53 protein-coding genes (1 of these 53 cut by a window edge) are annotated in these 55,540 nt (G+C 72.0%); 18 read left to right on the top strand and 35 right to left on the bottom strand.

Features of this window, described 5'->3' with window-relative positions; translation table 11 throughout:
* From ACSC1Q_RS38220 to pcaG, 4 genes are all read left to right on the top strand, one after another.
* Positions 1-262, top strand: partial view of a CoA transferase subunit A gene (locus tag ACSC1Q_RS38220; RefSeq protein ID WP_436763618.1) — the final stretch only. It extends 545 nt beyond the left edge of the window; only the last 262 of its 807 coding nucleotides appear in the window; its start codon lies off the left edge, out of view; it ends in the stop codon at positions 260-262.
* Complete coding sequence (locus ACSC1Q_RS38215; protein ID WP_436763617.1) at positions 259-888, top strand: CoA transferase subunit B; 630 nt, start codon at positions 259-261, stop codon at positions 886-888. The genes ACSC1Q_RS38220 and ACSC1Q_RS38215 overlap by 4 nt, the downstream gene beginning before the upstream one ends.
* Before the next feature lie 245 nt (positions 889-1,133).
* A complete protein-coding gene (gene pcaH / locus ACSC1Q_RS38210; protein WP_436763616.1) occupies positions 1,134-1,910 on the top strand; it encodes a protocatechuate 3,4-dioxygenase subunit beta in 777 nt (258 codons plus the stop codon).
* Positions 1,907-2,431, top strand: coding sequence for a protocatechuate 3,4-dioxygenase subunit alpha (pcaG, locus tag ACSC1Q_RS38205; protein ID WP_436763615.1), 525 nt, complete (start codon positions 1,907-1,909; stop codon positions 2,429-2,431). Before pcaH ends, pcaG begins: the two co-directional genes overlap by 4 nt.
* Positions 2,432-2,661: 230 nt before the next feature.
* Here pcaG and ACSC1Q_RS38200 read toward each other — a convergent pair whose 3' ends face one another.
* Complete coding sequence (locus ACSC1Q_RS38200; protein WP_436763614.1) at positions 2,662-2,871, bottom strand: hypothetical protein; 210 nt, start codon at positions 2,869-2,871, stop codon at positions 2,662-2,664.
* Between the two features lie 226 nt (positions 2,872-3,097).
* Here ACSC1Q_RS38200 and ACSC1Q_RS38195 point away from each other — a divergent pair, with 226 nt between their 5' ends.
* On the top strand, positions 3,098-4,042 hold the full coding sequence (locus ACSC1Q_RS38195) for a ThuA domain-containing protein (protein ID WP_436763613.1): 945 nt from the start codon (positions 3,098-3,100) through the stop codon (positions 4,040-4,042).
* 57 nt (positions 4,043-4,099) lie between these two features.
* Here ACSC1Q_RS38195 and ACSC1Q_RS38190 read toward each other — a convergent pair whose 3' ends face one another.
* Positions 4,100-4,777 (bottom strand): TetR/AcrR family transcriptional regulator, encoded by a 678-nt coding sequence (locus ACSC1Q_RS38190; protein WP_436763612.1) that lies wholly within the window; start codon positions 4,775-4,777, stop codon positions 4,100-4,102.
* Between the two features lie 175 nt (positions 4,778-4,952).
* On the opposite strand from ACSC1Q_RS38190, the gene ACSC1Q_RS38185 reads away from it, so the two are divergent.
* From ACSC1Q_RS38185 to ACSC1Q_RS38175, 3 genes are all read left to right on the top strand, one after another.
* The gene (locus ACSC1Q_RS38185; RefSeq protein ID WP_436763611.1) at positions 4,953-6,164 is read left to right on the top strand and encodes a cytochrome P450; all 1,212 of its coding nucleotides are present in this window, start codon (positions 4,953-4,955) and stop codon (positions 6,162-6,164) included.
* A gap of 40 nt (positions 6,165-6,204) precedes the next feature.
* Positions 6,205-6,399 carry a ferredoxin gene (locus ACSC1Q_RS38180; protein ID WP_436763610.1) on the top strand — a complete coding sequence of 65 codons (195 nt, stop codon included), beginning with the start codon at positions 6,205-6,207 and terminating at the stop codon, positions 6,397-6,399.
* A 227-nt stretch (positions 6,400-6,626) separates the two neighbouring features.
* Positions 6,627-7,136: a hypothetical protein gene (locus ACSC1Q_RS38175; RefSeq protein ID WP_436763609.1), complete on the top strand. Its 510-nt coding sequence runs from the start codon at positions 6,627-6,629 to the stop codon at positions 7,134-7,136.
* Positions 7,137-7,173: 37 nt separating this feature from the next.
* Here the strand turns inward: ACSC1Q_RS38175 and ACSC1Q_RS38170 are convergent, their stop codons facing one another.
* From ACSC1Q_RS38170 to ACSC1Q_RS38110, 13 genes are all read right to left on the bottom strand, one after another.
* Positions 7,174-8,322, bottom strand: coding sequence for an NAD(P)/FAD-dependent oxidoreductase (locus ACSC1Q_RS38170; protein WP_436763608.1), 1,149 nt, complete (start codon positions 8,320-8,322; stop codon positions 7,174-7,176).
* Positions 8,323-8,676: 354 nt separating this feature from the next.
* The gene (locus ACSC1Q_RS38165; protein ID WP_436763607.1) at positions 8,677-9,666 is read right to left on the bottom strand and encodes an amidohydrolase family protein; all 990 of its coding nucleotides are present in this window, start codon (positions 9,664-9,666) and stop codon (positions 8,677-8,679) included.
* Positions 9,667-9,741: 75 nt separating this feature from the next.
* Positions 9,742-10,224, bottom strand: a complete 483-nt coding sequence (locus tag ACSC1Q_RS38160) for a (2Fe-2S)-binding protein (protein ID WP_436763606.1) — start codon at positions 10,222-10,224, stop codon at positions 9,742-9,744.
* Positions 10,221-11,147, bottom strand: coding sequence for an FAD binding domain-containing protein (locus ACSC1Q_RS38155; protein WP_436763605.1), 927 nt, complete (start codon positions 11,145-11,147; stop codon positions 10,221-10,223). Before ACSC1Q_RS38155 ends, ACSC1Q_RS38160 begins: the two co-directional genes overlap by 4 nt.
* Positions 11,144-13,588 (bottom strand): xanthine dehydrogenase family protein molybdopterin-binding subunit, encoded by a 2,445-nt coding sequence (locus ACSC1Q_RS38150; RefSeq protein ID WP_436763604.1) that lies wholly within the window; start codon positions 13,586-13,588, stop codon positions 11,144-11,146. Before ACSC1Q_RS38150 ends, ACSC1Q_RS38155 begins: the two co-directional genes overlap by 4 nt.
* Before the next feature lie 431 nt (positions 13,589-14,019).
* Entirely contained in the window at positions 14,020-15,288 is a 1,269-nt protein-coding gene (locus tag ACSC1Q_RS38145; protein ID WP_436763603.1) for a metallopeptidase domain-containing protein, read from the bottom strand.
* Between the two features lie 255 nt (positions 15,289-15,543).
* Positions 15,544-16,956: a glycoside hydrolase family 43 protein gene (locus ACSC1Q_RS38140; RefSeq protein ID WP_436763602.1), complete on the bottom strand. Its 1,413-nt coding sequence runs from the start codon at positions 16,954-16,956 to the stop codon at positions 15,544-15,546.
* A gap of 302 nt (positions 16,957-17,258) precedes the next feature.
* A complete protein-coding gene (locus tag ACSC1Q_RS38135) occupies positions 17,259-18,290 on the bottom strand; it encodes a LacI family DNA-binding transcriptional regulator (protein WP_436763601.1) in 1,032 nt (343 codons plus the stop codon).
* Between the two features lie 132 nt (positions 18,291-18,422).
* On the bottom strand, positions 18,423-21,668 hold the full coding sequence (locus ACSC1Q_RS38130) for a discoidin domain-containing protein (RefSeq protein ID WP_436763600.1): 3,246 nt from the start codon (positions 21,666-21,668) through the stop codon (positions 18,423-18,425).
* A 63-nt stretch (positions 21,669-21,731) separates the two neighbouring features.
* On the bottom strand, positions 21,732-23,747 hold the full coding sequence (locus tag ACSC1Q_RS38125) for a glycoside hydrolase family 127 protein (RefSeq protein ID WP_436763599.1): 2,016 nt from the start codon (positions 23,745-23,747) through the stop codon (positions 21,732-21,734).
* On the bottom strand, positions 23,740-24,528 hold the full coding sequence (locus ACSC1Q_RS38120) for a carbohydrate ABC transporter permease (RefSeq protein WP_436763598.1): 789 nt from the start codon (positions 24,526-24,528) through the stop codon (positions 23,740-23,742). Before ACSC1Q_RS38120 ends, ACSC1Q_RS38125 begins: the two co-directional genes overlap by 8 nt.
* The gene (locus tag ACSC1Q_RS38115; protein WP_436763597.1) at positions 24,525-25,493 is read right to left on the bottom strand and encodes a carbohydrate ABC transporter permease; all 969 of its coding nucleotides are present in this window, start codon (positions 25,491-25,493) and stop codon (positions 24,525-24,527) included. The genes ACSC1Q_RS38120 and ACSC1Q_RS38115 overlap by 4 nt, the downstream gene beginning before the upstream one ends.
* Positions 25,494-25,625: 132 nt before the next feature.
* Entirely contained in the window at positions 25,626-26,900 is a 1,275-nt protein-coding gene (locus tag ACSC1Q_RS38110) for an ABC transporter substrate-binding protein (protein ID WP_436763596.1), read from the bottom strand.
* Between the two features lie 204 nt (positions 26,901-27,104).
* Between ACSC1Q_RS38110 and ACSC1Q_RS38105 the strand changes: the two genes are divergently transcribed.
* Positions 27,105-28,127 carry a LacI family DNA-binding transcriptional regulator gene (locus ACSC1Q_RS38105; protein WP_436763595.1) on the top strand — a complete coding sequence of 341 codons (1,023 nt, stop codon included), beginning with the start codon at positions 27,105-27,107 and terminating at the stop codon, positions 28,125-28,127.
* A 228-nt stretch (positions 28,128-28,355) separates the two neighbouring features.
* On the opposite strand, the gene ACSC1Q_RS38100 is transcribed toward ACSC1Q_RS38105, so the two are convergent.
* Complete coding sequence (locus tag ACSC1Q_RS38100) at positions 28,356-28,907, bottom strand: NADPH-dependent FMN reductase (RefSeq protein ID WP_436763594.1); 552 nt, start codon at positions 28,905-28,907, stop codon at positions 28,356-28,358.
* Between the two features lie 112 nt (positions 28,908-29,019).
* On the opposite strand from ACSC1Q_RS38100, the gene ACSC1Q_RS38095 reads away from it, so the two are divergent.
* On the top strand, positions 29,020-29,943 hold the full coding sequence (locus ACSC1Q_RS38095) for an AraC family transcriptional regulator (RefSeq protein WP_436763593.1): 924 nt from the start codon (positions 29,020-29,022) through the stop codon (positions 29,941-29,943).
* Between the two features lie 21 nt (positions 29,944-29,964).
* Here ACSC1Q_RS38095 and ACSC1Q_RS38090 read toward each other — a convergent pair whose 3' ends face one another.
* Positions 29,965-30,714 (bottom strand): SDR family NAD(P)-dependent oxidoreductase, encoded by a 750-nt coding sequence (locus tag ACSC1Q_RS38090; protein WP_436763592.1) that lies wholly within the window; start codon positions 30,712-30,714, stop codon positions 29,965-29,967.
* Positions 30,715-31,041: 327 nt separating this feature from the next.
* Here ACSC1Q_RS38090 and ACSC1Q_RS38085 point away from each other — a divergent pair, with 327 nt between their 5' ends.
* Entirely contained in the window at positions 31,042-31,599 is a 558-nt protein-coding gene (locus ACSC1Q_RS38085; RefSeq protein WP_436763591.1) for a TetR family transcriptional regulator, read from the top strand.
* Positions 31,600-31,702: 103 nt separating this feature from the next.
* Here ACSC1Q_RS38085 and ACSC1Q_RS38080 read toward each other — a convergent pair whose 3' ends face one another.
* Positions 31,703-33,337, bottom strand: a complete 1,635-nt coding sequence (locus tag ACSC1Q_RS38080) for an FAD-dependent oxidoreductase (protein WP_436763590.1) — start codon at positions 33,335-33,337, stop codon at positions 31,703-31,705.
* A 174-nt stretch (positions 33,338-33,511) separates the two neighbouring features.
* The gene (locus tag ACSC1Q_RS38075) at positions 33,512-34,057 is read right to left on the bottom strand and encodes a YceI family protein (RefSeq protein ID WP_436763589.1); all 546 of its coding nucleotides are present in this window, start codon (positions 34,055-34,057) and stop codon (positions 33,512-33,514) included.
* 93 nt (positions 34,058-34,150) lie between these two features.
* Between ACSC1Q_RS38075 and ACSC1Q_RS38070 the strand changes: the two genes are divergently transcribed.
* Complete coding sequence (locus tag ACSC1Q_RS38070) at positions 34,151-34,627, top strand: MarR family winged helix-turn-helix transcriptional regulator (protein WP_436763588.1); 477 nt, start codon at positions 34,151-34,153, stop codon at positions 34,625-34,627.
* A 105-nt stretch (positions 34,628-34,732) separates the two neighbouring features.
* A complete protein-coding gene (locus ACSC1Q_RS38065) occupies positions 34,733-35,164 on the top strand; it encodes a VOC family protein (protein WP_436763587.1) in 432 nt (143 codons plus the stop codon).
* 104 nt (positions 35,165-35,268) lie between these two features.
* Here ACSC1Q_RS38065 and ACSC1Q_RS38060 read toward each other — a convergent pair whose 3' ends face one another.
* The 3 genes from ACSC1Q_RS38060 to ACSC1Q_RS38050 all read right to left on the bottom strand — a co-directional run bounded on the left by ACSC1Q_RS38060 (position 35,269) and on the right by ACSC1Q_RS38050 (position 36,484).
* Positions 35,269-35,793, bottom strand: coding sequence for a GNAT family N-acetyltransferase (locus ACSC1Q_RS38060; protein WP_436763586.1), 525 nt, complete (start codon positions 35,791-35,793; stop codon positions 35,269-35,271).
* 148 nt (positions 35,794-35,941) lie between these two features.
* Positions 35,942-36,127 carry a hypothetical protein gene (locus tag ACSC1Q_RS38055; protein ID WP_436763585.1) on the bottom strand — a complete coding sequence of 62 codons (186 nt, stop codon included), beginning with the start codon at positions 36,125-36,127 and terminating at the stop codon, positions 35,942-35,944.
* A 51-nt stretch (positions 36,128-36,178) separates the two neighbouring features.
* The gene (locus ACSC1Q_RS38050; RefSeq protein ID WP_436763584.1) at positions 36,179-36,484 is read right to left on the bottom strand and encodes a hypothetical protein; all 306 of its coding nucleotides are present in this window, start codon (positions 36,482-36,484) and stop codon (positions 36,179-36,181) included.
* Here ACSC1Q_RS38050 and ACSC1Q_RS38045 point away from each other — a divergent pair.
* Positions 36,483-36,722, top strand: a complete 240-nt coding sequence (locus ACSC1Q_RS38045; protein ID WP_436763583.1) for a hypothetical protein — start codon at positions 36,483-36,485, stop codon at positions 36,720-36,722. The genes ACSC1Q_RS38050 and ACSC1Q_RS38045 overlap by 2 nt on opposite strands.
* 18 nt (positions 36,723-36,740) lie before the next feature.
* On the opposite strand, the gene ACSC1Q_RS38040 is transcribed toward ACSC1Q_RS38045, so the two are convergent.
* The 4 genes from ACSC1Q_RS38040 to ACSC1Q_RS38025 all read right to left on the bottom strand — a co-directional run bounded on the left by ACSC1Q_RS38040 (position 36,741) and on the right by ACSC1Q_RS38025 (position 43,574).
* Positions 36,741-38,192 (bottom strand): family 43 glycosylhydrolase, encoded by a 1,452-nt coding sequence (locus ACSC1Q_RS38040; RefSeq protein ID WP_436763582.1) that lies wholly within the window; start codon positions 38,190-38,192, stop codon positions 36,741-36,743.
* Between the two features lie 106 nt (positions 38,193-38,298).
* Complete coding sequence (locus ACSC1Q_RS38035; protein ID WP_436763581.1) at positions 38,299-40,614, bottom strand: rhamnogalacturonan lyase family protein; 2,316 nt, start codon at positions 40,612-40,614, stop codon at positions 38,299-38,301.
* 701 nt (positions 40,615-41,315) lie between these two features.
* Complete coding sequence (gene argG / locus ACSC1Q_RS38030; RefSeq protein WP_436763580.1) at positions 41,316-42,764, bottom strand: argininosuccinate synthase; 1,449 nt, start codon at positions 42,762-42,764, stop codon at positions 41,316-41,318.
* A gap of 183 nt (positions 42,765-42,947) precedes the next feature.
* Complete coding sequence (locus ACSC1Q_RS38025) at positions 42,948-43,574, bottom strand: GNAT family N-acetyltransferase (protein WP_436763579.1); 627 nt, start codon at positions 43,572-43,574, stop codon at positions 42,948-42,950.
* A gap of 587 nt (positions 43,575-44,161) precedes the next feature.
* On the opposite strand from ACSC1Q_RS38025, the gene ACSC1Q_RS38020 reads away from it, so the two are divergent.
* On the top strand, positions 44,162-44,638 hold the full coding sequence (locus ACSC1Q_RS38020) for a TipAS antibiotic-recognition domain-containing protein (protein ID WP_436763578.1): 477 nt from the start codon (positions 44,162-44,164) through the stop codon (positions 44,636-44,638).
* Between the two features lie 219 nt (positions 44,639-44,857).
* Here ACSC1Q_RS38020 and ACSC1Q_RS38015 read toward each other — a convergent pair whose 3' ends face one another.
* The 7 genes from ACSC1Q_RS38015 to ACSC1Q_RS37985 form a co-directional block, all read right to left on the bottom strand.
* Positions 44,858-46,615: an ABC transporter ATP-binding protein gene (locus ACSC1Q_RS38015; RefSeq protein WP_436763577.1), complete on the bottom strand. Its 1,758-nt coding sequence runs from the start codon at positions 46,613-46,615 to the stop codon at positions 44,858-44,860.
* Positions 46,612-48,327, bottom strand: coding sequence for an ABC transporter transmembrane domain-containing protein (locus ACSC1Q_RS38010; RefSeq protein WP_436763576.1), 1,716 nt, complete (start codon positions 48,325-48,327; stop codon positions 46,612-46,614). Before ACSC1Q_RS38010 ends, ACSC1Q_RS38015 begins: the two co-directional genes overlap by 4 nt.
* A 55-nt stretch (positions 48,328-48,382) precedes the next feature.
* On the bottom strand, positions 48,383-48,727 hold the full coding sequence (locus ACSC1Q_RS38005; protein WP_436763575.1) for an iron chelate uptake ABC transporter family permease subunit: 345 nt from the start codon (positions 48,725-48,727) through the stop codon (positions 48,383-48,385).
* Complete coding sequence (locus tag ACSC1Q_RS38000; protein ID WP_436763574.1) at positions 48,724-49,734, bottom strand: iron chelate uptake ABC transporter family permease subunit; 1,011 nt, start codon at positions 49,732-49,734, stop codon at positions 48,724-48,726. Before ACSC1Q_RS38000 ends, ACSC1Q_RS38005 begins: the two co-directional genes overlap by 4 nt.
* Before the next feature lie 158 nt (positions 49,735-49,892).
* The gene (locus ACSC1Q_RS37995; RefSeq protein WP_436763573.1) at positions 49,893-50,933 is read right to left on the bottom strand and encodes a serine hydrolase domain-containing protein; all 1,041 of its coding nucleotides are present in this window, start codon (positions 50,931-50,933) and stop codon (positions 49,893-49,895) included.
* A gap of 284 nt (positions 50,934-51,217) precedes the next feature.
* Positions 51,218-51,703: a Clp protease N-terminal domain-containing protein gene (locus ACSC1Q_RS37990; protein ID WP_436763572.1), complete on the bottom strand. Its 486-nt coding sequence runs from the start codon at positions 51,701-51,703 to the stop codon at positions 51,218-51,220.
* Complete coding sequence (locus ACSC1Q_RS37985) at positions 51,700-51,936, bottom strand: hypothetical protein (protein WP_436763571.1); 237 nt, start codon at positions 51,934-51,936, stop codon at positions 51,700-51,702. Before ACSC1Q_RS37985 ends, ACSC1Q_RS37990 begins: the two co-directional genes overlap by 4 nt.
* Positions 51,937-52,145: 209 nt before the next feature.
* On the opposite strand from ACSC1Q_RS37985, the gene ACSC1Q_RS37980 reads away from it, so the two are divergent.
* Complete coding sequence (locus ACSC1Q_RS37980; protein WP_436763570.1) at positions 52,146-52,577, top strand: SgcJ/EcaC family oxidoreductase; 432 nt, start codon at positions 52,146-52,148, stop codon at positions 52,575-52,577.
* Positions 52,578-52,706: 129 nt separating this feature from the next.
* Here the strand turns inward: ACSC1Q_RS37980 and ACSC1Q_RS37975 are convergent, their stop codons facing one another.
* Positions 52,707-53,189, bottom strand: a complete 483-nt coding sequence (locus tag ACSC1Q_RS37975) for a winged helix-turn-helix transcriptional regulator (RefSeq protein WP_436763569.1) — start codon at positions 53,187-53,189, stop codon at positions 52,707-52,709.
* A 120-nt stretch (positions 53,190-53,309) separates the two neighbouring features.
* Between ACSC1Q_RS37975 and ACSC1Q_RS37970 the strand changes: the two genes are divergently transcribed.
* Positions 53,310-53,903, top strand: a complete 594-nt coding sequence (locus ACSC1Q_RS37970) for a dihydrofolate reductase family protein (protein WP_436763568.1) — start codon at positions 53,310-53,312, stop codon at positions 53,901-53,903.
* A 140-nt stretch (positions 53,904-54,043) separates the two neighbouring features.
* Here ACSC1Q_RS37970 and ACSC1Q_RS37965 read toward each other — a convergent pair whose 3' ends face one another.
* Positions 54,044-54,514, bottom strand: a complete 471-nt coding sequence (locus tag ACSC1Q_RS37965; protein WP_436763567.1) for a nuclear transport factor 2 family protein — start codon at positions 54,512-54,514, stop codon at positions 54,044-54,046.
* Positions 54,515-54,802: 288 nt separating this feature from the next.
* On the opposite strand from ACSC1Q_RS37965, the gene ACSC1Q_RS37960 reads away from it, so the two are divergent.
* Positions 54,803-55,540, top strand: a 738-nt coding sequence (locus ACSC1Q_RS37960) for an RNA polymerase sigma factor (protein ID WP_436763566.1), incomplete at its 3' end; no start/stop codon positions are given.

Raw genomic sequence — 55,540 nt, 5'->3', positions numbered from 1 at the left:
GGTGCGGGCGGCCAGGGGAGACCGGCACGGCAACCTCGTGTTCGGCAAGGCCGCGAGGAACTTCAACCCGCTGGCCGCGATGGCCGGGCGGGTCACGATCGCCGAGGTCGAGGAGCTGACCGAGCTCGACCCCGACGAGATCCACCTGCCAGGGGTGTTCGTCCAGCGCGTCGTGCCGCTCACCCCCGAGCAGGCCGCCGACAAGGCCGTCGAGCGGCGTACCACCTCTGTGCCCGCCGAGCGGGAGGGGACCACCTCATGAGCTGGAGCCGTGACCAGATGGTCGCGCGCGCGGCGGACGAGCTGCGCGACGGTGACCACGTCAACCTCGGCATCGGCCTGCCCACCCGCATCCCCTCCTTCCTGCCGCCGGGCACGGATGTGATCCTGCACTCGGAGAACGGCATCCTCGGCGTCGGCCCCTATCCCGCGCCCGACGCGGTCGACCCCGACCTGATCAACGCGGGGAAGGAGACCGTGACCGTGCTCCCCGGCGCGTCGTTCTTCGACTCCTCGCTGTCTTTCGGCATGATCCGAGGGGGGCACATCGACGTGGCGGTGCTGGGCGCGATGCAGGTCTCGGCCCGTGGCGACCTGGCCAACTGGATGGTCCCCGGCAGGCTCGTCAAGGGCATGGGCGGCGCGATGGACCTGGTCCACGGCGCCCGCAGGGTCATCGTGATCATGGATCACGTCGCCAAGGACGGCTCGCCGAAGATCGTCGAGAGGTGCTCGCTGCCCCTCACGGGGAAGGAGTGCGTCCACCGGATCATCACCGACCTCGGCGTCCTCGACGTCACGGGGGAGGGGCTGGCGCTGGTGGAGACCGCACCCGGGGTGAGCCTGGCGGAGCTGCGCGATCGTACGGACGCGGAGGTGAGGGCATGAGGGACGTCTCCCTCGTGGACGCTGTGGACGCCGGGCGCGTACCCTCCGGTCGTCGCGGCGGGCCGGTGTCGGGCACCCGTCCGGACGGGCCGGCCACCCGCGTCGTCGGGGCCGTGGCCGGGGTAGACGGCGCCGGTCCCGCCTCCCCGCGCGCCGGTCGTCCTGCCCGGCCCTCGCCCGGTGCCGCGCGACGGATCGCCGGTGCCGGTCAGGGCCTCGCCGTCGTTCCCGAAAGGTAGGAGTTCATGTCAACACCCCTCACGCAGGCCGACATAGACCGCGAGATCGCCGAGCTCCGCTTCACCGGCGCCAGTGACGGTGACGGTCACGGTGACGGCAGGGAGGTTCACCACCCGTCCCGCGACTACGGCCCCTACCGCAGCACCGCGCTCCGCCACCCGAGGCAACCGCTGATCGCGATCAAGGACCCGGAGGCGGCCGAACTGGCCGGGCCGGTCTTCGGCGTCACCGACGTCACCGCGCTCGACGCCGACCTGACCAGGCAGCACCTCGCCGAGCCGCTGGGCGAGCGCATCACCGTGCACGGCCGCGTCCTCGACAGGAACGGCCGCCCGGTGCGCGGCCAGCTCGTGGAGATCTGGCAGGCCAACGCCTCCGGCCGCTACCCGCACCAGCGCGACGACCACCCGGCCCCGCTCGACCCCAACTTCACCGGAGTCGGCCGCTGCCTCACCGGCGACGACGGCGGCTACGCCTTCACCACGATCAAGCCCGGCGCCTACCCGTGGCGCAACCACACCAACGCCTGGCGTCCCGCGCACATCCACTTCTCGGTCTTCGGCACCGCCTTCACCCAGCGCCTGATCACCCAGATGTACTTCCCGAACGACCCGCTGTTCCCCTACGACCCGATCTTCAACTCCGTCACCGACGAGCGGGCCCGGCAGCGCATGGTCGCCGCCTACGAGCACGACCTGTCCGTTCCCGAGTGGTCCCTCGGCTACCGGTGGGACATCGTCCTGGACGGCCCCGCCGCGACCTGGACGGAGGAGGGCCGGTGAACCCCACCCCCTCGCAGACCGTCGGCCCCTTCTACGGCTACGCGCTCCCGTTCCCCGGCGGCGGTGACATCGCGACCGGCGGGATCACCCTGCACGGGTACGTCTACGACGGCGCGGGCGATCCGGTGCCGGACGCGCTGCTGGAGTTCTGGCAGGCCGCCCCCTCCGGGGACCTCACCGGCGCGCCGGGCACGCTGCGCCGCGACCCGGTGAACGGCGCGGTCATCGGCAGGAACGGTGTCGACTTCACCGGCTTCGGCCGGGTGCCCACCGAGGCCGACGGCCGCTGGACGCTGCGCACGCTCGTGCCCGGCAACGGCTACGTCAGCGTGTGCGTGTTCGCCCGCGGCCTGCTGCACCACCTCTACACCCGCGTCTACCTCGCCCACGACGCCTTCCTCGACTCGCTGCCGCCCGAGCGCGCACACACGCTGCTCGCCGCGCGGGAGGGGGAGGACCGCTACCGCTTCGACATCCACCTGCAGGGCGAGAAGGAGACGATCTTCTTCGACTTCGGCTGACTCGGGTTCGGGCGGTTCGGGTTCGGCCGGTTCCGGGCCGTCACCCGTGGAGGCGAGCGGCGTTCGCGGGGCGCCGTCCTCCACGAGCGGCGGGCTTCACGGGGCGGTGCTTCCACGGAGGCCTCATGGGCCGCGGAACCGGTCCGCGTGGTCGGTCACCCAGGTACGGAACGTGCGTGCCGGGGACCCGGTGACCTCCTCCATCGTGGCGGTGGCCGCTCTCGGCGCGGTCACCATCCCGGATTGGGCCCGCAGGACGCCGTCCACGGCCTCGGGGGGTCGGCCTCGGGCGAGCTCAGATGCTGGTACAGCATCGCGAGGAAGTTGGTCTTACCCGCCGCCCCGTCCCCGATCGCGACGACCTTGAAGGCCGGGTTGTCGGCGCGGTCCTTCGCCGGCGCCGCCGGTGGAGAGGCGGGTTGCTCGACGAGATCCGTCACCGTCGCCCACCCTTCGGCGGGGTCCGCCCGGGACGGCGGGAGGTCTCGCGTAATCGCTTCACGAAACGGTTCGCCGGATCCGGTGGGCGGCGCACGATAGGCCGGACCCGGCGGTGAAGCAAGAGCTTGTTTTAGGGCATCGGCGCTGGACACGCTCAAGACCCCCCCAGTGGATCAAGCGATCCACCTAGTGGACCGAGGCACGTGAGGTGCCCATGCGCGTAAGGTGTTCGTCCCTGTCCATCGCCGCCTTCGGCGCGGCGGCACTCCTTCTCACCCTCACCTCCCCCGGCTCCGCGGCCTCACCCGGCCACGGCAAGGGGGCCGAGAACCTCGGCGACCCCGACTACGGCGTCTGCCGGGGCACCGACCCCGCTGCTACCACGACTGGGGCAACTTCGCCCCCGCCGAGGGCTACCGCCTGCTCGTCCACAGCCGCACCGCCGGCCCCCGCCACGCCCACCTCGGAACCCCCCTCGGCTCCGGCCTGAACCCGCCGCTCGACGGCGACGACGTCGCGGTCAAGGCCGTGATCAAGCTGGGGGAGGAAAACGGGTTCGCCGTCGATTACACCGAGGACGTCGCCCAGCTGTCCTCGGCGGGCAGGCTGCTGTCGTACAACGCCGTGATGTTCCTCAGCACCACCCGCGACAGCCTCGACGACGCCGCGCGGACCGCCCTGCGGCAGTGCGTCCGCGCCGGCGGTGGTTTCGCCGGCGTCCACAACGCCTTCGGCACCGAGTACAACTGGCCCTGGTACGAGGGCCTGCTCGGCAACGCCGACTTCTACGACCACGGCGCCAACCAGCCGGGAGTCGTCGAGACCGTCGGCAGGCGGGACGTCTCCACCCAGGGGCTGCCGAAGCGCTGGGCGTTCTCCGACGAGTGGTACAACCTCGTGCCGTTCCCGACTCGGGTCAGGGTGCTGGCCAAGGTGGACGAGAGCACGCTCGCCCGGCGGGTGCGCGGCAACCTCGGTCACCCCGGCCACGGAGACGACCACCCGGTCAGCTGGTGCCAGTACTACGACGGCGGCAAGGCCTGGCTCACCACCCTCGGCCACGACGTCAAGGCGTGGACCGACGAGCCGATGGAGGGCGATCGCCACTTCGTCCAGCACCTGCTCGGCGGGGTGAGATCGGTGCTCGGCATGGCGCCCTTCTGCCGCTGACCCGGGAGCCCGGCCACCTCAGGACACGCCGCCGATCCGTGGACCAGGTCGGTGGACTCAGGTGGGTGTGCCGGCGTCGGCGCGGTGGTAGAGCGCGCTGAAGAGCGGCCAGGTCAGGGCGGCCATCTCGGCCGGAGGACGCGGGCAGCCGCGCTGGAGCCAGTCGGAGGCCACGCCGATGAGCGCCCCGGCGGTGAACGCGGCCGGGACGTCGTGCGGGATGTCGTGCGAGCTGCCCGGCGGCGGGATTTCGCGTGGGATGCCCGGCGGCGGGCCGGAGTATCCCGCCAGATCACCGGCGGCGATCTGCTGGAGGCGGTCGTGGACGGTCGCGGCGATGCGGCGGCGGATGTGGTCGACGACGCGCGCGCTGCCCTGCGGCCCCAGCAGGGTGCGAAAGAGCCCGGCGTGCTCGGCGAGGCTGGCGAAGAACGCCTCCAGCGACTGGGTCGCCTCCGGCTCCGGGTCCGCCGCCTCCGGGCCGGGGCCGGGCAGGGACTCGATCAGCCCGTCGATCATCGCGGTGCAGGCGACCTCGGCGAGCTCGTGGACGTCGCGGTAGTGGTCGTAGAAGGTCGAGCGGCTCACTCCGGCGCATTCGGCGACGTCGGCGACGGTGATCCGGGAGAGGTCCCGCTCCTCGACGAGCTCGATCAGCGCGCGTGCCAGGGCCGTGTGGGTGCGGCGCACGCGCCGGTCACCCGAGGGGGAGTTGCTGTTCTTGGTCGTGGCCACGTTCTTACTTTACCGTCAAACTACATGTGTAGGTTTCCCGACATGTGTAGGGTACCGTGAAGGTGCATTCGTTACCTGGCGTGCGGCCCCTTCCCTCGCGCCCGCCTGACAGGGGAGCGGCACAGGCACGCACGGCACGGCCCGCCCGATCCATCCGTTCGCAAGGAGATGACGCATGAGTGCCAACGAGCAGGTCCTGCGCTACCCGATCCCCAACGACAGGGCGCTCGACCCGCCCGCGGAGTGGGCCGAGCTGCGCGGCAAGTGCCCGGTGGCGCACGTGGAGCTGCCCAGCGGCGACCGGGCGACGCTGCTGACCCGCTACGAGGACGTCAGGCAGGTGCTCGCGGACCCGCGCTTCACCCGTCAGCTCACCGCCCCCGACGCGGCGCGACTGTCGGCGGAGGGCGGCGGGGTCTTCAGCAGCGAGATGGCGCAGATCATCCCCGACGGGGGCGAGGAGCACCAGCACTGGCGGCGCCTGGTCGGCAAGTGGTTCACCGCCAAGCGGATGTCCGCCCTGCGGCCCTCGATGGCCCGGATCGCCGAGGAGCTCATCGACGAGATGGTCGAGCGCGGCGCACCGGGTGACCTCAGGTCGGCCCTGGGCTTCCCGCTGCCGGTGTACGTCATCTGCGACATGCTCGGCGTGCCGGCCGCCGACCGGGACCGGTTCTCGTACTGGTCCGACACCCTGCTGAACCTCACCCGCTACACCAAGGCCGAGACCGAGGCCGCCCAGGCGGAGTTCTTCCAGTACATGTCCGAGCACGTCACCGCCAAGCGCGCCGAGCCGGGCGAGGACCTGCTGAGCGAGCTGATCGCGGCCGGCGGCCCCGAGGACGGCGGGCTGTCCGACATCCAGATCCTGGTCACCGGCATGGGGCTGCTGGTCGCCGGGCACGAGACCACCGCCAACATGATCGGCAAGATGGTCTCCATGCTGCTGGACGACCGCGACCGGTGGGAGCGATTGCTCGCCGACCCTTCGCTGGTACGCACGGCGGTGGAGGAGACGCTGCGGCTCGACGCCAACTCCGGCTTCGGCCTGCCGCGCTACCTGCCGGAGGAGACCGAGGTGAGCGGCACCGCCCTGCCCCGGGGCACCACCGTGGTGTGCAGCATGGCCGCGGCCAACCGGGACGAGAGCGTCTTCGAGGCCGCCGCCGAGATGGACCTGAGCCGCAGCCCGAACCCGCACCTGGCCTTCGGCGCGGGCGCCCACTCCTGCCTGGGCCAGTCACTGGCGCGCACCGAGCTGCAGGTCGTACTCGAAGTGCTGCTGCGCAGGCTTCCGTCCCTGGAGCTGGCCGTCCCGGTGGAGGAGCTGGAGCGCGTGGAGGGGCTCGCCGTCGGCGGCCTGCGCACGGTGCCGGTCCGCTGGTGACCCGGCACCACCCCACCCGGACAACGGAGAGGAACCAGGTATGAAGGTCATCGTGGACGAGGACAAGTGCTGCGGCGCCGGCCAGTGCGTGCTGATCGCGCCGGAGGTGTTCGACCAGCGCGACGACGACGGCATCGTCCTCCTGCTCGAACCCGAGCCCGGCGCGGACCGGCACGCCCTGGTCCGCGAGGCCGCCGCCGTCTGCCCCGCCGCCGCGATCACGCTGAGCGAGTAGGTCAGAGCGGTTCCCGTACGCCTCGCGCACCCCGTACACGCTGAGGTGATCTCGCCCGCGATGCCCGCGATGCCCGGGGGCGGGTGAACCCGCCGGTGCCGATCGCCGCTTCGTTCTCGCCGCCTCCGGGAGGCGGCGAGATTTTCCGGTGGGAGATGTCGAGGCGTCCGTGACGGCTCCGACCACGGGGTGTACGAAGTCTCACCGCGCATTCCAGGGAATTCACCATGTCCAACGCCGGTACCGGCGAGTCCGCTCGCGTCCTCAAGGTCGCCGCCGGGGTCGGGCGCACCGATCGGCAGGCGCCGGTGCGCGACGCGCGCCACGAGGCGCTGGAGGTCCTGATCGGCAAGTGGATCAACGAAGGGCACACGGTCGACGCCGAGGGGATCCCGCCGGGCCCGATCCTGACCAGCGATGTCTACGAGTGGGCGCCGGGCGGCTTCTTCGTGGTGCACTCGGCGTACGGCAGGATCGGTGACACGAGTGTCGGCGGCGTCGAGATCATCGGAGTCGACGGCGACGCGTACCGCTCCACGTTCTACGACAGCTTCGGCAACGTCCACAACTCGCGCGTGGAGGTCGGCGGCGAGGTGATCAGGTGGATCGGGGACCTGACCCGTTGCACGGTGACGATCACGGATGGCGGTACGACCCAGGTCGCCCACCACGAGTCCAGCGCGGACGGTGTGAGCTGGAGCGCGTCGATGGACGTCACGCTCCGCAGGGCGGGGTGAGCGGGCGGCGTCCTCGTTCTCGTCCTCGTTCTCGTCCTCAGCCGAGCCGGGCGCGGTGCAGGCGGGCGGCCTTGGCCATGTTCCAGCCCAGCACGCCGGTGGGCTCGCCGTCGAGGTGGTAGAGGGCGACGAACCGGTTCTGCCCCGGATCGCCCTCCACCACCTCCACCTCGGCTCCGGCCGGAAGGAATCCGTGAGCCTGGATCTTGACGTCGTACTGGTCGGTCCAGAAGTAGGGGATCGGCGTGTAGGGGCGCTCCTCGCCGAGAATGCCGGCGGCCACGACCTGGGCCTGGTCCACCGCGTTGGTGCGGTTCTCCAGCCGTAGTCTCCGGCCCAGACCCTCGTGGTGCCAGGAGGCCACGTCGCCCACCGCGTAGACGCCGTCGGCGGCGCGCAGCCGCGCGTCGCACTCCACCCCGTCGCCCACGGTCAGCCCGCTGCCCTCCAGCCAGCCGGTCGCCGGGCGGGAGCCGATCGCCACCACGACCGCGTCGGCGGGCAGCAGCTCGCCGGACGCGAGCCGCACTCCCGTCACCCGGCCGCCGGAGCCGACCAGCTCCCCGACGGCGACACCCAGCCGCAGCCGGACGCCGCGCTCGGCGTGCAGCTCGCCGAGCAGCGTGGCGGCCGGGTCGCCGAGCTGGTCGGCCAGGACCGTCCGGCCCAGGCCGACGAGGGTGACGTCGAGGCCGAGACCACGCGCGGTGGCGGCGACCTCGGCGCCGAGCACGCCCTCGCCGACGACCACGAGCCGCGGTCCTTCGAGCAGGTGCGCGCGCAGGCCGAGCGCGTCGTCCATGGTGCGCAGTACGTGCACGCCCGCGAGCCCTTCCTGGCCGGGCAGCCGCGACGGGGTCAGGCCGGTGGCCACGACGACGGTCTCGGCGCGCAGGGTGAGCCCGGTGGCGGTGGTCACCTCGCGGGCGGCGGCGTCCAGCCGGACCGCCGGATCGCCGAGGATGAACTCGGCGTCCAGCCTGGCCAGCTCGGCCTCGGGGCGCAGGTGCGCCCGCTCGCTCTCCCAGGCGCCGGACAGCACCTGCTTGGACAGGGGCGGCCGGTCGTAGGGCGGGTGCGATTCGGCGCCCAGGACGGTGATGCCGTCCTGGTGGCCCTTGCGGCGCAGCGCCTCCGCGACGGCCAGGCCACCCGCGGAGGCGCCCACGACGAGGACGCCGGTCAAGGCCGCCGGTCCAGGGTGAATCCGCCGGCCGGGACGGTCGCGCCGGTGGGGAACGAGGCGGTGCCGGAGGCGGGGAGTCGCGCGGCACCGGCTCTCGCCCGGCCGATCCCGGCCCCCTCTCCCGCTACCGGGCCGGCCCCGGTGCCGAAGGCGCTCGGGAGATGGTCCTTGCTGCTCAGGAGAGGATCCTTTCCGTCGAGTCCGTCGAGTGGCCGACGCGTGCCGGGCGCCGGGGCGCTCACCCCGGCCCGGACGGAGGAACGGCTCCCGGCGGGGGATCGACCCGCCAACCGGACATGGCTGTCCGGTAGTCACCGTACTCTACCGGCACTTCCCCGGCCGGACCAGCCTCGGTCAGGAGCGGTGGGCCAGGCCCAGGAAGGCGCGTCCGTTCGCTTCGAGGGTCGCGGCGTCGATCCCGTTGTCCAGCGGGAAGCGGGCGGGATCCGGCTGTGCCATGTCGAACGGGTAGTCGCTGCCGCAGATGATCCGATCCCGTGAGGCACGCGCCCTCAGCAGTCCCAGCACCTCCGGATCATGGGTGACCGTGTCGAAGTACAGCAGGGAGAACGACTCGGCGGGCGGACGGTCGCTTCCCCGCCGTACCTCCGCCCGCGTCCGCCAGCCGTGTTCCCAGCGCCCGAGCAGGGACGGCGCGCAGCCTCCGCCGTGGACGAAGCAGATCCGCAGGTCCGGCAGCGTCTCCATGACACCGCTCAGGAGTATCGACGCCACGGCGGTGGCGGTCTCCACCGGGTTGCCGATCAGGTTGTTCAGGTAGTGCTCCTCCCATTCGGGGCGCGGCGACTGCGTCGGGTGCACCAGGACCGCGAGGTCCAGCTCGGCGGCGACACCGAGCACCTCGCGCATGACACCCTCGCCGTAGGACCGTCCCCGCACGAGCGGCGGGACGGCGATACCGGCGACGCGTTCCGCCGCCGCCAGCCGCGTCATCTCCCGCCGGGCGGCGTCCACGTCGTCCAGCCGTACCAGCCCGAGTCCCACGAGCGCCCCGCCGGCGGACGACACGGCCTCGGCGAGCCGCTCGTTGTAGGAGGCGACGTAGTCGTCCGCCTCGGCCGGAGCGTGGACGGGGAACGCGAAGGGCGGTGCCGAGATGGCACGGACGCCGAGGCCGGCCCTCGCGGTGTCGGCGACGAGCGTGCCGACGTCGCTCATCGACGCCGCCGGGAACGACAACGGAAGATCGCCGAGGAACAGCTCGCCGTCGCGTTCGTTCATGCCCGCCGACGGACTGCCGGGTGGGAGGGCGAACAGCTCTCGCGGCAGCCAGTGCGCGTGGACGTCGACGATCCCCGCGCGGATGTCACCTGTCACGGCCATCGTTCCCTCCTCGCTCGTCACCTTCGCTCTTCGCCCGCCGCTCTCGCGGAGGTCATCCCAGGGCCGGAGGTCACCTCAGGACGGGGTCCGCGGCCACTCGCTCGCGGCGCGTGCGATCGCGCGCCGGATGGGCTCGTAGCCGGTGCACCGGCAGATGTTGGAGCCGACCAGGGCGGCGACGCGTTCCGGGTCGTCGCCGGCGGAGGGGTCCGCCTCCAGCGCCCCGGCGGCCACCATCAGGAAGCCCGGCGTGCAGAAACCGCACTGCAGGGCGTGCTCGGCGGAGAAGGCCCGCTGCAGCGGATGGGGCTCGCCGCCGGGACCGGACAGCCCCTCGACGGTACGGACCGAGCCGCCGTCGCACTGCACGGCCAGCACGAGACACGACCGGACGGCCTCGCCGTCGACCAGCACCGTGCAGGCCCCGCAGACGCCGTGCTCGCAGCCCAGGTGCGTGCCCGTGAGGCGGCAGTCCTCGCGCAGCACGTCGGCCAGAGCGCGCCGGGGCTCCACGTCGAGCGCGCGCTCCTCGCCGTTCACCGTGATGGTGATCTTCATGGGTGGCCTCCTCCGGATGCGCCGATCCGTGACCGCTGATCCCGCGCCGCCTCGCACAGGGTCCTGCCGACCAGGACGGCGACGGCCTGGCGCCGGTACTCCACGTCGGCGTACGGCTCGGGCAGGGGCGCGGCGTCCCGCTCGGCGGCGACGCGGCCCGCGCGGGCGAACGGGTGGTCGCCGGGCACCCGGTGCCCGGCCGGGGGCGTGATCTCGGCGCCGATCAGCGCCCGCTCGGCGGCGTGCGCCCGCACCGGCCGGTCGGCGCAGTTGACGAGCCCGATCCTCGCCTCGGTGATCACCCCGTCGGACGCGGTGAGCGCCGCCGCCACGGCCACCTGGGCGAAGCAGAAGTGCGTGCGCCGGTGCTCGACGAAGCCGACACCGGTGTCGTCCGCGAGCAGCGGGAACCGTACGGCGGTGATGAGCTCGTCCGGCGCGCGCGAGGTCAGGAACGGCCCGAGGAAGTAGTCGCGAGCCGCGATCTCACGCCGGCCGCCGGCGCCGCGCACCTCGACGGTGGCGCCGAGGGCGAGCGCGAGGGCGCACCACTCCGCGGCCGGGTGCGCCCAGGCGAGGCTGCCGACCAGGGTGCCGCGGGTGCGGATGGGCGGGTGGGCGACGTTGACGACGGCGCGGGAGAACAGCGTGCCGAGCGGGCCCGGCACGGCCCCTTCCCGCTCGAAGGCGGCGTGGCGGACCAGGGCGCCGACCCGCAGCGTGCCGTCGCCGACGGTCAGGTGGCCGAGTTCGGCGACGCGGTTGATGTCGATCACCAGGTCGGGGCGGACGCGCTGCAGGCGCATCTCCAGGATGAGGCTCTGCCCACCGGCGAGAATCCGGGCACCCGGCCCGGTGCCGAGCGCGTCGACTGCCTCGCGTACGGTGCGCGGCACGACGTAGTCGAAGGCGGCGGGCTTCACCGGCCTTCCTCCCCGAACTCCCCGAACTCCCCGGACTTTCCGGTCTCCCCGAGCTCCTCGGACTTCTCGGGCTTCCCGGGCTCTGCGAGCTCTGCGGAGGGTCCCTCGGGCTCCCCGAACTTCGGGGCGCGGGCCGCCCGCCACACCACGTCCGGGGTGAGCGGCATCTGCAGCAGGCAGGGGTCGGCCGGCCGCAGCGCGTCGGCCACCGCGTTGACGATCGCGGCCGGAGCGCCGATGCAGCCCGACTCCCCGGCCCCCTTGGCGCCCAGTGGCGTGCTGGGGCTCGGCGTGCGGGTGTCCTTGATCTCGATGGGCGGGATCTCGGCGGACGTGGGCAGCAGGTAGTCCAGCAGCCCCTCGGCGAGCAGGGGTACGCCGTCCTCGCCGAAGGGGATGCCCTCGTACAGCGCCTGGCCGATTCCCTGGACGGCCGACCCGAAGGCCTGCCCGTGCACCATGGCCGGATCGAGCACCACCCCGCAGTCGTCCACCGCCACCAGCCGCAGCACGCGTACGGTGCCCAGCTCGGGGTCGACCTCCGCCACCGCCGCGTGGGCGCCGAACGGGAACGCCATGCCCGACTCGAACCGGTCGCCCACCCGCATCGGCCCGGTCGCCTTCACCAGCTCGGCCAGGTCCATCGCCGCCGAGCCGCCGAGGCCGCCGTGGCCGCCGTGGACGGTGTGCGCGGCGTGCACGGTGCCGTCGGACCACGCCACCTCCCCCTCCGGCACCTCCCACAGGGCCGCCGCCCGCGCCCGCGCCTCCTCGGCGAGCAGCAGGGCGGCTTCCCGCAGCGCCGCTCCGGCCACCTGCGCCGACCGGCTGGCGAAGGAGCCGACCCCTTCCGGCTGCTCGTCGGTGTCGCCCTCGACCAGCCGGACCCGCGTCCCGTCCACGCCGAGGGTCTCGGCGACCAGGGCGGGGAAGACCGTCTCGTGGCCCTGGCCGCTGGAGGCCGTGCCGCAGCGGGCGGTGAGCGTGCCGTCCTCGTGCGCCTCGACACTGGCGAACTCGTGCAGCCCTCCCGGTTCGCCGCCGGAGCGCTCCACGTAGCAGGACAGGCCGATCCCCAGGGGGAGGGCGTCCGGGTCCGTCCGGCGGCGGGCCCGCTCGGCCCGCCACCCGTCGTAGTCGAGGGTCCGCAGCGCCAGGTCGAGCGCGGCGGCGTAGTTCCCGCTGTCGTAGCGCCGCCCGGTGGGCGTCTCGTACGGGAAGTCCTCGGGCGGGATGAAGTTGCGCCGCCGCAGTTCCGCCGGGTCCATGCCCAGCTCGCGGGCGAGCGTGTCCATCGACCGCTCCAGCGCGATCGCCGCCTCGGGGCGCCCCGCGCCTCGATACGGGTAGGTCACCATGGTGTTGGTGACCATCGAGCGGACGGTGGCGTGCACCCGCGGGGTGGCGTACGGCCCGGTCGCCATCCAGGCGGTCTGCATGGGCAGCCCGACCCCGAGGTGGGGGTAGGCGCCGATGTCGGCGTCGATGTTCAGCTCGTACGCGAGCAGGCGCCCGTCGGCGTCGGCGGCGAGCCGGACCCTCTGGTCCTGTCCCCGGCCCCGGGTGGCGACCATCATCGACTCCAGCCGGTCCTCGATCCACCGGACGGGACGCCCGAGCTCCACCGCGAGGAAGGCGACCGCGATGAACTCCGGGAAGGTCGCGCTCTTCGACCCGAACGCGCCCCCGGTGTCCGGCGCCACCACGCGCACCCGCCCGACCCGCCCGCCCAGCAGCGCGGCCAGCTCCCGGCGCAGCCGGTGCGGTGCCTGGTGGCCCGACCACACCGTCAGCGTGTCCCCCTCGGGCACGGCGAGGATCGTCCTGCACTCCATGGGGGTGGGCATCAGCAGCTGCTGGCGGTACCGGCCCTCGACCACGACCGCCGCCTCCCGCCACACCGACTCCTCGATCGGCTTCCCGGTCTCCCCCAGCAGGGCGACGTTGCTCAGGCCGTCGAACAGGCGGACGGAGTCGTCCGCGGCGGCGGACGGCGTCACCACGGCGGGCAGCGGGTCGATCCGGAAGGTGATCGCGGCGGCCCCGTCCTCGGCCCGGTAGCGGTCCTCGCCCAGGACCACCACCAGCGCCTCGCCCGGGTAGCGCACCCGGTCCCTCACCAGCACCGGCCACTCCCGGCCGGCCACGGCCTCCTCGGTGGACAGCTGGGCGAGCGGCACGTACGGAACCGGGGGCAGGTCCTGCAACGTGGCGGCCGACTGCGCGCACGGCGGCATCTCGGAGAGATCGGCGGCGGACCAGGCGCCCACCACTCCCGGCACCTCGTAGGCGGCGGAGCAGTCCACCTCGCGCAGCGTGCCGTGGGCGACGTCGCTCCGCACGAACACGGCGTCCAGGCAGCCCGGCACGTCCATGTCGGCGACGTAGCGGCCCTCACCGGTGAGCAGCCGTTCGTCCTCACGCCTTGACCATTGCTCCACGACCAGAACCTCCGCGCCGTGCATGTCATCGCATGGTTCGGTTGATTTTCAGCGGGATGCGCAGGGGGCGACGGATATTCGTGGTCGACCGCGACGTGGCGGGTGGCGCGAGTCGTTTGCGGACGCATCTGATGCGCTAGTGAGATGTACTGAATCAACGGTACATGCGGATTTGATGAGGTTTTGGGGGCCTTGAAGGGAATTTGAAGATGATTTTCCCAGGCTTCGACGGCCGGTGTTCTCGCCGTCGCCGATCGCCGCCGTAAGGGAGCGTGGTCCCCGTGCGTGACGCCTTCCCACGGAGATGACACGGCCTCCGAGACAGGCCTCCGAAACAGGGCTTCGAGACAGGGCTTCGAGACAGGGCTTCGTGGCGGGGGAGAGGGAGCCGGGTGCTGAGCGGCTCCCCCCCGGTCCCGCCGGTCGGAGGGTCAGTAGCCGTAGCGGCTCTTGAGGTGGCGCCACCAGTCGCGGAACATCCAGGCGTCGAAGTCGGTGATCTGGCTCGCGCTGCCGGCCTTCATGATGAACCCGCCGACCCCGGACGGCGTCCAGTCGTAGAAGTCGTCCAGCCCGAAGCTGTGCCCTATCTCGTGCAACAGGATGTGGATGTTGTCGGCGTCGAGCGCGCCGACGAAGTACTCGCCGCCGATGCGCTGGCCCCAGTCACCGCCCGCGCCGCCGCCCATCCCCGCGGTGAGCCACAGGGACATGTCGTAGTGGCGCGCCGCCCCACCGGGACAGTTCGGGTACTGGCCGTTCTGGTTGAAGAAGCGCCCGCACGGCTCGGCGCACTGCGGGGCGCCCTCGCGGATGTTGTTGACGTAGACGTCGACGGAGTTGTCGCTCCACTGCAGCGTGGCGCGGTCGCGCACGGCCCACCCGACGACCTTGACGGGGACGCTGGTGTACGGCCAGCCGTTGTGGCCGGTCATCAGGTCGGTCCACTTCTTGACCTGGCGGGCCAGGGAGGCGTGGATCCGGTCGCGCAGCGCGGCGGAGACCGGCGCGCCCGACTCCCAGCGGACGCAGTAGTTGAGGCTGCCGCCGTTGGCCATGACCTGGTCCCACCCGTAGTTCCTGAAGGTGTTCAGCTGCGGGTAGGTGCTCTCGTAGTGCTGCCACACCTGGCCGAGGGGGGTGACCAGGTTCGCCGGAGGGTTCCAGCCCGTGCCGCCGCCGGGCGAGGTGCCGTTGGCCTTGACCTCCAGCAGGCCGATCGAGGAGGTGCCGGTGAGCAGCACCCGCAGCCTGGTCGTGGTGACGGTGGTGAAGGTGACGTGGTTGTACTGGTTGAGCGCCCGGCCGTAGGCGCTCGCCCCGGCCAGGTCGACGTAGGAGCTGCCGTTCCAGGACTGCAGCCGCCACGACGCCGGGACGCGCACGCCGCCGTTGTCGTCGAAGAAGTAGACGTCGGCCGAGGTCAGCGTCCGCGCGGAGGGCCAGGTGAGCAAGGCCCACTGCTCGCCGGTGTTGGGCCAGGTGCCCCAGCGCCGGTTGACGGTGTCGTTGGAGGAGGGCGGGTCGATGCCGTCGTTGAGGGCGGCGACGCTCTCCCAGGAGGAGGTGTAGGACGCCGACGCGGTCGCCGAGGGCGCCAGGTTGACGTCCGCGGCCGCCGCCGCGGGCACCGTGCCGCCGGGGGACAGGAGCAGGCCGAGCACCAGGGCGGGAACAGCCGCCGCCCACCGTCGTTTCATCGGGAACCTCCGTGTGTCGTCGTTGTCGCGTCGCCGGGGTGCTCCGGGGGCCGCCGAGCGGCGCCCCCGGCCCCCGGTCCACCCGCCGGTCAGGTCGGCGGGCCTCGACGTGGTGCTGAAGACGTGATGCTGAGGAACGTGGTGCTGAGGAACGTGGTGCTGAGGAACGTGATGCCGGGGATGTCGCGCTTTCAGGGACGTGCTTTCGAGGGCGTGCCCCCGGACAGGGACGTGCCTCCAGACGGGGACGTGCCGCTAGAGCGCCATCCATTCCAGGACGCCGGTCGAGTAGCCCGTCCTGGAGGTGATGTTCAGCCGCAGCCGCGTCGTGGAGATCTGGTTGAAGGTGGTGACGTTGTAGGTGTTCGCGCCGACGCCGCAGGCGGACTGGCCGGGCACGTTCACGTAGGCGCCGCCGTTCCAGTACTGGACCTGGCAGGACGCGGGCAGGTCGATCCCCTGGTCGTCGTCGAACCAGTAGGTCGCGACCTTGCCGAGGGTGCGCGCGCTCGGCCACTGGTACTCGATCCACTCGGTGCCCTGGTGGTTCCAGTTGCCGTAGGCGCCGTGGCTGTGGTCGGCCGAGCCGGACGGGACGAACCCGTCCTTGATCGCGCCGAGTGTCTCCCACGGGGAGACGTAGGAGGTGGACGCGGTCGCCGTCAGCGCGTGGTTGGTGCCGGACGGGGGCCGGCCGCCTCCGCCGCCGATCGGGGTCGTGGTCTGCACGACCTTCCGCATGGTGCCGTCGGCGTTCCAGTACAGCTTGTCCAAAGTGACCGAGCGGCGGAAGTCGCCGCCGCCCGGGGCTCCGGCGTTGTGGTAGACCATGTACCACTGGCCGTTGAACTCGATGATCGCCGGGTGGTTGGTGGTCGAGGTGACCTGGTCGAGCACGACGCCGCGCTGGGTCCACGGCCCCAGCGGGTTGCTCGCCGTGGCGTAGCGGACGCAGGCGTAGCCGGGCTGGGAGCACCCGGAGTCGTTGGCGGCGTAGGCGAGATAGTAGGTACCGTCGCGCTTGAACATCCAGGGCGCCTCCCAGAAGTTGCTCACTCCCGAGGGGGTGACGACCGGGCCGTCCAGGTTGATCATGTCGGGTTCGAGCCTGGCCGCGCGGACGCCGTAGTAGGAGCCCCAGTAGATGTACGCCTGGCCGTCGTCGTCGGTGAAGACGGTCGGGTCGATGTTGAGCGGGGAGGAGTTCGCGGTGCTGTCGCTGATCAGCGGCCCGCCCTTGGCGTCGGTGAACGGGCCGAGCGGGGAGTCGCCGACCGCGACGCCGATGTTCATCCACCCGGGGCCGTTGCCGTTGATCGAGGTGTACCAGTAGTACTTGCCGTTGCGCGGCTCGACCTCGCTCGCCCAGGCGTCGCCGCCGGCCCACGGGAAGCTGGACAGCGAGAGTTTCGCCCCCTGGTCGGTGAAGGTGGCGGCGTCGGTGGAGGTGTAGACGTGCCAGTCGCGCATGACGAAGTTGGTGCCTCCGGCGGAGGCCTCGTCATGGCCGGTGTAGAGGTAGAGGGTGTTCCCCACGACCAGCGCGGCGGGGTCGGCCGTGTAGATCGCGGTCGTGATCGGGGTCGCGGCCCTGGCGGGCACGGTGGTGGCGGGGACGAGTGCGATCGCGACGATCGCGGCGAGGACGGAGGTCCATCGTCGTCTCATGCGGCGCTCCTGGGGGGTCGAGGGAGTTTCTCGCTACATTTGTTTGCGCTAACATAATTTTGTGAACGCGCCCTGAAACTTTCCCGGGGAAGCGGGCGGCGCGTTTCGACCGAGGTTTCCCGAGTGTTTTCCACAACGCAAAGACTGTCAAGTCCTCACTCGACCGACCCGCACCGGCTCTGTGAGTTACCTACGAGCCGTGAGAACAGCGAAAAAGGCACGTCGAAGACGGCGGCGCACCGGCTGAGAAATACATTCCCAGAAATGCCGGACGGGCCGTCGCATCGTCATTTCCCGGTCGTTCAAAGAGCTCGGGGCGCCCTCCCGGTGCTCTCCCTGACAATCAGTTCGGTTCCGATGACCTTGACGGTTCTCCCGACGTCCCCCTCCATGCGCCGCAGCAGCAGGCGGAAGGCGTGGTCGCCGAGGGCGCGGAAGTCCTGGCGGACCGTGGTCAGCGACGGCCGCAGGTAACCGGTCTCGGGGACGTCGTCGAAACCGGCCACGCTCACGTCCTCGGGGACGCGCCGCCCCGCCTCGCGCAGCGCGCGCAGCACCCCCAGGGCCATCTGGTCGTTCGCCACGAAGATCGCCGTGACGTTCGGGCACTCCGCCAGCCGCCTGCCCAGCCGGTGGCCGGACTGCGGGCTCCAGTCGCCGGACAACACCTCGGGCACCGGCCGTCCCGCGGCCTCCAGCGCCGAACGCCACCCCTGGACGCGTTCCCGCGCGGCCGTCCAGCCGGCCGGTCCCGAGATGTGCCACACCGTCTCGTGGCCCAGGTCCAGCAGGTGCCCGGTGGCGGTGGCCGCGCCGCCGGCCTGGTCGGTCGTGACGACCGGGACGGGCATGCCCGCTCCGGCGTCCACCGCGACCAGGGCGAGGCCGGGGTGCAGGTCGCGTACGACACCGGCGGCCGCCTCGTGCGGCACGACGACGATGACGCCGTCGACCTCCTGGGAGCGCAGCCCGCGCACCCCCTCGCCGACCGAGCCGAGGTCGGCCGAGTCGAGGCAGGCGATGCTGACCGCGTAGCCGTGCCGCCTGGCGGCCCGCTCGATGGCGTACAGCGTGGCGGACGGGCCGTGCAGGGTGATGTCGAAGCCCACCACCCCCAGCACGCCCGAGCGGCCGGTGGCGAGCCGGCGGGCGGCCTGGTTGGGCCGGTAGCCGAGGCTGGCCACCGCCGCCAGGACCCGCGCCCGGGTGTCCGGGCGCACCCGCTCGGGGGCGTTGAGCGTACGCGAAACCGTCATGGCCGACACCCCGGCCAGCGCCGCCACGTCGCGCAGCACCGCCGATCCGGTCCGCGCCCGGCCGTGGTCCGGTGCCATGCGCTCCCTCCCGTCGTGTCGTCGGCCGCGCCGGCACCGGGGGCGGGAGGCCGGCGCGGCCGGAGGAGGGATCGCCGGGACGGCCTCCCCCCTCGCGTGGACCGCGGGGGCGCGTGCCCCCGCGGGGCCAGGTCAGGTTCCGTAGGCCTTGACTTCGAGAAGGCCGACGGAGCTGGTTCCGGCGGCGGTGAGCTGGACGCGGAGCCGGGTGGTGGGCAGGGCGGGGAAGGTGACGGTGTTGTACTGGTTCTTGGCCAGGGTGTAGGAACTCGCCCCGGGCACGTCGGCGTAAGCGGTGCCGTTCCAGTACTGCAGCTTCCAGGAGGCGGGCATGTCGACGCCGCCCTCGTCGTCGAAGAAGTAGACGTCGGCCCGGTTCAAGGTCCTGGCGGAGGCCCAGGTGAGGTCGGCCCACTGCTGGCCGGTTTCCGGCCAGGTGCCCCAGCGGGGGTTGACGGTGTCGTTGGAGGAGGGCGGGTCGACGCCGTCGTTGAGGGCGGTGACGCTCTCCCAGGCGGAGGTGTAGGACGCCGACGCGGTCGCCGAGGGCGCCAGGTTGGCCGGTGGCTGCACGCCGCCCCGGTTGTAGACCTTGATCTCGGTGAGCCCCGTCTTGGCGCCGGAGGCGTTGGTGGCCAGGACCCGCACCCGCTGCGCGCTGATCGCCGGGAACCGCACCACGTTGTAGTTGGCCCGCGGCGCCGACGGGCTCTTGGACTGGCCGGGCACGCTCACCCAGGAACCGCCGTTGTGATACTGGACGTCGTAGGAGGACGGCGCCCGGTAGGTGCCGCTGGCCGGGCGGCTGTCCTTGAAGTGCGGCCGGACCTCGCTGAACGTCCTGGCGGAGCCGAAGTTCAGCTCGTACCAGTCCTGGGCGTTCGCGGAGCCTCCCGCCCCCCAGAACGGCTCGTTGGTGGGGAAGCCGTCGATCGCGCCGGCCAGGTTGCTTCCCGAGCCGGTGTGCGAGGCGGAGGCGGTCGCCCCCGCGGCGAGGTTGGTCAGATTGGCCGTCAGGTCGACGCCCGCCTTGGCGAGCATGTCCACCATCCGGGCACCGCTCTGCACCACCTGGCCGGGGGCCCGCAGGCCGGAGACGGCGGCGCTGTAGGTGACCGTGCCGCCGGTGGTGACGGTGCCGGTGGCCGGGTCCCAGGTGAAGGGCACCAGCGAGCTCACGGTGGCGGTCCGGGTGCCGTTGACGTAGATGGAGTAGCCCTCGGGCACGCCCGGATAGCGTACGACGCCGTCGGCCGGGTCGTCCCAGACGATGGTGAGATCGGCGTTGCGGTAGCGCAGGTTGTTGACTGTGAAGTGGGTCCAGCCGATGTCGATCGGCGACAGCTCCACCTTCGCGTCGTTGCGCGGGCGCAGGCCGGCGACGTCCTCGATCACCGTCCAGTTGCCGCTGCCCAGGATGTTGTGGTGGATCCAGGAGCGGTAGTTGATCGAGGAGCCGTTCCAGTCGGCCCAGAACTCGTTGGCGTCGGGCCAGGAGGTGTTGCCGCTGACGTACTGGGCCCAGGTGTTCCAGTACAGCAGCTTCTTGTAGTCGGTCGCGTTCATCCACTCGTTGGGGTAGTTGCGCAGCACCGAGGAGTACAGCCGGAACTGCACGGTGGAGTTGATGGTGGAGAAGTTGTTCGAGCCCGGGTTGCCCGCCGCGGCCGCGGCCGCCTTGTCCACCTGGTTCGCCGTGTAGAAGGGGAAGATCGGATACTCGGCGGGGCTGTCGTACAGGCGCAGGGCCTGCCTGTAGGTGGCGGTGTTGGGGATGGCGCCGACCGCGAACGGGTAGTAGTTGTTGATCTCCTTCCAGGGCACCCACTCGTTCGTCGACTTCAGCCGGTGCTCGAAGAGCTGGCGGTTCGGGTTCCACAGCACGCCGACGATGGCGTTCTGGATCTGCGTGGCGAGCGTGCGCATCTCGGTGGCCTTGGCCGTGTTGCCGATCGCCTCGTAGGCCTGGGCCGCGGCGAGCGCGCCGCTGTACTGGTACGCCGACTCGGCGCGGTCCATGTTGCCGTTCTTCCAGTGGAAGGAGACGGCGTCGGCGTCGTTGCCGGTCAGGGCGCCCCAGTCGTACTCGATGAGCTTGTTGTTGTCGTGGTCGTAGTAGGCGAGCTGGCCCTTGACGTCCTGCTCGGCGTAGCGGGCGAGGTTGGCCGCGATGCCCGGCTGGCCGCCGTGGATCTGGTAGCTGCGCCAGGCCGCCTCGGAGATGTACTGCGTGTAGCTGTTGGACCAGTTCTCCGGGTCACCCGGGTTGTCCAGGAAGCGGCCGTTCTTGGAGGTCTGGCCGACGCTGAGCCAGTCGCCGTAGGAGTAGATCGGGTCGCGCAGATACTTGAGGTCGTCGATGTGCATCGGCTGGGTGAGCGCGATGGCGTTGTTGTAGCCCAGCACGCCCTCGGTCGAGGTCGGGAACTGGAACGTCTGGCCGGGGATGTCGGCGTCCAGGTGGTTGAAGCGCATCAGCCACCAGCGGTAGTAGACGTTCTTCTTGATCGCGGGTTCGGCCACGTCGACGTAGGGCACGTTCTGCGCCCACCACAGGTTGTAGGCCCGCACGTGGGCCGCGAACGCGGTGGCGTTGGAGTAGCCCTTGTAGGCGTTGTACTCCGTCAGCGACTCGGGGATCTCGTTGGCGACGAAGCCCATCACGATCTTGACGGTCACGGTCGCCCCGGCCGCGACGGTGACGGACCTGTTGAGCCCGCCGCTCGACACGGTGAAGCCGTCACCGCTGAGCCTCGGGTAGAGGGTGGTGAGGTTGTTGCGGGCGTTGACCTGCCCGGTCAGCTCGTTCCCCGAGCCGGAGGTGGCGTACGGCGAGGTCGCCCGCAGCTGCAGGGTGGTGGAGCCGCCGCCGCCGTTGGTGATCGACAGGTTCGTCACGGCGACGTTGTCGTCGGTGACGAACTTCGTCTGGGTGAGCGTGACCGAGCCGCTGGTGTGCACGCTCCGCCAGTGGCTGGGCACCTGCCGCCGCTGGCTCACCTGCTCGGTGAACGTGCCGGGGGTGACGGCGACGGTGTACGCGTTGTTGTCGCTGATGCTCTCCCAGTACGCCACCTGTCCGGCGAAGCCGAGCGTCGCGGGGTTGTGGGTCTTCATGAAGACCGCGCGGCCCCTGCTCATCAGCCAGGTGCCCGCCGGGTCGTTGCCGGTGCGCGCCAGCAGCCGGTCCACCCAGAAGTCGGTGCCGGAGCTCTCGGCGTCGTAGATGGACCGCATCATGTCGCCGGGGGTGTACGAGACCGGCGGGGCCGGGATCGCCGGGCCGCTGAAGGTGGGGAATCCGATGGTCTGGTCGGCGTTCGCCGGTGAGGCAGGTGAGGTGGCGGCGAGTGAGCCCGCTAAGAGAAGCAGGGCCATGACGATTCTTCTCATCGCAAAGGGGATCCGATCGGGGGTTGGGGGGTGGGATCGGGAACGCGCTCAGCCGGTGGGAAGCCAGACGCGCATGGTGGCGGGGCCGTGGTTGCCCCATCGGTGGTAGGGCACGAGCCGTAGCGTGATCTCCTCCTCTCGCGGTGCGCCGCCGGCCTCGCCGTACGGCCGGCCGTCGTCACCTTCGGGATCTTCGGGGGCTTCGGGAGTTCCGGGTCGCCGAGAAGCGCGGACCTCCAGCTCGACCGCGCCGTCGTGAAGGGCGCCGTCGTGAAGGGGGCCGTCGTGAAGCGGGCCGCCTTGGAGCGGGCCGTCGTGGGCCGGGTCGTCGGCTGTGCCGCTCCCGGCCGGGATGTCGTCGGCCGTGCGGCTCAGGGCGAGGGCGTCGTCGGTCATGCTGCTCCGGGACGCGCTGTCGCCGGTGCGCTCGACGGGGGGACGCGTGGCGTCCACGACCACCTCGGCGAGCCGCACCTCGTCCCCGGGCGACTCGGCGCAGTAGACGAGGGGGCCGCGCTCGACGGCCGCGCAGCCGCGCACCGCGTCCACCCGTGGGTCGGGCCGCACCCAGCGCGCCTCCATGGGCAGCTCGGCCGCGATCACCTCGCCGGGCGTCCAGACCCGCTCGCCGAACACGAGCGCCGCCCCCCGCCGTACGGGAGTCAGGTCGCCCGGCCCCCGGAAGACGGCCCCCCCAGGGCGGAGGGCACCGGCGGCCCAGGGGGGAAGGCGGAGCGAGACATGGCGAGGGGTGTCCGGAGCCTCCAGCACGCGGACGGTGACGGAGCCCGACCAGGGGTAGCCGGTCTCCACGCGCACGGTGAGCCCGTCGTGGCCGATCTCGCAGGCCGTGGGGTGGTGGATCTGGATCCCGCCCGGGGTGGCGGTGGCGACGTAGGCGGGCAGGGAGGCGAACGTGCGGGCCAGGTTGGTCGGGCAGCAGGAGACCTGGAACCAGGGGGCGCGCGACGCGCTCTCCGCGCGGGGGCTCACGTCCTCGGTGACCCGGCCCGGGGTGCGGACGTGCAGCGGGTTGGCGTAGAAGAAGGAGCGGCCGTCCAGGGCGGGGGAGGCGGCCACCAGGTTGTAGAGGGTGCGCTCGGCCTGGTCGGCGTAGCGGGAGCGGCCGGTGGCCAGCAGCAGCCGGTGCGCCAGCATGACCGAGCCGATCCCGGCGCAGGTCTCGGCGTAGGCCCGGTCGGGCGGCAGCTCGAAGTCCTCGCCGAAGGACTCGCCGGTGTGCCGGGAGCCCATGCCGCCGGTCAGGTGCGTACGCCGGGCGACGGTGTGCTCCCACTGCGCCTCGACCGCGGCGAGCAGTTCCGTGTCCCCCGTCTCCACGGCCACGTCGACCGCGCCGCAGGCCAGGTACATCGCCCGGACGGCGTGCCCGCCGAAGGAGGGGGCCCGACGCACGGGGACGTCGTCCTGGAAGTAGGCGCGGCCGAGCTCGATGTCGGCGAGGGCGGGCCGGCCGCGCCGCTCGACGAAGCGGCGGGCCATCTCCAGGTAGCGCTCGGCGCCGGTGAGCCGGTACAGCTCGACCAGCGCCATCTCGACCTCGGGATGACCGCACACCTCGTGGCCCTCCATGAAACGGCGGCAGACCTGGTCGGCGGCGCGCAGGACGGCCTCGGTCAGCGGGTGCCCGCCCGCCGTCCGCCAGCGGGCGACGCCCGCCTGGATGAGGTGGCCCGCGCAGTACAGCTCGTGTCCCCACTCGAAGTCGCGGTAGCGGTCGCCGCTCCAGCGGGTGTTGAGGTAGCCGTCGGGCTCCTGGGCCGCCACCACGGTCGCGGCCAGCTCGTCGAAGCGCCCGTCACCGGTCCAGGCCATCGCCTCCAGCAGCTTGTACACCTCGGAGTCGGCGAACTCCCTGCCCCGGCGCGGTTCGCCGCGGAAGTTGCCGATCCAGCCGAGCTTGTCCATCCACTCCAGGCAGTGGCCGATGATCACGTCCTGGTCGAGTGTCCTGCGGTCCCCCCAGAAGCCGGGAGCCAGCCGTACGGCATCGAGCCCGAGCGGGGTGAGCACGCCGGAGGACGGGACGACGGGGTTAGCCACGCAGTGCTCCTGACATGAATCCGCGCACGTAGTAACGCTGGAGGAGGAGGAAGAGGGCGAGGCAGGGCAGGGCCATGAACACCACGCCCGCCTGCATGGTCGGGTAGTCGACCGCGCCGAAGTCGTGCAGCCGCATGTTGACCACCGCGACCGGCAGGGTGAACCTGTCGTTGGAGCTGATCAGGATCAGCGGGGCCACGTAGTCGTTCCAGGAGGCGAGGAAGGCGAACAGGCCGACCGTGACGAGCCCGGGGACGACCGCGGGCAGCAGCACCCGGACCAGCGCCCCGAAGCTGCCGCAGCCGTCGATCATCGCGGCCTCGTCCAGCGCGCGGGGCACCGACTCGAACGCGTTGCGCATCATGAACACCGCGAACGGCAGCTGGAACATGATCATCACGAGGGCGAGCCCGGTCAGCGAGTCCTGCAGCCCCAGCCAGCCGAGCAGCACGTAGAGCGGGATGAGGATGGTGGGGTAGGGCACCGTGAGGATCGCCAGGATGAGCACGAACAGCACGCCCTTGCCGGGGAAGCGGTGGCGCGCGAAGGCGTAGCCGGCGAGCGTGGCGACCACCAGCGTCCCGGCCACGGTGAGCGTGACGAGGACGACGGTGTTGACCACGTAGGTGCCCAGGCCCTCCCCGTAGGAGGCGAGCCGCCGGTAGTTGTCGAGGCTGAAGGCGTCGCCCAGCCGGATCGAGGACCAGCCGCTCCACACGAGCGGGTAGACGAAGAACAGGGCGAGGATCCCCGCGGTGACGTGGTGGGCGGTTCGTCTCACGGGGTCCTCTTTCTGACGAAGGCGAGCTGGAGCCCGTTGAGGAGGACGAGCGCGAGCAGGATGAGGACGGACATGGCGGCCGCGGACCCCAGGTCGAACCGGACGAACGCCTCGCGGACGATGACCATCACCACCGAGGTCGTGCTGTTGCCGGGACCGCCCCTGGTGAGGATGTAGAACTGCTCGAAGCCGAGCATCGAGCCGGTGATCATCAGGCAGAGCACCAGCGCGACGGTCGGCCGCATGAGCGGCAGCGTGACGCGGCGGAACGCCTGCCACGCGGTGGCGCCGTCCACCCTCGCGGCCTCGTAGAGCTCGGTGGGGATGGCCTGCAGGCCGGTGAGCAGGATGAGCATGTTGAACCCGGCCCAGCGCCAGATGACCAGCGTGACCGTGGAGCCGAAGGCGACGGAGGGGTCCCCGGCCGTCCACGACACGGGCTCGTCGATGAGGCCGACGGCCGTCAGGATGTCGTTCAGCGGGCCGATCTGGTCGCTGAGCAGGCCGAAGAACAGCAGGGTCGCGGTGGCCCAGCCGACGGCGGCGGGCAGGAAGAAGGCGCCCCTGAACAGGCCGGAGCCCCGGCGCCGGTTCTGGACCAGCAGGGCGAGGCCGAAGGAGATCGCGAACAGCAGGACCGTGACGACGGCGGTGTACCTGAGGGTGAACACGACCGCGTCGGCGACCAGCGCGTTGTCGGCGACACGCGTGTAGTTGCCGGGCGCGTTGAACGTCGGAGGGGCGAGCAGCGGCCACTTGTTCAGCGACATCCAGACCACGAGGCCGAGCGGGAGCAGGAAGAACAGCCCGACGACGAGGGCGGCCGGGGCCGCGTAGGCGAGCCCGACCAGGCCGGGCGAGCGCCCCCGGGGAGGGCGGCCGGAGCGGCGGGGCCGGCGGGGACGGCGGCGGGCTAGGGAGAGGCGCTCGCGCGGGGCGGCGCGGGTTTCGAGGAGATCTGGCATGTTCTCTCCAGCCGGTGTCCCGGCCGCCGATCCGGCCGGGACACCGTGCTTGCTCGTACTGGACCGGTGGTCGGTGCCCGGCACGTGTTCAGGGCCGGTGGTCCCCGCCGGGTGCGGGCAGGGAACGGCGTGTCACTGCTGGTTCAGCGAGGCGGTGATGGCGGTGGCGCCCTCCTTGAGCGCCCCGGCGGGGTCGGTCCCGAACAGCGCGTCGCGGAGCGTCTTGAGCCAGGGGCTCTGGGGGTCGTTGTAGGACTCGTTGAACTTCAGCGCGTAGGGCGTCCGGCCGGTGGCCATGATCTCGTTCATCGCCTGGACCCTCGGGTCGGTGGCCGTGAGGTCGGTGCGCGCGACGGTCGACTTGCTCTTGGCCTGCAGGTCCGCCTGGACCTTGTCCGACAGGGTGTACGACAGGAAGTCCCAGGCCGCGCCCGCCCGCTCGCTGGTCGCGCTGACCCCGATGACGTCGCCGCCCACGAAGGTGGACGTGCCGCCGTCGACGCCGGGGATGGGCGCGACGCCGACGTCGACGCCCTTCTCCTCCAGCATCCCGAGCCACACCGAGGGGCCGGGGGCGATGCCGACGGTGCCCGCCTGCAGCGCGCCGAGCCAGGTCGTGCCGTTCTCGTCCTTGGAGCCGGGTGCGGCCACGCCGTCGGCGTAGAGCTTGGCGTAGACGCCGAAGACCGCCGCCATCCGCGGGTCGTCGACCGTGCTCCGGGTGCCCTCGGGGTTCATCACCTCGCCGCCGCCCGCCCAGACCGACGGCCAGAAGGTGAACACGTCGCAGCCGCCGCAGTTGCCGCCGAAGTAGGTGCCGTAGGTCTCTCCTCCGAGTTTGGTACGGATCGTGGTGGCCTGCTCGGCGAACTCCTTGAGCGTCGCCGGGGCCCTGTCGGGGTCGAGCCCGGCCTTCTTGTAGAGGCCCTTGTTGACGAACAGCACGGAGATGTCCACGGTGTGCGGCACCGCGTAGAGCTTGCCGTCCTGCGTGGCGGCCCTGATGTGCGCGGGCGCCACCTTGTCCTTGAACGGCAGCGCGCCGAACCTGCCGGTCACGTCCTGCCACAGCCCCTGCGAGATGTAGTTGGGCGCGAACACCACGTCGGAGGCGAACAGGTCGGGCAGGTTCCTGCCGCCCGCGGCGGTGGCGATCTTGGCCGGGTACTCCTCGTTAGGGTAGGCGGTCACCTTGACCTTGTTCGTGTGGGAGGCGTTGTACGCGTCGGCCAGGGCCTTGGTGTGGGACTCGGTCGCGGCCCTGGTCCACACGGTGATGGTGACGGCGGACGGCTGCGACGGACCGGCCGCCGGCTGTGCCTGGCCGCACGCGGCCGACAGGACCGCGGCGCACAGTATGGCGAACGCCGCGTGACCTCCGCGGCGCCGGGGTTTCCCGCTTTCCATGATCTTCTCCTCTGCATCCCCCGAGACGTACCGAAACTCACCTAAAAGGTTTTCGGAAACGTAAGCGCAACATGAAAGGCTGTCAATAGTCACGATGAGCTTGACGACTTGCTCCGGAGCGGCCGTCGGGGCTATTTTCTGCAGAAACCAACTACCATGTGCTCAGGTAACAATTTCATCTCGAACGAAAAGGTTTTCGTAGTGATGAGTTCTCAGCAGCCGCGTGCGGCCACGATCACCGACGTGGCCGCGCTGGCCGGCGTGTCGATCGCGACCGTCTCCAAGGCGCTCAACGGGCGCGCCCAGGTCCGCGAGGAGACCCGGCAGCGGGTGCTGCGAGCGGCCGAGAAGCTGGCCTTCCAGCCGAACGCGCTGGCCCGCGGCCTGATATCCGGCCAGACCCGCACCGTGGGCCTGCTCACCAGCGACAGCGTCGGCCGTTTCGGCATCCCGGTGCTCCTGGGCGCCGAGGACGCCTTCGGCGCGGGCGAGATGTCCGTCCTGCTCTGCGACGCCCGCGGCGACGCCATCCGCGAGCAGCACCACCTGCGCACCCTGCTCGCCCGCAGGGTCGACGGCCTCATCGTGGTGGGGCAGAGCACCGACCCGCGCCCGTCGATCAGCCGCGACCTGCCGCTGCCCGTGGTCTACGCCTACGCGCCGTCCGAGGACCCGCGCGACGTCTCGTTCGTCCCCGACGACGTGGAGGGGGCCCGCACCGCCGTACGGCACATGCTGACCATCGGCCGCCGGCGCGTCGCGCACATCACCGGGCCCACCCACTACCAGGCAGCCAGGGACCGGGCCGAGGGCGTGCTCTCCGCCCTGGAGGAGGCCGAGCTCTCCCTGTCCTGCGGGCAGGTGCTGAGCGGGGAGTGGTCGCAGCGCTGGGGGCGGCAGGCCGCCGAGATCGCGTTGCGGACCGATCCGGAGCTGGACGCCGTGGTGTGCGGCAGCGACCAGATCGCCGCCGGGTTCGTCGAGGCGGCCCGCGAGCGCGGGCGCCGCGTCCCGGACGACGTGGCGGTCGTCGGCTACGACAACTGGGAGGTCCTGGCCACCGAGACCAGGCCCCCGCTGACCACGATCGACATGAACCTGGAGAGCCTTGGCCGCACCGCCGCCCAGCACCTGTTCGCCGCCATCGACGGCCGGGCCACCCCCGGCGTGCACCGCATGCCCTGCCGCCTGATCATCCGAGGCTCCACCGCCCCCTCGGGCGACTGAGCGGGGGCGCCGCGCGTCCGGCACCGGCGCGACCGGCCGCCCGGTTCGGTGACGACTGTGGTCCCCGCTTCACCGGCTCGGGTCCGGTACGGCCGTGATCGAGCGCCCGCTTCGGCGACGGCAATCGCCCCCGCGCCACGAGCTCGGGTCCGGTACCGGCGCGATCGAGCGCCCGTACCGGACCCGGGTGGTCTCCCGGCGGCGACGGGCGGGGGCGCCCGTCGCCGGTTACCCCCTGAGCGGGCGCAGGGCGGAGCCCCAGGAGAGGACCTGGTCGAGGACGAGGTTCAGCCGGTCCTCGTGGACGGCGGCGGGCTTGAAGCCGTCCGCGAAATCGGTGTGGATCGACAGCCCGACCTGGTTCGACACGGTGGCCACGCTGAGCAGGCCCAGGACGTGCCGCAGGTGCGAGATCGCCCGGGGCGCGCCGTCCACGCCGTAGCCGACGAAACCGGCCGCCTTGTTGTTCCACTCCGAGTACAGGAAGTCGAGGGCGTTCTTGAGCGCGCCGGGGTACGAGCTGTTGTACTCGGGGGTCACGATCACGAACGCGTCCAGGGACGAGATCCTGGCCGACCAGCGCCTGGTGTGCTCGTGCTGATAGTTGCCCATGGCGGGGTGCTCGGGCTCGTCCAGGTTGCCCAGGCCGTAGTCCTTCAGGTCGACGAGCTCGTACTCGGCGTCGCCCCGCTTGACCGCCAGATCGCGGACCCAGTGCGCCACCGCCTCGCCGACGCGGCCGGGACGGGTGCTGCCCAGGATGATGCCTACCCTCAGCATGTCAATCTCCCTCGCTCGGTTACGAGAACCACAGTAGGGAGACCCGTTGAGATACTGAATGCGTCTCTGTCCATCATTTATACGCCAGCGTCTCAGCTCATAGACTTGACGCATGGACATGCTGAGCGACGTCGTGGCCTTCATGCGGCACGGGCGCCCCACCTCCGCCCGCGTCTCCTGGCGGGCGCCCTGGGGGGTGGCCTTCCACGCGGTGCCCGAGTCCGCGGGTTTCCAGGTGGTGCTGCGCGGGTCCTGCTGGCTCATTCCCCTGGACGGCGAGCCCGTCCCGCTGAGCGTGGGCGACGTGGTGTTCATGCCGCACAGCGACCCGTTCGGGCTGGCCGACGACCCCGCGACGCCGCTGGCCGAGTCCGACTGCGGACCGCGGTCCGAGCTGTTCGCCTCGGCCGGTTCCGGTGGCACCGGGGCAGAGACGGTGATCCTGTCCTGCGGCTACCGGCTCGACCTCGACAGGACCCACCCGATCCTGAGCTCGCTGCCCGGCGTGATCCACCTGCCCGCGACGCTCGGCAGCCGTCCGGAGCTGCGGGCCGCCGTCGAGCTGCTCGCCGCCGAGATCGACACCCCGCGCCCCGGCACGGACACCGTCGTGTCGTCCCTGCTCGACATGCTGCAGCTGTACGTCCTGCGGGCCTACTTCGACACCCAGGACGAGCCCTGCACGCTGTCCGGCTGGGCCGCCGCGCTGGCCGACCCCGCCGTCGGCCGCGCGCTCGACGCCATCCACCGCGAGCCGGCCCGCCGCTGGACGGTCGAGTCGCTCGGCGCCCACGCGGGCATGTCGCGCGCCGGTTTCGCCCGCCGCTTCGCGGGGCTGGTCGGGCAGCCGCCGCTGGCGTACCTGACCTGGTGGCGGCTGGTGAGCGGGGCGCGCCTGCTGCGCGAGTCCGACGCGTCGGTGGCGGAGGTGGCCGACCGGGTGGGGTACGGGTCGGAGTTCGCCTTCGGCAACGCCTTCAAGCGGGAGTTCGGCGTGGCGCCCGGCCGGTACCGCCGCCGGGCCGCGACGGCCTGACGGCGGGGGCCGCCGAAGGTCTCAGGCCGCCGACCAGCCGCCGTCCACCGGCACGATCGCGCCGTTGACGAACGAGGCGGCGTCGGAGGCCAGGAAGAGGGCGACCTCGGCCATCTGCTCCGGCTGGGCCACGCGCTCACCCAGGGTGAGCACCGGGGCGAGGCGGGCCGCGCCGATCGGGTCGAAGGAGGCGCCGTCGGCGATGCCTGTCACGGTGGGGCCGGGCAGGATGGCGTTGCAGCGGACGCCCTCCTTGGCGTAGGCCCAGGCGACGTTGCGGGTCAGGCCGACGACACCGTGTTTCGAAGCGGTGTAGGCGGCCCCGGCCGCGCCGCCGCGGATCCCGGCCTCGGAGGCGGTGTTGACGATGGCGCCGCCGCCCTGGCGGAGCAGGTGTGGCAGTACGGCACGGGTGACCAGGAACGCCCCGGTCAGGTTGACGCGCATGACCCGGTCCCACTGCTCCAGCGTGATGTCCGCGGGCAGCGCCATGCTGTCCATGATCCCGGCGTTGTTGCACAGGACGTCGACGCGGCCGTACGCGCCGATCGCGGTCTCCACCAGCGTGGCCACCGAGGTCTCGGAGGAGACGTCGGCGGGGACGGCGAGGGCGGCGTCACCGATGCCGGAGGCGGTGCGCCCGGCGCGGCCGGGGTCGATGTCGCAGACCACCACGCGGGCGCCGGCCTCGGCGAAGGCGATCGCCATCGCCCTGCCGATCCCGGAACCCGCGCCGGTGATCAGGGCGACCTTGTCGTCGAAGGTGTTCAAGATGTAGTCCTTTCGGTCGGAACGGCGGCCGGGCGCCGGGTTTCCTGGAGCGGGGTTTCCTGGGGAGTCAGGGGTCGGTGCTTCCGGTGCTTCCGGTGCTTGCGGTGCCCACGGGCACGTTCTGCGGCCGGGGCGGTGGTGGCGGGCGCGGTGGGGGTCTTGTCGCGGTGCCGTGGCCGTGTGGCCGTGTGGCCGTGGTGTCGTGGTCGTGTGGCCGGGGCCGGCGCCGTGCCTCGCCGGGGCGGGGCGGGTGCGGCGGTCCGCCGAGGAGGCACGGTGCCTCCGGCGCCAACCGGGCGTCGCCCTCCGGTTGGTAACGTGGCCGCTGTGACTGCCACGCGTCGACCCAACAGAGGACCTCGTGCCGCGGCCGCGAACCGGGCCGCGCTGATCACCGCGGCCCGTGAGGCCTTCTCCGCCACCGGATACGACGCGCCCCTCACCGAGGTCGCGCGGGCGGCCGGGGTCGGGCAGGGCAGCCTCTACCGGCACTTCCCCGACCGCATCAGCCTGGCGCTGGCCGTGTTCAAGGACAGCGTCGCCGACCTGGAGGCGCTGGCCGCCAGGCCGGGCACCACCCTCGACGACGTGCTGGACCTGCTCACCGAGCAGACCATCGCCTCGACCGCGTTCGTCGACATGGTGACCCTGGCCTCGGCCAGCGATCCCCGCGTCATCGAGGTGCGCGACCGGGTGGGGGATCTGCTGGCGGGCACGCTCCCCGAGGCCCGGCGGGCCGGCAGGCTCGGCGAGGACGTCACCGCCGACGACCTGCTCCTGGCCGTCGGCATGCTCGCCGGGCTCCTCACCAGGCTTCCGGCCGCCGAGCGGCGTACGACCGCCGAGCGGATGTGGACGCTGCTCCGGCACGGGATCGAGCCCTGAGCGCGGTGCGGCGGGGGTGCCGCCCGCTCCGGTGACGGCGAGGCCGCCGGGGGCAGCGGGGGCGCCGGGGGTCTCGTGCCTTCCCGCCGTACGGCCTCCGGGGTCATCGTGACGCGGCGGCGTGCTGTGCGGCACGGTAACCGAAGACGACGGCGGGGGCGATGGTCGAACCGGGGCCGGGGTAGGTCCGGCCCATCACCGAGGCGGTGGTGTTGCCCGCCGCGTACAGGCCGGGGATGGCGGTGCCGTCCTCGCGCAGCACGCGGGCGTGCTCGTCGGTGAGCAGGCCGCCCTTGGTGCCCAGGTCGCCCGGGTAGACGCGCACCGCCCGGAAGGGGCCCCTCTCCAGCGGGCCCAGGTTGGGGTTGGGCTTGACCCGCGGGTCGCCGTAGTAGTTGTCGTAGACGGTCCGGCCGCGGTCGAAGTCGGCGTCGACGCCGGTACGGGCGAAGCCGTTGAACCGCTCGACGGTCGCCGCCAGCCGTTCCGGGGCGATGTCGATCCCCGCCGCCAGCTCGCGCGGGGAGGGAGCCTCGATCAGGAGACCGGCCCGAACCCAGTCCTTCTTGCGCCCCAGCAGGGCGGTGTTCAGGTGGCGCCGCGCGTGCCTGACATCGCTGACCAGCCACATCGGCCCGGGTACGTCGTGGCCGAGCATGGCGTGCCCGACGTCGATGTAGGACGCCGACTCGTTGGTGAAACGGTCGCCGGCCGCGTCCACCATGATGGAGAAGGGGAAGGACCGCTCCGAGACCAGGAAGCTCGCCTTGCCGTCGGGGCCGACGAGGGACGCGCCCCACCAGGCGTCGTCCATGAGCGCCAGCGCGCCACCCGCCCGGACGCCCGCCTCGATGGCGGTGCCCTGGTCGCCTTCCGGGGCGGAGGAGTAGCCCGGGATGCCGTGGTGCCTCCGGCGCCACTCGGCGTTGGCGGCGAAGCCTCCGGCGGCCAGGACGACGCCGTGCCGGGCGCGGACCCGCTGCAGGCGGCCGTCCTTCTCGATCGCCGCGCCCACCGTCCTGCCGTCCTCCACGACCAGGTCGACGACCGGTGCCGACAGCCAGACGGGGGTCTTCTGGGTGCGGACGATGTGCATGAGCGAGCAGGAGAGCGCGCCGCCGATGCCGACCGGGCGCCTCCCCGAGGCGAACGCGCCGAGCGAGCGGAAGACGAAGCGCGCGCCGCGGACGAAACCGCCGGGGGTGGACCAGGCGCGGGAGAGCAGCCACACGTCGTCGGTCATGAGCGGGAGCGGGATGCCGCCCTCCTTGGCGCGCGAGGTGGCGTACCGGTCGCCGAGCCGCCTGGTGTCGAAGGACGCGGTCTCGATCGAGCGGCCCACCTTGCCGCCCGGCCGGTCCGGGTAGTAGTCGGGGTAGTCGGGGGACCTGCGCCACCTGACGCCGTGCCGGCCGAGGAAGGCCACGACCTCGGGAGCGGTCCGGACGAAGGCGTTCCTGCGCTCGGGGGAGGAGGCGGGACCGACGTCGCCGATGACGTCGTCCATGTACCGCAGGGCCTCCTCGGCGGAGTCCCGTACGCCGGCCCTGAGCATGAGCGGGTTGGCGGGCATCCACAGCCCGCCCCCGGAGACGGAGGTGGTGCCGCCCCAGCGGGGGGTGCTCTCCACCACGAGGACGTCCAGCCCGAGGTCGGCTGCCGTGATGGCGGCGGTCAGGCCCGCCGCGCCGGAGCCCGCGACGAGCACGTCGACGGTGGTGTCCCAGGGTTCGGTCATCGCGGTTTCCTTCGAGTCGCGGAGGACGACTCGGAGGGCGCCTCCCGGCAAACCGGACGGTCTCGTCCGGTTGGCTCGTAGTCTGTGTGATGACCGTGCACCGCGTCAACAGTGGCGTGGTGAGCGGGATTTGATCCTTTTTCTCCGGTGCCGGGGAGCGGATGACGAGAGTGCTCAGGTGGTCTTCACGGCGGACAGGTCGAACTCAAGCGTGATCTTCTCGGAGACCATCACGCCGCCGGTCTCCAGGACGGCGTTGTAGGTCATGCCGAAGTCCTTGCGGTTGATCACGGTGCTGCCCTCGAAGCCGGCCCGGGTCAGGCCCTGGATGTCGACCGCCGTCCCCGCGTACCGCAGCGGGATGGTGATCTGCCTGCTCACGCCGCGGATGGTCAGATCGCCCGTGACCTCGAAGTCGTCCTCGCCGACGTGCTTGACGTCGGTGGAGTCGAAGGTTATGGAGGGGTGGTCGGCCGCGTCCAGGAAGTCGCCGGTGCGCAGGTGGGCGTCGCGGTTCTGGTTGCCGGTCTCGATCCCGGCCACGTCGAGGACCACGTGAACGCCGGAGGCGGCGGGGTCGCTCGCGTCCAGGGAGGCGGTGGCCTCCCGGACGGGGATGCTGCCCCGGACCTTGGTGACCATCGCGTGGCGGGCCACGAAGCCGAACCGGCTGTGCGCGGGGTCGATGGTGTAGGTGCCGGTGAGCTCGTTGGGGTACATGCCGCGTCGCTTCCTTTAGTTCAGTACTGGAATATTTAGCAGGACAGTACCTTCACTTATTTCAGTGCGCAACTTTTGAGTACGATGACTCCCGTGACACGATGGCTCACCGACGACGAACAGCGCGCCTGGCGGGCCTTCGCGCTCGCCACCCGCCTGCTGAACGACCGGCTGGACCGCGACCTGATGGCCGCGGCCGACCTGCCCCCGACCTACTACGAGCTGCTGGTCCTGCTCTCCGAGGCACCCGGGCGGACCCTGCGCATGAGCGAGCTGGCGAACTGGACCAATTCCAAGCCCAGCCGCATCTCCCACGCGATCAACAAGCTTGAACAGAAGGGGTGGGTGCGCCGGCAGCACTGCGCGGACGACCGGCGCGGCTGGCTCGCCGTCCTGACCGACGAGGGGCTCGCCACACTGCAGGCCGCGGCTCCCCCGCACGTGGCCAGCGTGCGCGAACACCTGATCGACCTGCTGACCCCGGAGCAGGTCCGGCACCTGGAGGAGATCAGCCGGGTGCTCCTCGACCACCTGGCGGCCGGGCCTGGTTCGCCCTCCCTGTCGCGCTGACCACCGTCAGCGGGCTCTCCCCGCCGCCCCGGTGGCACCATGGGGACGACCCGCTTCCGGTCCGGTGATCCTCCGGGCCCGCGTTCAGGAAGGCAGCCCACGCCCATGACCGTTCTCGACTCCCCGATCCCCAGGTTCCATCTGGCCGTGCCGGTCGACGACCTGGCCGCCGCGCGCCACTTCTACGGCGAGGTGCTGGGCCTGGAGCAGGGCCGCAGCGCGGACACCTGGGTGGACTGGAACCTGCGCGGCCACCAGTTCGTCACGCACCTGGCGCCCGGCCGCGCGCGGCGCGCGCACAACCCCGTCGACGGCCACGACGTCCCCGTACCGCACTTCGGCCTGATCCTGACGATCCCGGAGTTCCGCGCGCTCGCCGAACGGCTGCGCGCGGCCGGTACCGAGTTCGTCATCGAGCCCTACGTCCGCTTCGAGGGGCAGACCGGCGAGCAGTGGACGATGTTCCTGCTCGACCCGGCGGGCAACGCCCTGGAGTTCAAGGCGTTCGCCGACGACTCCCAGGTCTTCGCCTCCTGATGCCTCCTGATGCCTCCTGACGACTTCTGGCGGTTCCTGACGGCGAACCCCCGGAAACCCGGCGCGGGGGTCCGCGCCGTGACCGGCGGTGGGCCGTCCGGAGGTCAGACGCCGAAAGCCGCCGGGTAGCGGATGACACCGGCGGGGACCGGGCGCGCGGGGTCGAGGACGAGCGCCATCATGTGCTCGTCGGAGACGTCGAACGGCGGCCGGATGGCGTGACCCGAGGCCGGGGTGAAGCCGAAGCGGGGGTAGTACCCGGCGTGGCCGAGGACGAGCACGAGGTGCTCGCCCTGGTCGCGGGCGGCTCGCAGGGCGGCGCGGATGGCGGCCGACCCGGCGCCCCGCCTCTGGTGGCCGGGCAGGACGGCGCACGGGCCCAGTGCGAGGGCGGGAACGTCGCCGACATGGCACCGGGTGAGCAGCGCGAACCCGGCGACGGTCCCGTCGGGGGCCTGGGCGAGCCAGGACAGGCCGGGACGCCACGCCTCGGGATCGGCGCGCAGAGCCTCCACCAGATCGGCCTCTTCCGGAGTGGGAAAGGCGGCGAGGTTGACCGCGCGGATCGCGGCGAGGTCGGCGTCGCTCTCGGCCCGGGTGATCCAGGTGGCGCTCGTGGCGGTGCTCATACCGGGACAGGCTCCTCGGAACACGAAGATCGGCCGTGACGCGTCCCGCGTCCTGACGTCGTCACCATATCGGCGAACGGTGCGTGCGGCAGGGGGCGTCCTGAGGCGCGTACCGACGATCGGGAGGAGGTCTTGGCGGCACCCGGGATCACCCTTCCGCGCCAGTGATCGGGATCAGGCCCCGCCCGACCAGGCCCAGCAGGTGGCGCTCCCGGTCGTTCAGCACGGTGATCCTGCTTCGCGCGGCGTCCCGGTCGTCCGCCGCGCGGGCCGGCCGCTCCAGCAGGCGTCGCGCGGCGCCGGGCGACAGCACGCTGTGCCCGCTCGCGGACACCTTGATCAGGCCGAGCAGGTCCTCGGGGGGCGTCGTCTTCGCCGCTGGTCGTCACACCGGACGCGACGAGGGGGACGAGGGGAAGGCCCGGCCGAACCCATCGCCCGGCCAGGACCCCGCGACGGAAACGAAGCCGAAGGAGCCCGTCACTCGGGTGCGGGACGCGGTACAGGTGAGCCCGTCGACGACGCGGTTGAAGAACAGCTCGGCCGCCGGTCCCAGCACGCCCGAGGTCCGTTGCGTACCGGTGTAGAGCAGCACCTGCATGCACGCGTAGGCTGCGACGACGGCGAACAGCGCGACGTGCCCCGGCCGCCCGGGGTTCCGGTCGCGGGCGGGCGCCGATCGTGACGTCATGACCGCGCACCTTCCCCGTCAGGAGGTGCCGTCACCTCACGGTGGCGGCCGGAAGCGGGGCCGTCGAAGCCGGGCCGTCGTCGCCTACGCGTGGTCGAGCTTCTTCCTGACACCCATCGCCGGCACGACCGACCCGGTCGTCGCCCGCGTCGGCAACGTGGTCCACACGCTGATCGCCGTCGCGATCCTCGTCCTCGCCGCGCGCCGCCTCCGCGGGAACACGACGCCCCGATCGTGACCGCTCGCCCGCCGGGCCTCACTCCTGGACGAAACTGGCGTTGCCCCGGAAGGTGGTGGTGCCGTCGTTCCGCTCGACCCACACCTGTCCGGCGCGGTGCCGCAGGTAGTGGCCGGGGAAGTTGACCGACTCCAGTGACAGCGTGCCCGAGCCGGCGAGCCCGGTGCGGCGGGTGAAGCCGGCGTCGGCCCTGAACAGGCTCGTGCCGTCGTTCCTCTCCACCCAGGCCTCGTGGTTGCGGTGCCGCAGGTAGTGGCCGGGGAAGTTGGTGGACTCCAGCGACACGGCGCCCGAGCCGGCCAGGCCGGTGACGAGCCTGAACTGGGAGTCGGCCAGCGGGGAGACGTTCGCCTCCAGCCGGACCCGGTACTCCCAGTGGCGTACGGCGGAACCCGGCGTGTCGTAGGACATCAGCCGTACGGGGGTCGCGCCGTCGGGGACCGGGACGCCGAAGTCGGGGGTGCCGTCCGCCCTCCAGTAGATCTTCTGGACGCGGGTGCGGCGGTTGGGGTCGTTGAGCGGGTCGCCGGTGATGTCGCGATAGTCGCGGTCGTGGTAGACGAGGATGTCGCTCTGCCCGTCCTCCGAGGTGGTGAAGGAGTTGTGGCCGGGGCCGTACTGGCCGGTCGAGGCGTTGGTGGCGAAGACGGGGTTGGCGCTCTTGGTCCAGGAGGAGGCCTGCAGCGGGTCGGCGGAGGCGGAGGCGGTCAGCATGCCGAGGCAGTAGTTGGCGTCGGTGGCGCTGGCGGAGTAGGTGAGGAAGAGCCGCCCGTCGCGCTGGAGCACGGCCGGGCCCTCGGCGACCTTGAAGCCGCGGGTCTCCCACGCCAGGGTGGGCACGGTCAGGCGGGTGGTGCCGCCGGTGATCGTCCAGGGGTTGGCGCCCATCCGGGCGATGTACAGGTTGGAGTTGGTGGCGATGCCCGGCTCCTGCTGGGCCCAGAGCAGGTAGCGCACGCCGTTCGTGACGAAGGTGGTGGCGTCCAGGGCGAAGGTGTCCCAGGGGGTGGTGATCCGGCCGCGTTCCGTCCAGGTGCCGGTCAGGGGGTTGGCCGCCGAGCTTTCGAGCGCGTACATGCGGATCCGCCAGATGTCGTCGGCCCGGCCGGCGGCGAAGTAGACGTACCACCTGCCGTTGATGAAGTGGATCTCCGGCGCCCAGATGTGAGCGCCCATCTCGCCGCTGGTGTGCCTGCGCCAGATGACCGTCTCGGCGGCGCTCGCCAGGCCCTGGACGGTGGTGGCGCGGCGCAGCACGATGCGGTCGTACTCGGGGGCGGTCGCGGTGAGGTAGTAGTAGCCGTCGGTGTGGCGGAAGATGTGCGGGTCGGCGCGCTGGGTGACCAGGGGGTTGGTGTACTGGACGGCGGGCGAGGCGTGGGCCGTTCCCGGCGTGAGCAGGCCGCCGATCATGACGAGCACCGCGGCCAGGGCGGCCACCGGCGAACGGCGTCTGTACGAGGGGGGCATCAGGCTGTCCTTTCTGGCCAGGGTGAGGCCTGTCACGGCCAGGGTGAGGTCACCGCGAAGGCCGGGAGCGGGTCACCGCGCGGGCCGTGCCCGGCGGATCGAGGGCTCAGGGCAGGTAGACCTTCGGCTGCGGCGGGGTGGCCATGCCGTCGCCGATGAAGAAGCCCGGGTGGGGTGGCTGGTTGTAGGCGGTGTTCTGCCAGGCCAGGGCCACCCGGTACTGCGGGTCGTGCAGCAGCGTGTGGATCTTGGTGGTGGTCACGGTCGGCGTGCTGTAGATCCGCAGCGCGGTGTTGCCTGAGGTGGGCCAGACGACCTCCTCGCGCCAGTCGCCGAGCAGGTCGCCCGACAGGGACGGGGTGGACTTGGTGCCGTTGTTGGAGTGCACCCCGGAGGCGGTGAGCAGCCGGGTCTCCCCGCCGGTGCCGTACTTGTCGACGCGGGTCCCGTCCACCAGCTCGCGGACCGGGTCGCCGTCCCACCAGGCCAGGAAGTTGGCCGAGGAGGGGGTGCGGCCGACCGAGGCCCCGGAGGAGTTGTACAGGTTGCCCATGTTGGTCCCCGCGCCCCAGAACTCCGCTCCCGGGCTGCCGGCGTAGACGTCGGCGGCGACGCCGCGGCCGGGTCCCTCCACGCCGCCGTTGCCCGGCCGCTGCCAGACGACCTGCCCGGTGCGGGCGTCGTGCACGTCGGCCGCGGGCTGGTCGCCCGACTCGTGGATGGTGAACACCTCTAGGCCCGACCGGCCCGGGATCAGGTCGCCCACGTGCAGCGCGTCGCCGTGCCCGAACCCGGTGCGGTACATGCCGGCGCCGTTGTCGTCGATCGTGGCCGAGCCGTAGACGATCTCCTGCCTGCCGTCGGCGTCCACGTCGGCGACGGACAGCTGGTGGTTGCCCTGCCCGGCGTAGCCGCCGTTGCCCGAGGAGTTGGAGTCGAACGTCCAGCGGCGGGTCAGCGAGCCGTTGCGGAAGTCCCAGGCGACGACGACCGCCCGGGTGTAGTAACCGCGTGCCATGATCAGGCTCGGCCGCCGACCGTCCAGGTAGGCGGTGCCCGCCAGGAACCGGTCCACCCGGTTGCCGTAATTGTCGCCCCAGGAGGAGACGGTGCCGCGCCCCGGCTCGTAGCCGACGGTCGACATCGCGGCGCCGGTCTGCCCGTTGAACATCGTCAGGTACTCGGGACCGGCCAGGATGTAGCCGGAGGAGTTGACGTGGTTGGCGCTCGCGTTGCCGATGGTGGTGCCGCGGCCGTCGACCGTCCCGTCGGCGGTCTTCATCGCCACCTCGGCCCGGCCGTCGCCGTCGTAGTCGTACACCTGGAACTGGGTGTAATGGGCGCCGGCGCGGATGTTGCGGCCCAGGTTGATCCGCCACAGCCGGGTGCCGTCGAGCTTGACGCCGTCGATGTAGACGAGGCCGGTGGTCCCCGACTGGGAGTTGTCCTTGGCGTCGTTGGGCTCCCACTTGAGCACCAGGTCCAGCCTGCCGTCCCCGTCCAGGTCGCCGGTGCTCGCGTCACCGGCGGTGTGGTTGCCGCTGGGCGGGCTGATCGGCACGTCCAGATAGCCGCCGCCGAAGCGCAGCGAGGCCCCCGAGTCGGCCTGCTCGCCGCCGCCGACCACGGCGCGCACGGTGTACGAGGCGTCGGCCGAGGCGCCGGGGTCAAGATAGTTGGTGGAGTCGGTGACACCGGCGATCCGGGTGCCGCCCCGGTAGACGTTGAACGTGGTGTCGCGCGACTCGGTGCCCAGCAGGCGCCAGGAGACCAGGTTGCCGCTGCCGGAGCGCACGCTGATCAGGCCGCGGTCCAGGTCCTCCATCTGCTTGGCGTCGCCGGGGACCGGGTCGGTGCCGCCGAGCCTCACGAGCTGCCACTGCTGGTTGGCGCCGCCGAGGTCGGTGTACTGCGACAGGCGGGCACCGTCGGCGGTGGACCACTCCCACACCTCCAGGGCCTTGCCGCTGGTGCGGTTGATCAGCTTGACGTTGCCGCTGTCGGTGTCGACGACGCGGAACTGCTGGTTGCCGCCGTTGAGGTCGGTGTACTGGACGACCTCGGCGCCGTCGGCGGTGGAGTGGTTGTAGATGTCGAGGACCTTGCCGCTGTGGCGTGAGCGCAGCCGGTAGTAACCGCCGCCGGAGTCGACGAACCGCCACTGCTGCCAGGCGCCGTCGTTACGGGACCACTGGGCGATGGGGGCGCCGTCGCCGGTGGCGAGGTCGAGGACGTCGACGGCCTTGCCGCTGTGCCGGTTCACCAGGACGTACCAGGCGTTGGTGTCGATCGTCGCGGCGGAGGCCGGGCCCGCGGCCACGAGCGACTGGCACACCGCGAGCAGTACCAGGACGGCCGCCGCGAGAACGGCGCCGGCACGACGGCGGACGCCTCGCGGGGGAGGGCTTGCGGGTCTGTTCACAGGGGGGTGCCTCTCGTTGCGGACGATTCGCTACGGACGACGGCTCTACGAACGGTGGCTCTGAGGACGGTGGCTCTACGGGTGGTGGCTCTACGGACGACGGCTCTGAGGACGGTGGCTTTACGTACGTGCGACGGATGCTGTTAGCGTTAACATTTCCGTCGCGTGTCTGGCGCTTCACAGTCATGAAGGCGGGTGTGTGCCAAGTTTCGACAGCGTCGCCGGGGCCGTCAAGCGGCGGGTGGGATCCCCGGAAGGTCCGGCGTGCGGGGGCCGGCGTCCCGTGCGGCCCGCCCTGTCGTCTCCGACCGGCGGCCGGTCGTGCGCGACCTGCGTCTTCCCGGGGACCCGGCACTGCCGTGACGCCGGCCTCGCGGTCCGTCCGGAGGGCCCGGGGACTCTGAAAGTTTCAGCCCCGCGACGGTGCTCCGGTCCCGCGTCCGTGTCTCGGTGCCGTGACGGTGTTTCAGCCCTGCGACCGTGTCTCGGTGCCGCGAGGGTGTCTCAACGCCGCGCTCGTGTCTCAGCGTCGCGACGGTGTCTCAGTGCCGCGACCGTGGTCGGCGCGCCGTGTGCCGGTGGTACCGGGATGGCGGCCCGGTGGCACCGGCGCGGTCCATCACGCCGGTACCACCACGCCGATACCACCACGCCGATACCACCGGCCGGCCGTCGGTCGGCCGGTGGTGACGCCGGGCCGGTCAGTCGGTGCCGAACTCCATCGCGGCGCGGTCGAGCATCTCGTCGTCGCCGGAGACCTCGCCACGGGAGGCGATGGCCTCGGCGCCGCCCTGCGGCATCGCGCCGATCAGGCCGGTCGAGGCCGCCTGGGCGGCGCCGATGAGCGCGGGATGGGTGGTGCCGACCATGCCGAGACCGGCGTACTGCTCCAGCTTGGCGCGCGAGTCGGCGATGTCGAGGTTGCGCATGGTGAGCTGGCCGATCCGGTCCAGCGGGCCGAACGCGGAGTCCTCGGTGCGCTCCATCGACAGCTTGTCCGGGTGGTAGCTGAAGGCCGGGCCAGAGGTGTCGAGGATCGAGTAGTCCTCACCGCGCCGCAGCCGCAGCGTCACCTCGCCGGTGATCGCCGTGCCGACCCAGCGCTGCAGCGACTCCCGCAGCATCAGCGCCTGCGGGTCGAGCCAGCGGCCCTCGTACATCAGCCGGCCGAGCCGCCGCCCCTCGTTGTGGTAGCTCGCCAGGGTGTCCTCGTTGTGGATCGCGTTGACCAGCCGCTCGTACGCCGCGTGCAGCAACGCCATCCCGGGAGCCTCGTAGATGCCGCGGCTCTTGGCCTCGATCACCCGGTTCTCGATCTGGTCCGACATGCCCATGCCGTGCCGTCCGCCGATCGTGTTCGCCTCCATCACCAGGTCGACGGGGGTGGCGAACTCCTTGCCGTTGATCGTCACCGGGCGGCCCTGGTCGAAGCCGATGGTCACGACCTCGGTGGCGATCTCGACCTCGGGGTCCCAGAACCGCACGCCCATGATCGGGTCCACGGTCTCGATGCCGGTGTCGAGGTGCTCCAGGGTCTTGGCCTCGTGGGTGGCGCCCCAGATGTTGGCGTCGGTCGAGTACGCCTTCTCGGTGCTGTCGCGGTAGGGCAGGTCGTGGGCGAGCAGCCACTCCGACATCTCCTTGCGGCCGCCGAGCTCGGAGACGAAGTCCGCGTCCAGCCAGGGCTTGTAGATGCGCAGGTGGGGGTTCGCGAGCAGGCCGTACCGGTAGAACCGCTCGATGTCGTTGCCCTTGAACGTCGAGCCGTCGCCCCAGATCTGTACGTCGTCCTCGATCATCGTCCGGACCAGCAGGGTCCCGGTGACGGCACGGCCGAGCGGCGTGGTGTTGAAGTAGGGGCGCCCTCCCGAGCGGATGTGGAACGCGCCGCAGGTCAGCGCGGCCAGGCCCTCCTCGACCAGCGCCGCGCGGCAGTCGACCAGACGCGCGATCTCGGCGCCGTACGCCAGCGCGCGGCCGGGCACCGAGGCGATGTCGGGCTCGTCGTACTGGCCGATGTCGGCGGTGTAGGTGCACGGAACGGCACCCTTGTCGCGCATCCACGCGACGGCGACCGAGGTGTCGAGGCCGCCGGAGAAGGCGATGCCGACCCGCTCGCCGATGGGCAGGGAGGTGAGAACCTTGGACATGAAACAAGATTATGCATTACGCCGCATGGTCATGCAAAGCGGGGTGGCCCATACCGTGGCGGGGCGCGGTGATGATCGTCGCCGCCGGGCTCGCGGACCGTACGGGGGTGGCGTCCGGCGAGCCGTATCGGGGCGTTGAAGCGGGTGACGGCTCGGCTGGTCGTACCGGGTGACGGGGGTGGTTCAGTGGGCCGGCTGGGTGTGGTGCGGAGGGGTCGGCCGGGTGCCGGCCATCGGGGCGGTGATGGCCCACCGTTCGTGGTCTCGCCAGGCGCCGTCGATGAACAGGAGGCCGGGGGAGTAGCCCTCCTTCCTGAAGCCGTGCCGCCGGAGGAGCTTGAGGGAGGCCGTGTTACCGGGCTGGACCTGGGCTTCCAGGCGGTGGAGCCGCAGCTCTTCGAAGGCGTGCCGCAGCAGCAGTTCGAGGCCTTCGGACATGTAGCCCCGGCCGACGGTGGGGGCGAAGGCCGCGTAGGCGATGGATCCGGACTGGAGGCGCCCGCGGATGACGCTGTTGATGTAGACGATGCCGACGATGGCCCCGGTGTCGCGCAGGCAGACCAGCAGGCATTCCTCGGTGGACCGGTCGTAGCGGGCGAGGAGGGCCTGGAAGTCGTCGGCCGTGGCGGGCAGGGACATCCACGGCTCGTGCAGATCGACGCTGGCGCGGACCAGTCCGAGGAACTCGTCCCGGTCGTGGCCGGCGATCGGCCGCAAGGTCACGCGGGCGGGGTCTCCCGGCCTGGCGGTGGGGAGAGGCTCGATCGCCGTCGCCTGTTCGGTCTCTTCGGTCCCGCCGTTCTGAACCACGGATGGAACGGTATCGCGGCCCGTGACCTGGCCCATGTCTCGGGTTCCCCGGCAGGGCCCCGCTTCGCCGGCTCACCCCTCGGGTTCCCCGGAGTAGTCCCGCTTCCCCGGCTCACCCCTCGGGTTCCGTCGCGGACGGCCTCCGGCATCGTGGGCGCCGCGCTCCTCGCGGCACGTGGAACCGGCGTCGGTACCGACGACGGACCGGCCGTCGGACCCGGAAGCCGGCCGAAAGACCGCGTTCGCCGCGTTCGCCGCGTTTCCCGCGCCATCCGCACTCGCCGGTGAGGCGGCCCGCCCCTCCTCGGCCGCCGGGGAACCGCATGCCGCCAGCGCGAAGGCTCCCGCCACCAGCGTCGCGACGAGCCGCGATCGGAGGGATGGAACGCTGGCGGTCATCGTGCTCCTTGCGAAGTTCCTTGAAATCCGCGTTAGGTTAGCATTACCTAACTTTTCGGCATCGGGCGGCCCCTCCTGGTCACGAGCTGCGGTGGTCGTACGGCATCGCGACCACCTTCGTCCGGCGGCACCGGCTGCCACCCCACCGGCTTGACCCTCACGCGACGTCAGTCCGTACGGTCGGCGTCATGAGTGACAAGAAGATCCGGTCCCCGCTCGGCGCCGAGGAGAAGCGCGAGGTCTGGGGCGAGTTCGCCGACCGGGAGGACGAGTACCTCGACGAGGTGGAGCAGCGGTGGGGAGACTCCAGCGCGTACGCGCAGTCCGCTGAGCGCGTCGCGACCTACGGCAGGGAGCAGTGGGAGCGGATCAACCGTGACAACGCGGCGATCGAGGCACGGATCCGCGAGCTGATGGACGCCGGCGCGGCCGCTTCGAGCGAGGCGGCGATGGACGTGGCCGAGGCGCAGCGGCAGCACATCGCCCGCTGGTTCTACGACATGACGCACGAGTTCCACGTGCTGAAGAGCCACCTGTACGTGGAGGACCCGCGTTTCCGGGCGGGCATCGAGGCGAACACCCGGCCGGGCGCGGCGGAGTGGCTGAGGGAGGCGATCGCGGCCAACGCCGATCGAGCCACCGGCGCGCAGGCCACGACCGGGTGACCGGCCTGTCCGGGGACAGGCGTCCGGCGGTTCGTCCTGCCCGTCCAGGGCGTGACCTCTGTTCGGGGCGAGGCGTTCGACGGTTCGTCTTTCCCGCTTGAGCCATGACTCACGGGCCCAGCGTGATCCCGGGCTCAGCGCAGCCCTGGGCTCAGCGTGATCCCGGGCTCAGCGTGGCTTCGGGCTCAGCGTGGCTTCGGGCTCAGCGTGGCTTCGGGGTCAGCGTGACTCCCACGCCTCCCAGAGGCGGGCGTAGCGGCCCCCGGCGGCGACCAGCCGTTCGTGGGGTCCCTCCTCGACGATCCGCCCGTGCTCCAGGACGACGACCCGGTCGGCGGTGACGGCCTGGGTCAGCCGGTGCGCCACGACCAGGGTGGTCCTGCCGCGGGTGGCCGCGGCGGCAGACTCCTCCAGCACGCGCGCGCCCATGCTGCCCGCCTCCGCGGTGGCCTCGTCCAGCACGGCGACGGCCGGGTCGGCCAGTACCAGGCGGGCCAGGGCGAGCTGCTGCGCCTGGGCGGGCGAGAGCTCGTGACCGCCCTCCCCGACCACGGTGTCGAGGCCCTCGGGCAGCGCCAGCGCCCACGGCAGCGCGCCGACCGTCTCCAGCGCCGAGGTGACCTGCTCGGCCGTCGCGCCGGGGCGGGCCAGGCGCAGGTCCTCGACGAGGGGCCCGGCGAAGACGTGGGTCTCCTGCGTGATGATCGCCACGTGCCCGCGCAGCCTCGCCGTGTCCAGCGAGGAGGGCGGCACCCCGCCGATCAGCACGCTGCCGCCGGTCGGGCGCAGAGACCCGGCCGCGACGGCGGCGAGGGTCGACTTGCCCGCGCCCGTCGAGCCGACCAGGGCCACCCGGGCTCCGGCGGGTACGCGCAGGGTGACGCCGTGCAGGACCTCGGCGGAGGTGTCGTAGCTGAAGCGCACGTCGACCAGGTCGAGCGAGCCGTCGGCCGGAGCCGTTCCCCCCTCGGGCTCGGGGGCGGACTCCAGGTGGGCGACGCCGACCAGCCTGGCCAGGCTCGCCCCGGCCGCCTGCACCTCGTCGAACACGAACAGCAACATGCCGATCGGGTTGAACAGCCGGTGGAACAGCACGGCCGCGGCGGCGGCCTCGCCGACGGTGACGGCGTCCGCGCGGACCAGCGGGAAACCGGCGACCAGGATGGTGGTCAGGCCGAGGAACTCGGCCCTGTTGACCCGTCCCACGAAACGGGTGAACAGGTCCAGCACCCCCACCGACACCTCCCGCGAGTCGCCCGAGGCGGTGTCGATGGCGCGCAGGTGGCCTTCCTCCACACGGTAGGCGTGCACCGTCCGCACGCCCTGCATGCTCTCCACCAGCCGTTGCGACGAGCGCGCGACCGCGACGCGCTGCCTGGCGTAGTAGGGGGCGGCGCGGGGGAGATACCAGCGCAGCGCCAGCACGTACAGCGGCACCGAGACGGCACCGGCCAGGCCGAGCCGCCAGTCGAGGCCGACCATCGCGGCCAGGCTCAGCGTGCCGAGCAGGACCGAGGCGATCACGCCGGGGATGACGTCGGAGACGGCCTTGGTGACCTCGGCGGCGTCCGCGCTGACGCGCGACAGCAGGTCCCCCTTGCCCGCGCGCTCCAGCCTGGTGAGCGGCAGCGTGAGGGCGCGTGCGACCGTACGCTCGCGCAGGACGGCGAGGACCTGGCCACCCAGCCTGGCCACCAGGTAGGACGTCACCCCGGTGGCCGCGCCGCCGGCGAGGGCCGACAGCGTGATGACCACGGCGACCGCGACGATCACCGAGGTGCCCGACTGCTCGCGCACCCGGTCGACGAGGATGCCCATCACGTACGCGGGGATGACCGACGCCGTCGCGCCGAGCACGCCCACGAGCAGCGTCACGGCCACCGTGCCCCGGCGCTCGCGCAGCTCGGCGCGCAGCCAGCGCCAGGTCTCGGCGCCGCTCGCGACCGGCAGCAGGTCCCGCTCTCCCGGTGTGCTCATCGCTGAACCGCCCGCCTGTAGTCGTCGTCGGTGGCGCCCAGCTCGGCGTGTGATCCCTCGGCGACCACCTTGCCGTCGTCCAGCACGAACACCCGGTCGGCGGCGGCGAGCAGGGCCGGGCTGCTGGTCACCACCACGGTGGTGAAGGCGTCGCCGTCCCCGGGGTGGCGCAGGGAGCGCAGGCCCCGGGCGATGCCCTGTTCGGTGACCGCGTCCACGGCCGTGGTCGGGTCGTGCAGCACCAGGATCGGCGGGCGGGCCAGCAGCGCCCTGGCCAGGGCCACCCGCTGGCGCTGGCCGCCCGACAGGCTCGCGCCCCGCTCCACCACCTGGTGTTCCAGGCCGTCGGGATGGGCGGCGACCACGTCGTCGGCCGCCGAGGCGGCCAGGACGGCCGCGAGCTCCTCAGGGCTCCCCGGCTCGCCGCCCACGGTCAGGTTGGTGGCGAGGGTGCCCTCGAACAGGTCGGTGCGGTGGGGTTCGACGAGGATCCGGCCGCCGATCCGCACGCTCCCGCCGTACTCCGCTGGGTCCACCCGGCCGGACAGCACCCGCACCAGCGCGTCGGCGTCGGCGGGGCGGTGGGCCATCACCCCGACGAACTCGCCGGGCCCGGCCACCAGGTCCACCTCCGCGAGCGCGTCGTAGCTCAGCCCGGAGACCTCCAGCCCGGGGCGACCCCCGTCCGCCGGACCCGCGGGGGCGGCGTCGCCGGTTCGCGGGTCGCCGGGCAGCAGCGGCGGCGCGCCGGCCACGCGCGCCACCCGGTCGGCCGAGGCGCGCGCCTCGGCCACCCAGCCGGGCACCAGCGTCAGCGTGCCCACGGGTTCCATCAGGAACTGCGCCAGCCCGATCACCGTGAGGAACTCGCCCGCGGAGATCTGGCCGCGCAGCGCGAACCAACCGGCGAGCACCGCGACCCCGCTCGCCAGCAGCGCGCCGCCCGCGCCGGAGACGGCCGCGTAGATTCCCTGGGTACGGGCGGCCCGCAGCGCGGCCGCCAGCGAGAGCCGGCTCACCCGCACGTACCGCTGGGAGGCCGCCGCCTCTGCGCCGATGCCCCGCAGCGGCCGAACGCCGCTGACCAGGTCGGTCGCGAGCGACGCGGCCTGACCGGCCAGCTCCTGCTGGGCGGCGACGTGCCGGGTGATGTACGGCGTGCCGACGTGCAGCGCCAGCAGCGTCAACGGCGTGGCCACCAGGACGGCCAGGCCGAGCGGCAGGTCGATGAGCAGCAGCGTCACGGCGCACATCGCCGCCGCGACCAGCGCCCCGACCGCGCGCGGCAGGTAGTCCAGGAGCTCGGAGGTGTTGTCCGCGTCGTTGGAGGAGATCGTCAGCAGCTCGCCCGCGCGCAGCCCGGTGTCCAGGCCGCGCGGATCGATGATCTTCGCGGCGAGTTCCAGGCGCAGCAGGTGGGCCTCGTGGGCGATGGCGCGCATGAGGGTCCGCGCGCCGTACCGGTAGGCCAGGCTCAGCGCGGTGAACAGCGCGGCCAGCGCGGCGAGCCACCACAGCAGCGACCCGCCGTCCCCCGGGCCGATCGCGCGGTCGACGATCACACCGATGAGGATCGGCACGCTCGCCTCGCACACCTGGTGCAGGCTGAGCAGCAGGGTGCCCGCGCCCAGGCGGGGGGCGTTACGCCTCAGGGTCCTGCGCAGGACGTTCGCCCCGGTCATGCTCGTCCCGGCCGTGCGTGCCTCGGTCATGCCCGCTCCTGTCATACCCGCCTCTGTCATGCGCGCCCTGTCACGTGCGTCCCTGTCACGCGCGTGCCTGCTTGGCCAGCAGCCACGCGAAGTAAGCCCCGCCCAGGCTCACGGTCACCACCCCCACCGGTAGCCGCGTCGGGGAGAGGAGCCGCACCGCCAGGAAGTCGCCGACCAGCAGCGACAGCGCGCCGGTGAGGGCCGCGGGGATCAGGGCGATCCCGGGGGCCCGGGTCAGCCGTGCCGCGATCCGCGGGGCCACGAGCGCGACGAAGGAGATGGGCCCGGCCGCGGCGGTCGCGACCAGGACGAGGACCGCGCACACCACGGCCGTCCGCACGCTCAGGCGCATCGAGAAAGCGGGCCAGGGGCGCACCACCACGGTCCTGCGTACCGTCACAGCGCGCCCGCCCTCGCCCGGAGGACCATCCAGATCAGCACGGGTGCTCCGACGAACGCGGTGACGATTCCCGCCCGCAGCTCGGCGGGCCTGATGACCAGCCGGCCGACGACGTCGGCGACCAGCAGCAGGATGGGGGCGCAGACGACGGTGAAGGCCATGATCCAGCGCTGGTCGGTGCCGATCAGCCAGCGGACCGCGTGCGGGACCATCAGGCCGACGAACCCGATCGGCCCCACCGCGGCCGTGGACGCGCCGGCCAGCAGCATCACCGCGACCAGGGCGAGGAGCCGGGTGGTCACGACCTTCGCGCCCAGGGAGCGCGCCACGTCGTCGCCCATCGCGACGGCGTTGGGCGACCGGGACACCAGCAGCGTCAGCAGCAGGCCGGCGCCGATGAACGGGGTGATGGCGAAGGCGACGTCCAGTTCGCGTCCGCCGAGCGTGCCGGCGTCCCAGAAACGGAGGTAGTCGAAGGCGCGGGGGCGGACGAGCCTGATCCCGCCCGAGACGCCGTCGAGCACCACGCCCAGCGCCACTCCGGCCAGCGTCAGCCGTACGGGCGTCGCGCCGCCCCTGCCCATCGAGCCCAGGGCGTAGACCGCCACCGTCGCGACGGCCACCCCGGCGAAGGCGAACCAGACGTAGGCCCAGATGTCGGTCAGCCCGAGCAGCCCGACCGCGACCACCGCGAACAGGGACGCGCCCGCGTTGGCGCCGAGGATCTGCGTGTCGGCCAGCGGGTTGCGCGTCACGGCCTGGATGAGCGCCCCGCACACCCCCAGCGCCGCGCCCACCAGGAGACCGAGGACGGTACGGGGGACGCGCGGGTCGCGGACGATCGCCTGCTCGTCGGTGTCGGTGAAGCGGAACAGCGCGTCCCGGACGGTGGGCGGGCCGATGTTCCGGGTGCCCAGGGCGAGGCTCAGCACACACGCGACGACCAGCGGAGCCACGCAGACCCAGAGCCGGCCCGTACGGCGGGCGAGGGACTGCGCGGGGGACATGGAACACTCTTTCGGGCGGCTCTTGGGCGGGCGGGGGCGGAGAGCTCGCCTGAAGTAGGTTAGCCTTTCCTAAAGAAGGCGAGCCTAACCGGGTCCCACTAATTTCGACAAACCGGACATTGTGCGTTCGGCGGGCACGCCGGGCCTGGTCGGCGCCCCTAGTCGGTGTCTCCGGTGTCTCCGGCGGATGAGGTGGCAGGGCGGAAGCACGTCTCGAAGAGCGTGGCGAAGGTCTCCTGGAAGTCGTCCCAGTCGCCGTTCAGGTTGCCCACCAGCACGCGGGTGCCCTCGCGGTCGCCCATCGCGTACGACATCGAGCCCTGGATGAAGCCGCCGCCGCCCCAGAGCGTGACCCCGCACGGGAGCCTCTGGGAGTAGACGCCGAGGCCGTACCCGGTGTCCGGGACCCAGCCCGAACCCTCCGTCGAGACGGTGGTGAACATCTCCCCCTGCTGGGCGGGCGGCAGGAGACGGCCGCCCAGCAGGGCGTTCAGGAACCGGTGCAGGTCGGACGTCGTCGAGATCATGCCGCCTGCCGCCCCGGCCCAGCTCACGTCCATCTCGGTCACGTCGTGGATCTCCGCGCCGGGGCCGCTCTCACCGAGCTTGGAGTAGTGACGGGCGTGCGGGGCGCGGACCGTCTCCTCGGCGCCGGGGAGGTACGTTCCGGCGAGGCGGAGCGGGCGGGCGAGGCGGTGCTCGATCTCCTCCGCGAGGGTCGTGCCCGTCACGAGCTCGACGATCATTCCCGCGAGGCTGTAGTTGACCTTGGAGTAGACGAAGCGCGTCCCCGGCTCCTCCGGGGGCGCGGGCTCCCGGCCGAGGACGGCGTCGGGGAGCCCGCTGGTGTGGTTGAGCAACCGTCTAATGGTGATCTTGGTGCCGTCCGCGCCGAGGTGTTCCTCCACCACGCCGGGCAGCCACTTCGCCACGGTGTCGTCGAGGGTGAGTCTTCCCTCGGCCACCAGTTGCAGGACCACCGTGCCGGTGAACGCCTTGGTGAGGCTTCCGATGCGGAAGTGCTCACCCGGCCGGCGCTCGCGGCCGGTCGTCATGTCGGCCACCCCCGCCGCGCCGAACCACGGTTCTGAACGGGCCTCCCTGAACTCGGCGACGACGCCGGGGCCACCGCCACCGGCCACGACACGGTCGAGCGCGCGCCGGAGCCCGGCATGGCCGCGGGCATGGAACATCGGCATTCTGCCTCCTTGGGCATGGGGAAAAGCTGGAGGGTTGTGAGGGGTTGGCGCGGCACGCCGGAACAGGGCCGCGCGGACAGAAGCGCGAAAGGCGACCGGAAAGCGGTGAGGCGGTGGAGGCGATGAGGACGGCCGGAGGCGATGGGAAGGGGCCGAGGGCCGGCCTTGTTCGGATCGTCTCGTCGTCCCGTCCCGTCTCGTCGTCCTGTCCCGTCGTGGAAGTCGTGGAAGTCGTGGAAGTCGTGGAAGTCGTGGAAGCCGTGGAAGTTGTGGACGTGCGGGCGTTACCCGAGGTCCTCGTTCTCGATGACGGTCTGGACGCGGGCCAGCAGGTCGGCACGGTCGACGCCGGCCAGGGCCAGCGCGCGTGGCACCGTGCCGACCTCGGCCCGCAGGATCCCGAGCAGCACGTGCCCCGGTCGCAGGTCCTTCTTGCGGGAGACCGAGGCGAAGCCCCGATCGAGGGCGAGCCTGCCCGTCGCGCCCATGGTGGGCGGGCGCCGGAGCGCGGTGCTCGGGGCCGGGAGGCCGAGGGAGGCGAGGGAGACCCCGACCGTGCTCAGGCTGTGGTCGAACTCCCGGTCGAGAGCGGCCAGGACCGTCCGGTGGTCGAGGCCCGCGGAGGCCAGGACGCGCCGCGGGGCGGTGCCCTCCTGGGCCGCGACGGCCAGCAGGAGGTGGTGCGCCTCGACCGTGGCCGATCCGTGCCGCTGCGCCTCCATCGCCCCCTCGGTGATGACCGTGTGGAGGTATCTGTCGAACATCCTCATGGTGAACGCCTCCTCAGCGTGACGCCCGCGGCGATGAGCCGCTTGGCGTGCTTCCGGTGGACCGCCTGACGGGTCACGCCGAGCGCCTCGGCGACCTGCGGCCAGCTCCAGCCCGCGCGCATCGCCCGCTCGACGGCGGCGTCCTCCAGCTGGTCGGCCAGGCGCCGCAGCGCCACCACGGCCGCCAGCGCGTCGGCGGGGTCCTGGGGTACGGGGATGTCGCTCGCGGGCATGTAAGCAACATTAGTTGACTAATTCGGCGTTAGTCAACATGAGTTGCTTATGTGGGAGCGGTCACGGACGGCACCGGATCCGTACGGAGACGCCGGTCCCGGCCGGGACCGGGGGAGCGCGCTTGACCTCAGGTTGAGTTGAGGATGCATCGTTCTCCTCGGGGCGATCGGGCCCCGCACCACCGAACGTCCGAACCGGGAGAACCGACATGAGTGCTGATCTGTCTGATCTGTCTGATCTGTCTGAGGACGCCGCCATCCGCCGGGTGGTCGCGGACGCCGTGGAGTTCCAGAGCGACGTGGACAGGTTCATCCCCCTGCACACCGCCGAGGCGGTCATCGTCAATTTCGGCGGACGCCGGGTGGCGGGACGCGACGTGCTGGCCGAGGCGATGCGCCAGGCCCTGGCGTCGCCGCTGGCCGACGTGACCACCACGGTCGAGGTCGAGGACATCCGCTTCCTCCGCGAGGACGTGGCGATCGTGGCGAGCGTCAAACACATCCACGACCGGCGGCGGGAGACCGACGGTGCCCCGGTGGGCGCGCTGCCCGCCACCTCGGGGCGGCTCACCTACGTGATGGTCAAGGAGGACGGCGCCTGGAGGATCGCCTCCGCCCAGACCACGCCGATCCTCACCTGATCCGTACCCGTTCGTGAAGGCGGGACCGTCCTCGTCCGTGAGGGGGATCGCCCCCGTTCGTGAAGCGGGACCGTTCCCGCCTGCCGGTCACGTCGGATCACCGCGAGACGGTCGTCGGGGAACGAGGTGTCAGAGCGCGTCGGTGTAGGCCTGGGCGAGGCGTTCCAGCACGCCCGGGCCGTCCCGTTCCGGCGCCGTTTCGCCGAGGTGCACGGTCCGCAGCTCGGCCATGAACTCCTCCCACAGCTCCGGCCCACCGGCCGCGAGCAGCTCGGCCCGCACCCGCAGCCGCCTCGTGGTCGGCCGGTGGCGCAGGCCCCACTCGCCGAGATGGGCGAAGACGGGCACCAGCCGGATCGACGCCTCGGTCAGGCTGTAGGCGGCCCGCCGTCCGGGCCCCGCGTCCTCGCGGGTCAGCAGACCGGCGTTGACCAGCCGCTTCAGCCGGTCGGCCAGGATGTTGGAGGCGATCCCCTCCTCCGAGCCGGCGAGCAGCTCCCTGAAGTAGCGCCGGTTCCCGAACATGATGTCCCGCAGCACGAGCAGGCTCCAGCTGTCGCCGAACGCCTCGACCGCGGCATTGATCGGACACCCCGAACGCGCCGCCTCCACCACCTCGTACCCCGCTTCCGACTACGTCCGATGTTCCCGATCCGATTGCAATTTACCACCGGTATGGCCTAGCGTGAGGCTACCGATTGCAAAATGAAAGCAGATAGCGGGAGGCGAAGAATGGGTGACACCGAGCCGCAGACCGCCGACGGGAAGGTGCTCTGGCACTTCACGATGTCGCTGGACGGATTCGTGGCGGGGCCGGGCCACACGATGGACTGGATGACCGGGTTCTCGTCCCGTCCGGGCCTAATCGACGAGTACGTCGCGACCACCGGCGCCGTGCTGGGAGGCCGGGACGGCTGGGACCTGTCCCCGGACCCGAGCGGTGTGTACGGCGGCGCCTGGGAAGGACCGCTCTTCGTCCTCACCCACCACCCCGAGGACGCGAAGCCCGCCGACGGGGTCACGTTCCTGAGCTGCGACCCCGCCGAGGCGGTGCGGATCGGCCTCGCGGCGGCCGGAGGCAAGAACCTTGAGGTCTTCTCGCCGACCATCGGCCGCCGGCTCCTCGAACTGGGGCTGATCGACGAGATCGACCTGCACATCGCACCGGTCCTGCTCGGCGACGGCGTCCGGCTGTACGACAACCCCGGTGGCGCGCCGATCCGCCTCCACCGGGTCGGCGACGGCGACCCCACGCTGGCCGTGAACGTGCGCTACCGGCCCGTCGCGACGGCGGAGGCCCCGGCCGGGAGCGCGCCGGGCGCCTGAGCGACCCGGCGCGCGAGGAGCCGCTGGATGTGACGCCGTTCGCGGACGGGGTCGTCGCGGGTGTCGCACATGAACACCGAGATCTGGCCGTCCTCCGCGCGAGCGTCAACAGGACACCGAAATGGCCGAAGACGGAGCCTTCAGGCGCTCGGTGCGGTGGTCTCCCGCCAGGCGTCGGCCCAGCCTCCCTGCACCATGGTCTGGAAGACCCACCGGCCGCCCGACTTCACCAGCAGGTCGGCGTAACGCATGCCGTACGCCTCGCCGCCGGCCGTCACCGTCGCGTCGGTGACCACGACGACCAGGTTCGCGGTGAGGAAGTGCGGCGTGCGGACCGAATCCATCGTGAGGTCGCCCGCCTCCCCGCCTCCCATCACCTCGGCCATCGTGCGCGTGAACCGCTCCCTCGTCCACCGGTCGGCCAGCCCGTCGCCGCCGGGACCGTCGGTCACCACGTTGAGCGGGAACATCGCCATGTCCGCCATGCGCTCGACGTCGACCTTCGCGCTGTGAGCGTCGTACTCGGCGAACCACGCCTCGACGCTCTCCCTGTCCCCGGCCGTCGGCGTGAAGGCACCACTGCCGAACGGGGATTCCTGGGTTTCCGACATGATTCCGCTCCTTCGTCGATGACGCGTCCTGCCGGCCCCTCGCGTACACCCGGCGGCGCTGGGCACCGTCCGGCGGCACGCCTCGAACCGTACAACATACCGTACAGCGTACGGAACGCCTGTCAAACGAGGCGGCCGAGAGTCACCTCCAGCGGTGGGAAGAAGGAGCGAACGTCGCTCTCGGGATCGGCCGGGGCGAGGAGCGCGAACCGCTCACAGCGATCTGCAACATTCCGAAAGGTGCCGGACATGTACTAGGCGTCCGGCACCTTTCGGCAAGGAGACCCTGTGACACACCGAGATCGCTTCGAAGCGATCTATGACGCGTACTACCTGGCGATACACCAGTACGCCGCCCGCCGCACCGGTTCGCCCGACGACACGACCGACGTCATCTCCGAGACGTTCCTCACCGCGTGGCGGCGCATCGGCGACGTGCCCGAGAGGGAGGAGGCGTTGCTGTGGCTGTACGGAGTGGCCCGCCGCGTACTGGCCAACCAGCAGCGCGGAGCCTCCCGCAGGGCCGTGCTCGCCGAGCGGCTGCGCGGGGAACTGGCCGCCGACCGGCCGGTCGGGCCGGTCGGGCCGGACCATGTCCGCGCCGCCTTCGACGAGCTGCCGGAACGCGACCGCGAGGTCCTGGCGCTGGCCTGCTGGGAGGGCAGGCTCACCCGGCTCAGGGGGAAGCGGCGACTCCACTGGAGTGCCATGCCCCTGACCCTGGAGGAGATCGAGGCGCTGCCCGCCGACCCCGAGGCGCTGAAGAGGCGGGCCGTCGAGGCGATCACCGTGGACGAGGACTTCGTCGGTTCGGTGGAGCACGGCCTGCCGAACACCCCGGCCACGCTCCTGTACGAACTGCCCGCCTCCCCGCAGGTGCGCGCCGCCGCCTACCAGGCGCTGGCGACGCTGCCCCTGGTACGGGTCGAGGGCCCGACGACCGGCCCGCGGGGGCGGCCGGGGGGGGGGGGGGGGGGGGGGGGGGGGGGACCCCCCCCCCCCCAAGGGGGGACCCCCCCCCAAAGA

The organism is Streptosporangium heterodermiicola (assembly GCF_051390675.1).
Lineage (GTDB): Bacteria > Actinomycetota > Actinomycetes > Streptosporangiales > Streptosporangiaceae > Streptosporangium.
Note: the sequence above shows the minus strand (reverse complement) of the source record. Positions and strands in the feature narration are given on the sequence as shown.

Excerpts from the sequence above, each read along its gene's own strand:
- ACSC1Q_RS38215 (WP_436763617.1), top strand. The coding sequence starts at position 259 with ATGAGCTGGAGCCGTGACCAGATGGTCGCGCGCGCGGCGGACGAGCTG.
- pcaH (WP_436763616.1), top strand. The coding sequence starts at position 1,134 with ATGTCAACACCCCTCACGCAGGCCGACATAGACCGCGAGATCGCCGAG.
- ACSC1Q_RS38185 (WP_436763611.1), top strand. The coding sequence starts at position 4,953 with ATGAGTGCCAACGAGCAGGTCCTGCGCTACCCGATCCCCAACGACAGG.
- ACSC1Q_RS38180 (WP_436763610.1), top strand. The coding sequence starts at position 6,205 with ATGAAGGTCATCGTGGACGAGGACAAGTGCTGCGGCGCCGGCCAGTGC.
- ACSC1Q_RS38175 (WP_436763609.1), top strand. The coding sequence starts at position 6,627 with ATGTCCAACGCCGGTACCGGCGAGTCCGCTCGCGTCCTCAAGGTCGCC.
- ACSC1Q_RS38165 (WP_436763607.1), bottom strand. The coding sequence starts at position 9,666 with ATGGCCGTGACAGGTGACATCCGCGCGGGGATCGTCGACGTCCACGCG.
- ACSC1Q_RS38160 (WP_436763606.1), bottom strand. The coding sequence starts at position 10,224 with ATGAAGATCACCATCACGGTGAACGGCGAGGAGCGCGCGCTCGACGTG.
- ACSC1Q_RS38145 (WP_436763603.1), bottom strand. The coding sequence starts at position 15,288 with ATGAAACGACGGTGGGCGGCGGCTGTTCCCGCCCTGGTGCTCGGCCTG.
- ACSC1Q_RS38140 (WP_436763602.1), bottom strand. The coding sequence starts at position 16,956 with ATGAGACGACGATGGACCTCCGTCCTCGCCGCGATCGTCGCGATCGCA.
- ACSC1Q_RS38135 (WP_436763601.1), bottom strand. The coding sequence starts at position 18,290 with ATGGCACCGGACCACGGCCGGGCGCGGACCGGATCGGCGGTGCTGCGC.
- ACSC1Q_RS38130 (WP_436763600.1), bottom strand. The coding sequence starts at position 21,668 with ATGGCCCTGCTTCTCTTAGCGGGCTCACTCGCCGCCACCTCACCTGCC.
- ACSC1Q_RS38115 (WP_436763597.1), bottom strand. The coding sequence starts at position 25,493 with ATGCCAGATCTCCTCGAAACCCGCGCCGCCCCGCGCGAGCGCCTCTCC.
- ACSC1Q_RS38110 (WP_436763596.1), bottom strand. The coding sequence starts at position 26,900 with ATGGAAAGCGGGAAACCCCGGCGCCGCGGAGGTCACGCGGCGTTCGCC.
- ACSC1Q_RS38105 (WP_436763595.1), top strand. The coding sequence starts at position 27,105 with ATGAGTTCTCAGCAGCCGCGTGCGGCCACGATCACCGACGTGGCCGCG.
- ACSC1Q_RS38100 (WP_436763594.1), bottom strand. The coding sequence starts at position 28,907 with ATGCTGAGGGTAGGCATCATCCTGGGCAGCACCCGTCCCGGCCGCGTC.
- ACSC1Q_RS38095 (WP_436763593.1), top strand. The coding sequence starts at position 29,020 with ATGGACATGCTGAGCGACGTCGTGGCCTTCATGCGGCACGGGCGCCCC.
- ACSC1Q_RS38080 (WP_436763590.1), bottom strand. The coding sequence starts at position 33,337 with ATGACCGAACCCTGGGACACCACCGTCGACGTGCTCGTCGCGGGCTCC.
- ACSC1Q_RS38075 (WP_436763589.1), bottom strand. The coding sequence starts at position 34,057 with ATGTACCCCAACGAGCTCACCGGCACCTACACCATCGACCCCGCGCAC.
- ACSC1Q_RS38065 (WP_436763587.1), top strand. The coding sequence starts at position 34,733 with ATGACCGTTCTCGACTCCCCGATCCCCAGGTTCCATCTGGCCGTGCCG.
- ACSC1Q_RS38060 (WP_436763586.1), bottom strand. The coding sequence starts at position 35,793 with ATGAGCACCGCCACGAGCGCCACCTGGATCACCCGGGCCGAGAGCGAC.
- ACSC1Q_RS38045 (WP_436763583.1), top strand. The coding sequence starts at position 36,483 with ATGACCGCGCACCTTCCCCGTCAGGAGGTGCCGTCACCTCACGGTGGC.
- ACSC1Q_RS38050 (WP_436763584.1), bottom strand. The coding sequence starts at position 36,484 with ATGACGTCACGATCGGCGCCCGCCCGCGACCGGAACCCCGGGCGGCCG.
- ACSC1Q_RS38040 (WP_436763582.1), bottom strand. The coding sequence starts at position 38,192 with ATGCCCCCCTCGTACAGACGCCGTTCGCCGGTGGCCGCCCTGGCCGCG.
- argG (WP_436763580.1), bottom strand. The coding sequence starts at position 42,764 with ATGTCCAAGGTTCTCACCTCCCTGCCCATCGGCGAGCGGGTCGGCATC.
- ACSC1Q_RS38020 (WP_436763578.1), top strand. The coding sequence starts at position 44,162 with ATGAGTGACAAGAAGATCCGGTCCCCGCTCGGCGCCGAGGAGAAGCGC.
- ACSC1Q_RS38015 (WP_436763577.1), bottom strand. The coding sequence starts at position 46,615 with ATGAGCACACCGGGAGAGCGGGACCTGCTGCCGGTCGCGAGCGGCGCC.
- ACSC1Q_RS38010 (WP_436763576.1), bottom strand. The coding sequence starts at position 48,327 with ATGACCGAGGCACGCACGGCCGGGACGAGCATGACCGGGGCGAACGTC.
- ACSC1Q_RS38000 (WP_436763574.1), bottom strand. The coding sequence starts at position 49,734 with ATGTCCCCCGCGCAGTCCCTCGCCCGCCGTACGGGCCGGCTCTGGGTC.
- ACSC1Q_RS37995 (WP_436763573.1), bottom strand. The coding sequence starts at position 50,933 with ATGCCGATGTTCCATGCCCGCGGCCATGCCGGGCTCCGGCGCGCGCTC.
- ACSC1Q_RS37990 (WP_436763572.1), bottom strand. The coding sequence starts at position 51,703 with ATGAGGATGTTCGACAGATACCTCCACACGGTCATCACCGAGGGGGCG.
- ACSC1Q_RS37985 (WP_436763571.1), bottom strand. The coding sequence starts at position 51,936 with ATGCCCGCGAGCGACATCCCCGTACCCCAGGACCCCGCCGACGCGCTG.
- ACSC1Q_RS37980 (WP_436763570.1), top strand. The coding sequence starts at position 52,146 with ATGAGTGCTGATCTGTCTGATCTGTCTGATCTGTCTGAGGACGCCGCC.
- ACSC1Q_RS37970 (WP_436763568.1), top strand. The coding sequence starts at position 53,310 with ATGGGTGACACCGAGCCGCAGACCGCCGACGGGAAGGTGCTCTGGCAC.
- ACSC1Q_RS37965 (WP_436763567.1), bottom strand. The coding sequence starts at position 54,514 with ATGTCGGAAACCCAGGAATCCCCGTTCGGCAGTGGTGCCTTCACGCCG.